This window comes from Celeribacter sp. ULVN23_4, assembly GCF_054788345.1.
The window spans coordinates 1-55,404 of record NZ_JBTVYO010000004.1 but is presented as its reverse complement, the minus strand read 5'-3'; the positions used below and the strand labels follow the sequence as shown (position 1 = coordinate 55,404).

Below are 55,404 nucleotides of genomic sequence, written 5' to 3'. Positions count from 1 at the left end.
AAATAGGATTGCCGCGACGCAGCAACAACGGATAATCGAGTATAACCGTTATGTTCAGGGCGCAACGCCACTACGTTCACAGGCAGGCGAACCGATGGAACGAGATGGTGGGGTTCGACTGGGCACTCGGTTGTCCGTTTCTCAATTACTACCGTCAGAAATACTCTGGATGGCGTGCAATAATCGCATCAATGCGCGCCAGCGTTCCGGAGAGGTGTTCGCGCACTTCGGCTTCGGCTTTTGCTGCATCCCTGGATTCAATCGCGGAAAGTATCTTGGCGTGATAAGAAAGAATTTCAAAGACCTTACCGGGGTCGGGCAGGTTCAGTTTGCGTAGTCGATCAATGTGCCCCGAGCGTTCGACGACCAAATCCCAAAGTGCTGAGACTTCACAGGCTGCAAAGAGTGCGCGGTGGAATGCGCGGTCGTATTCCGCAAAAAGCGCCAGATCGCCGTTTTCGTGCGCGATCCTCTGTTGATGCAGCGCGGTTTTCGCGGAACGGAGCAAGGCGGGATTGTTGGCCGTAATCAGTCGGCGTGCCACCTCGATCTCAAGAGACATGCGCAGAAACTGTGTTTCCTGCGCCTGCCCGATGTCGATTTTCGACACTTCGGTTTTGGATTGTGGGAAAATGAAGAGTAGCCCTTCTTCCTCAAGACGCATCATCGCATCGCGGACAGGGGTCTGGCTCACACCATAGTAGTCAGCAATTTCAGCGCGCGACAGATACTCTCCTGGCGTGAGATCCAATGCAATGATGCGCTCGCGTAAAGCCGCGTGAATCTGCTGGCTCGCCGACAATTTCTTGATTTTCGTGCTGCGCGCGGCGCTTTTTTCCGAAGCCATAGTAAAACTCAGAGACATTTTTTACCCCGAAGAAAGGGAGTTACAAGATTGTTGGGGTCGATCCCCAGATTTCTTATACAGATATATTGCTACACCTACACTAATATATTAGTGTTTTATTTAGGCAGAGAAGGAGACTCTGCAAAACCTTTGGGAGGAAAATTATGAATCATACCAACACTCTGCTGCTCGCCTGCAGCGTTGTCGCTGTGGCAGCGGCGGCAAATGCAGAGACTCTGAATATTCAGACTTCGTTCAACGCAGGCGATTTCTCGACCCAGTTTATCACCAAAAACTGGTTGCCCAAACTCGAAGAAGCGACGGAAGGCCGTGTCAAGATCGTCCTGACCCCGAACGGCTCCGTCGTGCCCGCGCGCGAAACCCCAGAGGCTGTCGCTGCCGGCGTTCTCGATGGTGACTTCACCTCTGTGAACTACTTTGCGGGCCTCGAACCTGCATACGCTATCATGGGCGACCTGATATCCGGCTACGACACGCCCCAACAGATGCTCGGCTTCTGCAAGGACGGCGGCGGTGAGGCGATGATGCAGAAAGCTGCTGACTCTGTGACCGGCGGCGAAGTGCACGTTGTTGCCTGTGGCCCGTACTCCCGTGAAGCGCTCCCGGCCCGTACGCCGATCCGTACCTTCGAAGATCTCGCAGGCAAGAAAATCCGCTCTCCTGAGGGTCTGGCCGCAGCCGTCTTCTCGGCGGCGGGTGCATCCCCTGTGTCCATTCCCTTCTCCGAAGTGTTCGGCGCGCTGGAAAAGGGTATCGTCGATGCCGCAGACGCCTCCGCTTATGTGAACAACGATGCGACCGGCCTAATGGACGTCGCGCCATACCCGCTATATCCGGGCATCCACTCCATGCCGTCGATGCAGTTCACTGTGAGCACGGAGAAATGGGAAAAAATTTCCGAAGAAGACCAAACCGCCCTGCGCAACTGGTGGTATGACGCCATGTTCGCAATGGCCGAGGAAGTCTCCAAGAAAGACGCCGAACTTGCAGCCCGCGATAACGCGACCGACAAGATCGAAGTGATCGACTGGGCGCAGGAAGATCGTGACCAACTGCGCATGGTCGCACGTGAACAATGGGAAGAATACGCTAAGAAATCCGACCTCGCCAAAGAGGCTCTGGATGCCAACATCGCGTATATGACCGAAATCGGTCTCTTCAAATAAAACTTTAGCTGGGCGGCCCGTGTCGGGCCGTCTCCACACTTTCGACCTTTCCGAAAACCGCTTTGGGGGAACGCGATGAAACGCCTTCTTGCCCTCTATGCTGCCACTATGGACAGCGTGAGTGTTTTTGTCGGCCAAGCCTGCTCCGTGTTGTTTTTTGCCTGTATCGTGATCTCCGCTCTCGAAGTGGTTCTGCGCTACGGCTTTGACGCACCGACGCTCTGGTCGACCGAACTTGCAATGACACTTTGTGCCAGTGCATGGGTTCTGTCCGTCGGCTATGTGACCGAGCGGCATCGCCATATCTCGATCACCATGTTTGAACTTGTTGCTGGAGAACGCGTCTGGCGCATATTCCGCCTATGCCAGATGCTGATCGCAACGGGCGCTCTCATCGTGCTGTCGATGGCCCTCTACCATCCCGCATCAAAGGTGCTTTCGCGGACGGAATATTCCGGCACGGCGATGAACTCGATGGCGCCGACCTACCTCAAGGTCCTGCTCTTCGTTGGCTGCATCTTCTACATTCTACAACTTCTGGCCAACATCATCCGTTGGGCCCAGCACACCGAGGGGGATATCACCGGTGGGCATTGAGATTATCACACTCCTGATCGTCGTTTCGCTTCTGGCGCTCATGGCTGTCGGCGTGCCGCTTGGCATCACAACGCTAACCGTCTCGCTCGCGACGGCGATCCTCTATTTCGGCGAACGGGCCGGGTTCTTTATCGTCGCCGCAAACGTTGGCGAAGTCCTGCACAAATACGAGCTGATCGCCGTCCCGTTCTTTGTCTTTATGGCGAACGTGCTCGAACGGTCAGGCATCGCCAAATCCATGTTCGACTCCATGGCGATCATGGGCGGGCGTTTCCGCGGCTCTGTCGGTGTGCAGACGACTTTCGTCGCTGTGCTTCTGGCTGCAATGTCGGGGATCATGGGCGGCGAGATCGTTATGCTCGGCCTGATCGCCCTGCCTCAGATGATGCGCCTCGGCTATGACCGCAAACTTGCCATCGGTATCATCTGTGCCGCAGGTGCGCTCGCGACACTGATCCCGCCGTCTGTCGTGCTGATCATTTATGGCCTCGCTGCACAGGTCTCGATCACCAAACTCTTTGCGGCCTCCGCCGTGCCAGGTCTGATCCTCGCGACGCTCTATATCATCTACATCCTCATCCGCGTTCGGCTAAATCCTGAAATGGCGCCGATCTACGATGTGCCTGAAACCCGTCTGCCGTTCTTCCAGCGCTTGAAATACCTCAAGGGGATCATTCTCCCCGCGATCCTGATCGGCTCCGTGCTCGGCGTGATTTACTCCGGCGTCGCAACAGTGACCGAAGCAGCCGCGATCGGTGCGGTCGGAGCCATCATCGTCGCCGGCCTGCGCCGCGAACTTACTTGGACAATGGTCCGCGACGCAATGCGCCAGACTGTTCTCACCGTGGGTTCGATCATCTGGCTCGTCATCGGTGCGGTGTCCCTCATCGGTATCTACAACCGCATTGGTGGCGGTGACTTCCTGCGCGGCGTTCTGACCTCGCTCGATATCGGACCGATCTGGGTGATCGTTGTCATGATGCTGATCGTGATGGTGCTCGGGACTTTCCTCGAGTGGATCGCCATCATCTTTATCACCGTGCCGATCTTTGCGCCGGTGGTGATTGATCTCGGCTTCGATCCGGTCTGGTTCGGTGTGCTCTTCGCAATGAACATCCAGATGTACTACCTCTCGCCTCCCTTCGGACCCGCCTGTTTCTTCCTCAAATCCGTCGCCCCGAAAGAAATCGAGCTTCAGGAAATTTTCGTGGCGGTTCTTCCCTTCATCGCACTGCAGGCCGTGGGACTCTTCCTTGTTCTCACGTTCCCCGAGCTCGCGCTCTGGCTGCCTGCACAGTTCGAATGACGTGAAAGGAGCTGACCATGTCTGACCCAAAACTCACCAAACAGGACGAAGACCTGTCCCGCCCCGAATTCGAGGCGGAGGAGACACGCGACAAACACAATTTCGGCAACTGGCCGGAGATCGTCGGCCTCGCGTTCACCATCTTCGTCTGCTGGCTGATCTTCACTTTCCGGGGATAAACCTATGACCAAAAAAAACAAAACCCCCAAAGATCTGCGCTCGGCGCGCTGGTTTGCGCCCGATGATCTGCGCTCCTTCGGGCACCGGTCCCGGATGATGCAGCTGGGCTATTCCGAAGAGGACTTCCGTGACAAACCTGTCATCGGCGTACTCAACACCTGGTCCGAACTCAACACTTGTCACTCGCACTTCAAAGAGCGTGTGCAGGACGTCAAACGCGGGGTTGCCCAAGCGGGCGGATTCGCCGTCGAGATGCCCTCGCTCTCCGTTGACGAGAGTTTCACGAAACCGACCTCGATGCTCTACCGCAACATGCTCGCCATGGAGACGGAAGAGATGATCCGCTCGCACCCGCTCGACGGTGTGGTCCTGATGGGCGGCTGTGACAAGACCACCCCCGGTCTCGTCATGGGCGCGATCTCGGCGGGCGTGCCGATGATCTACCTGCCGGCGGGTCCGATGCTGCGCGGCAACTACGCGGGCAAGATTCTCGGCTCCGGATCTGATGCGTGGAAATACTGGGACGAACGCCGTGCAGGCAACATTTCCGACGAGGAATGGCTCGGTGTGCAGGGCGGCATCGCGCGCTCTGCGGGCACCTGCATGACCATGGGCACCGCCTCCACCATGACAGCCATCGCCGATGCCATGGGGATCACCCTGCCTGGCGCGTCCTCCATTCCTGCCGTGGATGCGAACCACCTGCGGATGTCCGCAGACTGCGGACGTCGCATCGTGGAAATGGTCTGGGAAGATCTGACGCCCGACCAGATCATTACCGCAGGCGCCTGTCGCAATGCCGCTGTCGTCGCTATGGCGACGGGTTGCTCGACGAACGCCGTGGTCCACCTGATTGCGATGGCTCGTCGTGCCGGTATTCCGATGCAGCTCGAAGAGCTCGACGAGCTTGGCCGCAACACGCCGCTGATCGCCAACGTGCGTCCGTCGGGGAAGGACTATCTGATGGAGGATTTCTACTACGCGGGCGGCCTGCGTGCGCTGATGAAACAGATCGAGGGTCGTCTCGACACCTCCTGCATGACCGTCACCGGAAAGACCATGGGCGAGAACCTCGAAGGGGCTGTTGTTTACAATGACGACGTGATCCGCCCGCTGTCGAACCCGGTCTACCACGAAGGCTCGCTCGCCGTTCTCAAGGGCAACCTCTGCCCCTCCGGCGCCGTGATCAAGCCCGCCGCATGTGACCCGAAGTACCATGTGCATGAGGGGCCGGCCGTTGTCTTTGACAGCTATCCGGAGATGAAAGCCTTCGTCGATGACGAAAACGCCCATGTCACCCCCGATATGGTCATGGTGCTTCGCAACGCCGGGCCGCAGGGCGGACCCGGTTTCCCCGAATGGGGTATGCTGCCGATCCCAAAGGCGCTGATCAAACAGGGGCACCGGGACATGCTCCGGATTTCCGACGCGCGTATGTCGGGAACGTCCTATGGTGCCTGTGTCTTGCACGTCAGCCCAGAGTCCTACGTTGGCGGCCCGCTCGCGCTGTTAAAAACCGGCGACATCGTCCGCCTCGACCTGCCGAACCGCTCGCTCGACATGCTCGTGGACGAGGCCGAACTGGACGCGCGTCGCGCGGCTCTGAAACTGCCCGAACCCCGTTTCGAACGCGGCTATGGCTACATGTTCTCCAAACACGTGACACAGGCCGATCAGGGCTGTGACTTCGACTTCCTGCAATCCGATTTCGGCAAAACTGCCGGCGAACCCGATATCTTCTGAGGGCCTGACTATGACCGACTATGTTCTCTCCGACGAAACCCGCGCGAAATACAAACGCATCTCGACGGCCTCTATCGCGACCCAGCTTTACAAGCGCGGCCTGCGCAACCAGTTCATTCAGGGCGTGCAGCGCCTCGGCGGACCCCGCGACAATATGGTCGGGCAGGCGTTCACCCTGCGCTACATTCCGGCCCGTGAAGACCGCAACCAGCTTGAGGTGTTCCGCAACGCCGATCACCCGCAGCGCGTCGCGGTCGAAACCTGCCCGAAGGGTCAGGTGCTCGTGATGGACGCACGCGGCGACGCCTCTGCAGCAACCGCAGGGTCTATCCTGATCACCCGCATGGCTGTGCGCGGCTGCGCCGGTGTCGTATCGGACGGCGGCTTCCGCGATTGCGAAGGTATCGGCGCGCTCGACATGCCAGCCTATTGCGCCGGTCCGTCCGCGCCGACCAACCTCACCAAACACGAAGCGCTCGACATCAATGTGCCCGTCGCCTGCGGCGAAGTTGCGGTGTTCCCCGGCGATGTGCTCGTGGGTGATGCAGACGGTGTGATGGTAATCCCTGCGCACCTCTCTGAAGAAATCGCAGAGGTCTGTTCCAGCATGGAAGATTTTGAGGCGTTCGTTCTCGAAGAAGTGCTCAACGGCACACCCGTCATTGGCCTCTATCCCTGCACCAAGGACGAGAACCAGAAAAAGTTTGAAGACTGGCAGGCGCGTTCCGACCGCTGATCCCCCGAGGGCACGGTTTTCCCGCGCTCTTTTTGACACTTGAAAAGGACATCACATGACCTTTACCCCGCACGGCAGACACCTGATCGCAGGGGAGTGGGTTTCCACCACTGCGACTTTCCAATCCGCTCCGGCCCATGGCGCAGAGCACACGTTCTTCATGGGCACCCCCGAGATCGTCAACACAGCGTGTGAAGCCGCCGAAGACGCGTTCTGGACCTATGGTTACACGTCCCGCGAAGAGCGCGCGGCGTTTCTCAATGCCATCGCGGACGAGATCGAAGCACGCGCCGAGGCCATCACTGAGATCGGAGCACAGGAAACGGGCCTGCCCGAAGCGCGGCTTCAGGGCGAGCGCGGGCGCACGACGGGACAGCTTCGGCTCTTTGCTGATCACATTCTCAACGGCGATTACCTCGACCGCCGCCATGACGCCGCGCTGCCGGACCGCCAACCGCTGCCGCGCCCCGATCTGCGCATGATGCAGCGCCCGATTGGGCCGGTCGCGGTCTTCGGCGCCTCCAACTTCCCGCTCGCTTTCTCCACCGCTGGCGGCGACACCGCCGCCGCGCTGGCCGCCGGATGTCCCGTTGTGGTCAAAGGCCACGGCGCGCATCCCGGGACGGGCGAAATCATCGCCGAAGCCATCCTCGCCGCGATCAAGAAAACCGGCATGCCCAAAGGCGTCTTCTCCCTCGTCCAAGGCGGTGATCGCACGGTCGGCCAGACGCTCGTGCAGCATCCGCTCATTTCCGCCGTCGGCTTCACCGGCTCTCTGGCTGGTGGCCGCGCGCTCTTTGACTTGTGTGCGCAGCGCGAGACCCCGATCCCCTTCTTCGGCGAGCTTGGCTCCGTCAACCCGATGTTCATGCTGCCCGCCGCGGTTGCGAACCGTGGCGAAGCTCTGGGCCAAGGTTGGGCCGCTTCGCTGAGCATGGGTGCGGGCCAGTTCTGCACCAACCCCGGCATCGCCGTGGTGATTGAGAGCGAGGAGTCTGATGCCTTCATCGAAGCCACCCGCAAAGCGCTCTCCGAGCAAGGCGCGCAGGTCATGCTAACGGACGGCATCGCTGCGGCCTACACTTCAGGCGCGGCGAAACTGGGCGCACAAACGGGCGTGCAAGACCTGCTCTCCTCCATGTGCGACCGCCGCGAGGCCAAGCCGTTCCTGTTCAAAGTCGCCGCCGCTGACTGGCTCGGCAATCATGCGCTCTCGGAAGAGGTCTTCGGGCCGCTCGGTCTCGTGGTCGTGGCCAAAGACGTCACCGAGATGGACCGCGTCGCGCGTAGTTTTGCGGGCCAGCTGACCGCGACCCTCCACATGGATGACGCGGATACCGACCACGCTCGCCGCCTCTTGCCCGTGCTCGAACGCAAAGCAGGCCGCGTGCTCGCAAACGGATTCCCGACAGGCGTCGAAGTCTGCGACAGCATGGTCCACGGTGGGCCCTATCCGGCCTCCACCAACTTCGGCGCAACCTCGGTCGGCACCCTCTCCATCCGCCGCTTCCTCCGCCCTGTTTGCTATCAGGGCATCCCGGAGGGCGTTCAGCCAAGTGACTTGATGCAAGAAAAAATACTGAGTGCGGCAGTGTAATTAGAACGTGGCATTTTTGCTGGGGCCGGGCGCGTAATATGTACGCTTTTGTCGAAACGGATCGCCTGATCGATGAACGGAACGACGACCGGCCCTTCATCTTGCGTACCTGATCGGAGATGGCATCACTCCGTGATGCGGGACGCTGTTCCAAATCGCCATTTCAACTGCTGCGTATTGGGATGTTTTCGAGACTTTTCAAACATCTTCCCGCAAAAGACGCCCATCAGGCATCGTGCCTGCTTTGCCGCGCAGCCCACTGCAGGCCAAGCGCATACGCCCCGGCAGCGCTCACAAGCGCCCCCACCAGGACCGTCAGCGCAAGGATCGTCCAGCTGATCCAATCCACGCCCAGAATGAAGAAATTGTCATTCCAGATGCCCCAAACCGGAATCGAGGGGCGCCACAGGTGAACTTCGGAAAAGGCCGCGCCAACCAGCAGGCCGTTGATCATCGTCGCAACGCCCGCGCCTTTGCCGCGCCACAAAAGCGCCAATGCGATCAGGCTCGGCACATAGACGGACACATTCACCAGCCAAAGCTGCGCACTGATCGTATAGCACCAGTTCGCAGCCTGTCGGACGTGATCGCTGTCGTGGATCACGATCATCGCAATCATGGCGATATTGGCCCAGAGGATGGTTTTCCGGGCGCGGGTGCTCAGGACTTCTGAGCGGGTTCCATCCTGTGTCGCATTATCAGTCATGGGCGGGCCTTTCAGGTCAGATCGGGCTGGGGCAATTCGAGGAGATCGGCCCAGACCGGCGCGCTCTCTTTGGACAGGGCTTCGATATGTTTGAGCGCAGGCAGGCCGTAGTCGGCAGGGGCAAACATACGAAACTCGGCCCCTGAGGGCGCAAAGGCCTCCGCATAGCGTCGGACCGCAACCGGCGGGACGACGACATCGTCGGCGGCAACGCAAATACGGATGTCCTTGCCGTCGATGGTGTAATTCGGTTCGGGCAGGGTGATGCCGATGTCCGAGGCGTAGAAATCGCGCCGGGTGCACCATCTGCGCCACTGCCAATAGACACCGGCGGGCAGATCGGCCCCCAGCAACAATCTTTTGCCCGGCATATAGCCCGCAAGGGCGGTCGCCACGGGGCCAAGCGCGAACCAGAAGGCCAGAACCTTGGGCCGGTAGCTCCAGGGATGGTCGGTATAATGTCCGATCCCGGCGCCGATGGTGGTGATGCGTGTGACGCGGTCGGGCAGGTTCTGGAACGGAAGGCCAAGCCCGCCCAAACTGTGCCCGAGCACCCACAAGGGGCCTGTCGGAGCCAGTTTGGCCAGCGTATCGAGTGCTGCGGTCTGATCGCGCACGGCCCAGTCCGCGAAATTCGTCTGGCTTTCACGCATCGGCCGGGTCTGGGACGCGCCGAAATCCCGATAGTCATAGGTCAGAACATTGATCCCGCGCGCGGCCGCCCAAGCGGCGAAATGGCGGTAAAAGCGCTGCGGCACGCCGGTGGCGCCATGCAGCACCAGGCTGGCAAGGGGCACATCAGGCGCAGGATACCAAGTCCCGACAAGTGTGGCCCCCTCTACTGGAATGGAAATTTTCTGCGCGGCCTGTTCCAAAACTCTCACCCTTTTTGCATTGGACCGACTGGTCTACGGAAGCAATAGACCAATCGGTCCAATGGCGCTATCTCTTTTGCCATGAGTGACCCAACGTCCCGCGACAAGCTGATCCGCACCGCCTCGAACCTCTTTCGTCAGAAGGGGTATTCGGGCGTTGGCCTGTCGGAAATTCTCAAACAGGCGGGGCTGCCCAAAGGGTCGCTCTATTACCATTTCCCGAACGGCAAACAGGAACTGGCCGACGCCGCGACACGCTGGGCCGGGGCGTGGCTGGAACGGCTGCTTGATGCGACCTTCGCGCAGGCCGAAAGCTTTGACGAAGGTGCGCTCATGGTCTGCGACGCCATTGCCACCGAGGTGACGTCGCAGACACATGTCCCGGCTTGTCCCGTGCTCAGCATCCTGCAAGCCGCCCCGCTGGAACCGCGCCTCCAGATCACCGCGCAGGACGTGTATGGCAGCTGGACGAAATGTATCGAGAAGCACGCCGAACGGTTGGGTCATCCCCGGCCTGACGACGCGGCCTTTGCTTTGCACTGTCAATTGCAGGGCGCGTGGGTCATTGCCTTTGCGCAACAATCCAACGCGGCCTTTGCCCAACTGGCGCAGGAACTCAGGGCAAAAATCTGAATTTTTGTCGAGCCGGACATCTGTGTTGGGTGCGGCGAGTTGCCGCTTCCCGCCTTCCGACCAAATCCGATGATACAAAAAGGTAGGTTGTTGGCTCTAGCGTTAAAGCGTTCGACCAAAAATTTGAAACACAGCTTTTGGCCGAACGCCGTGCAACATATGAACGTCGCACGTGCCCAGCCTGTATCTGATGTCTCAGGTTAAAGGCCGGACGCTTTAGGTTCAGGCTACCTAACCAGAACAGCACGGTGGCGGCGAGAGTGACAGCTGAGAGAAAGGCGTCCGTGCCATCACTGACCCGATACGGTCATGGTGAAATGTTGAAACGCGCGGGCAGGGACACTTCCCTGCGCATTCTGTTTGTGATCCGCTGCGCTTGCTTTGGCGATTTGAAGCGTCCCATTGCGCTTTGCCTGACGCCGGGCCAGACTCACGATCTGATCGGCATCGCCAGCATTTCCGACCGTTGATCGGTATGACCGCTTCGTCCAAATGCCATTTGTCGGTCGCGGCTGATCGGTCTCGTCTGATGCAATTCGCAAAATGGCCGCCAAAGCAGTTGACCCATTTCCGGATCGGTTCCCGGCTGACCGTCACACCGCGTTCTGCGAGCAGATCTTCAACGTCAGTGCTGCTGATTGCAAATCGATGGTAGACCCAGATGGCATAGGCGACGATCTCACGCGGAAAACGAAAACCCTTCGGGCGAGCCTTTTGGGGCGGTATCTTCATGCGTGAGCGGTAACCAATTCAGAACGCACAAACAACTTGGCAATGCCTGTCGTATTCATGATGATCTAAAGCGTTTCTGCTCAAACCCTGATTCAGGTTTAAGTAGAAACGCTTTAGTCAGAGTTTGGGCCTCTGATGAGCATGGGCAAATCAATTAGGCGCGCGCCACTGCCGAGATCGAGTGCCCCTTGCCAGATACCTTTGGCGAGCATGAGGGGCAGGGCGCGGGGTGTGGTCATGCTGCCGTTGACCAGTACCATGTCCATGTCCCACTGATCTTCCGTCAGATCGCGATAGCAGACGTTGAGATGCACCTCGGAATGCTGGAAGAGATGCCGAAGCGCGCGTGCGGGCAATGTCGCGGCGAGATCGAAAGACGGCAATTCTTCCGGCAGGGCCAGCACCTCGCCCTTGTCCAAGGCTTCCAATGCCAGCGCCTGATAGCGGGCCTCATAGCTCACGCGGACGATCACATGTGCGCGGGTCAGGCCGTCGATGGCGGAGGGCTCATAAAGCGCCTCATCCGAGAGTTCCATGAGTTTGCGCGCGAAATAGGCCGTGCCTCTGCGGGCTAAGAGCAAGTCGTTGGCGGGCGCATTGGGGGCGTCGAACCGCGCCCCCTTACCCAGACGGGCTTTGAGCGTCTCTCGGGCGGCAAGGTCTGTCTCCGTAAGGGTCATCACTGCCCCTCGACCATGGTCCGCATGAAGCCCAGACGCTCCATGATCGGCGCGTCCGAGAAGCGGAAGAGATCGAACTGCGTCTCAGCTTGAAGCGACCATGGCACCCAGCTTGGGACGACGAACATGTCGCCTTTCTCCAGCTTGTGCTCAACGCCGTTTAGAACAACCGCGCCCTTGCCTTCAAAGACTTGGAATACGGTGGAGCCGACCTCGTTGCGTGTTGCCGTTTGCGTGCCAGCGCGCAGACGGTGGAATTCACAGCGGATCGTCGGCATCACGTCGCCGCCGGTCGTCGGGTTGACGTAGCGGATGGCGGCGTGGCCCTGCTCGACGGTGGCGGGTTGGCCCTCGTCTTCCAGCAAAAGCTGTTCGGTCAGGGCGCGGTCGGTGAATTCCCAACGGTAGGCACCGATCGGCGAAGACACGGTGTTCTGAAGCTGCGACAGCGGACGCAGACCCGGATGGCACCAAAGGCGCTCGCCTCGGGAGTAGTCCGGGGTGGCATTGTCGGTCACACGATCAGAGCCGAATTCGAAGAAGCCGACGTCCATCTGTTGGCTGAACGGAATGTCGAGACCGTCGATCCACGCCATCGGCTCGTTGGCGATGTTGTGGTGGCCGTGGAAATTCCAGCCCGGCGTGAGCAAAAGATCACCGCGCGACATGCGCACCGGATCGCCATTCACAACGGTCCAAACGCCTTCGCCTTCAACGACGAAGCGGAAAGCGTTCTGCGAATGGCGATGCTCAGGGGCGTTCTCGCCGGGGCAGAGATACTGAATCGCGGCCCAGAGTGTGGGCGTTACATAGGCGTGACCGCCCAGACCCGGATTGGCGAGGCCGATGGCGCGGCGTTCTCCGCCCCGTCCGACAGGCACCAGCTCGCCGGATTTTTCCGCCAGCGGCAGAAGATCGGACCAGCGCCAGACGTGCGGCACGGCCTTGGATTTCGGCGTCATAGGCATCAGGTCGCCGAGTTGTGTCCAGAGCGGGATAAGGCTTTCGGCCTCGAACCCTTTGTAAAGTGCACGCAGTTCCGGGGTGTCCTCCGGCTGCATGCCGTGTTCAACGGTTTCGTGGCTGCGATCTTCGGTCAACATCTGGTATCTCCTCCGTAATATATGAGCGGCTCAGGCCGCGCGCATGTCGGTTCGGCGCGTCAGGCCGCGTCGGGCTGATTGGGCGGTGCGGCTTTGGTGAAGGCGGGCAGCGTGTCGAGGGCCGCGTAAATGCGGGCAATCACCGGCCAGTTTTCAAGCGGCACGCCAAAGCGTTTGTTGTTCCAGACCTGCGCATAGAGGCAGCAATCGGCCATGGTCGGCGTGTCACCGTGGCAATAGCGCCCCGTGTCTTTCGAGGTCGAAAGCTCGACTTCCAAAGCGTCAAAGGTGAGGGTGACCCAATGGGTGAACCACGCTTTCTGGGCCTCTTCATCGGCGCCGAACTGATCGCGGATGCGAAACAGCACGCGTAGGTTGTTGAGCGGGTGGATCTCGCAGGCGATCATGTAAGACAGGGCGCGTACACGGGCGCGACCGTCGGCATCCGCGGGCAAAAGCGCAGGCTCGGGATGGGTCTCCTCCAGCCATTCCATGATGGCGAGAGATTGGGTCAGGAAACTGCCGTCCTCTTTCTCAAGGGTTGGGACGAGACCTTGCGGATTTTTCGCCAGATACTCGGGCGTCCGCGTTTCCCCGGTGCGCAGCACATAGGGAACATAGTCATAGTCCAACCCCTTGAGGTTCAACGCGGCGCGGAGCCGCGTTGACGTCGAGGAGCGGAAGATGTTGTGCAACTTCATGCTCATCGTCTCAGACCTCAGGCTTCTTTGGGGCCGATGGGCGTCTCGATTTTGCCAAGCCCCTCGATCTCGACGACACAAACATCGCCCTCAACCATCGGGCCAACGCCTGCGGGCGTGCCGGTCATGATCAGATCGCCGGGCACGAGCGCGATGGAATGCGACAGGATCGAGATGATTTCCGGCACGGACCAGATCAGCTCGGCCAGATCGGCGTCCTGTTTGACGTCTCCGTTCACGGTGAGCTTGATCGAGCCCTTGTCCGGGTGACCGACTTTTTCCACCGGGAACACAGGCCCGATGACAGCAGAGCGGTCAAACGCCTTGCCCCAATCCCAAGGACGGCCTTGCTCGCGCGCTTTGAGTTGCAGGTCGCGACGCGTCAGGTCGTTGCCGACAGCATAGCCCCAGACGTGGGACAGGCTGTCTTCTTCGGAGATGTTCTTGCCACCTTTGCCGATCACTGCGACGAGTTCCGCCTCGTAGTGGAAGTTCTCGGTCTCCGGCGGGTAAGCAACGGTCTCGCCGGTTTCAACCACAGCGTCTGCCGGTTTGGTGAAGAAGAAGGGCGGATCGCGATCGGGGTCTTTGCCCATCTCACGCGCGTGCGCGGCGTAGTTGCGGCCCACGCAGAAGATGCGGCGGACCGGGAGACGATCATCCGTGCCGTCCACGGCCACGGTGGCCTGCGGGGCGGGGGGGAAGACATAAGCCATAGGTTTGTCCTTTTTGCGTTTCTTGAAGGGAGGTTATTCAGCGGCGGTTTTCAGCGCGGCGTTGACCGTGGTGTCGTCGAGACCAGTGGAGCCATAGAGCCAGGACAGTTGATCGTACCATTCGTCCTGCGTCATGTTGGACATCACGTGGTTGCGCACTGCGGCTTTCGCGTCGTCCGGGTGGTAGATGTATTCGCCGATGAGACGGGAGTTCATCTGAACCCGCGCGGTGCGGACTTTGCGCATTTCCTGATAGATCTGCAGCGCACGTTCGACGTTCTCGCCGTAATGCTCGATGCAATGCGACATGGCGACGGCGTCTTCCATGGCCATGCAGGCACCCTGTGCGAAGTATTGCAGCATCGGGTGGGCGGCATCGCCCAAAAGCGCCACGCGGTTGTCGACCCAGTTGGAAATCGGATCGCGGTCACAGAGCACCCAAAGCTTCCAATCAGAACCATGTTCGATGACCTGACGGGCCTTCGGGTGGATGTGTTCAAACCCTGCGGCAACTTCTTCTTTCGACACCGGGCGGCCTGCGATGGCCTCCTGCACGTCGCGGTGGTAGGTCACGACGAGGTTGAACATTTTCCAGCCTTTCAGCGGGTAGTGGACGATGTGACATTTCGGACCGGCCCAAAGCGTCGCCGCGTTCCAGCGCAGATCTTCGGGCATTTGTTCGGTCGGAATGACGGAACGATAGGTGGTGTGCCCGGAAATCCGCGGCTCGCCGTCGCCGATCATCTGGCCCCGGATCGGGGAACGCAGACCTTCGGCTCCGATCAGGAAAGAGCCCTTGATCGGATCGCGGTCTTTGACCTTGAGCGTCACGGAGGTGCCATCCTGCTCATAGCCTTCCACGACATGGGAGGTGCGAATATCGACCAGCGGGCTGTCTTCGCAATACTTGAGCAGAACGCCATGCAGATCGGCGCGGTGCACCACGGCATAAGGGTTTTTAAAGCGCTCGCGGAACGGCTCGTCCAGCGGGATCGAGGTGATGTCCTCGGCGGTTTGTGCATCCATGAGGCGCAGCTTGTCGATATAGACCGCCTTTTCGCGGGCCTCGTCGCCAATGCCGAGATAGTCGAAGCAATGGAAGGCGTTCGGACCGATTTGGATGCCCGCGCCGATCTCGCCAAGCGCAGGGGCCTGTTCGACGACAATGGAGCGATGCCCTTTGCGAGCGAGGCCACAAGCTGCGGCGAGGCCGCCGATGCCGCCACCGGCAATAATAATGGGAAGATCAGACATGAGAGTGTCTCCTTATGTGTCAGCCGCCGATGAGGCGCGGAATGGTGAGGGTGAGGGCCGGGATCATCAGGATGAGGCCCACACGGATGACCTCGGAGCCAAGGAAGGGCATGACACCGCGGAAGACGGTGGACATGGGTGTGTCCTTGGCGAGCGAGGAGATGATGAAGACGTTGAGGCCGACGGGGGGCGTGATCAGCCCAAGTTCGACCACAATGAGCGCAAGGATGCCGAACCAGATTTTCAAGTCCTCATTGTCCATGCCGAAGGCGGCCATATCGGCGGTGACATATTCGCCGCCATTGAGTGCGATCAGGGTCGGCCAGAAGAACGGCACCACGACGAGGATCATCGCGAGGCTTTCCATAAAGCACCCGAGGATTACGAAGGCGATGAGCATCAGGACCAGCACAAGCATCGGGTCCATGCCGGAGTTCGCGGCCCACTCAGAGAGCGCCTGCGGCAGGCCGGAGCGGGTGAAGAACCCCTTGAGCACTTCCGCACCGAACAGGATCAGGTAGATCATGCCGGAGGTGATCGCCGTGGCGTGCAGCGCGCGTTTCATGCTTGCCCAGTTCAGCCCTTCGCCGGTCATGGCGCGCAGGATGAAGCCGTAGACGGCGATCAGGAACACACCGATGGAGGCCGCGGGCGTCGGGGTGAAAAGGCCAAAGCCCAGCCCGAGAATGATCGCGCCGAAAATGGCGATCACCGGGAAGAGGCGTTTGAGGGCGCGGTTGCGTTCCTCACGCGGCATCGGGCGCGGCTCGGGAGCCAGCGACGGGTTCACCCGGACCAGAACGGCGATCACGAGGATGAAGGACAGCACGGCCAGAAGCCCCGGAACGACAGCGGCCTGGAACATCTTGAGGATCGAGCCCTCGACGATGATCGCATAGATCACCAGTGCGACTGACGGCGGGATCAGGATGCCGAGCGTGCCGCCTGCGGCCAGCGCGCCTGCGGAGAGGCGATCCTTGTAGCCAAGTGCCTTGAGTTCCGGCAGGGCCACCTTGCCCATGGTCGCGGCCGTCGCGAGCGAGGAGCCACAGACTGCGCCAAAGCCGCCACAGGCCGCAATCGCCGCCATCGCCACGCCGCCACGCAGACGCGACAACAGGGCTTCGAGGCCTTTGAACAGGTCGGAGGACAGCCGTGCTTCCGCCGCAATATAGCCCATCAGGACAAACAGCGGCACGACGGAGAGATCATAGCTCGCGACGTTCTCCCAAAGGAGCGTTTTGAACTGACGAATATAGGGTACGAAACGGACATAGGGCAGGGCAAGCGACAGCGCGTAGGTGCCGCCGATGCCGACGATGATCATGGCGATGCCGACGGGCATGCGCAGGATCAGCAGACCGAAAAGAATGACGAGGCCAACGACCCCGATGGTGATGGGATCAAGCATAGCGCGCGTCTCCGAACATTTGGCTGACGGACACGATGGCCCAAAGGATCATGGAGGCGATGCCGGGGAGGTAGAACGGCCAGATCGGCCAGCCCAGCACACCCGCTTCGGCGGCGTCAGAGCGCACTTCGACCATGCCTTGCACCATCCACCACGCCAGAAACAGCGCGACACCGGCGGTGAGCGTGAGCCACATACGGTCGAGAATCCATTTCACCGGCATCGGGGCGTTGGCGACGAACAGGTCCACCGCAACATGCCCGCGCGACGCTTGGGTGAAGGGGAAAAACATCAGGGCTGCGCCGGAAATGGCGAGCTGAACAAAATCTTCATAGCCGGGAAGGCCGGAGACGTTGAGGCCGAACAGGCCAAGGAGCCGATCAAGAATAAAGGCGCCAGTGTTGGTGGTCGTCACCAAAACGATGACAAGAAGGATGGCGCCTCCAAGCATGGCAAAGAAATCAGCCAGACGCGTGACAAAAGCGTACATAGCATGCCTCCCGGATTAGGGTGCGTGTTTCGGGGTGGTGGTGGAGAGACGCGCCGGGCCCGCCTCTCCGATCTGGTCGGCGTTGTGGTCTTATTCGCCGTGCGCAGCCGCGATGGCGGCGCGGGCGGCGTCGACGAGGCCTGTGCCGTCGATGCCTTTGGCGGAGACTTCATCCACCCAACGTGCGACGACTTGTTCGCCGGCCGCGTTGAACTTGGCTGCCTCTTCCGCCGAGAAAATGTTCCGGGTCACACCTGCGGCGTCCAGCGCTTCGGTGCCTGCGGTTTCGAAGTTTTCCCACATCGCGCCGATCTCGGCGGCGACATTCACGCCGGAATTGGCGTCGATCACGGCTTTCAGATCGTCGGGCAGGTCTTCGTAGACGTCCTTGTTCATGGCGACCATGAAGACGGCGGTGCCGAAACGATCCCCGTCGGGCAATTCGGCGGTGTATTTGTCGAGTTCCTGAAGCTTGAGCGCAGGCACGATTTCATAGGTGGTCATCGCACCGTCGATCACGCCTTTCGACAGGGCTTCGGGCACGGCCGGAACCGGCAGGCTGACGGGTTCTGCGCCAAGCGCTTCGATCAGCCAAGCGCCCGTGCGGGACGGCGTGCGCAGCTTCATGCCCGCGACATCCTCAAACGTGGTGACTTCCTTGCCGCCCGAATGGATCAGGTTGCCGTCATTGGCGTGGAGGAACAGGATATGCACGTCCTCGAAATCTTCGGCGAGCAGATCGAGCGAGGCATTCAGCGCGATGGTGGTGTCGGTGGCGGAACCCTTGTGCACGGTCGGCAGTTCGAACACTTCGGTGCGCGGGAACACGCCCGGCGTATAGCCAAGAAGAGTCCAGACGATATCGGCGGTGCCATCACGGACCTGACCGTAAAGCTCACCCGGTTTGCCGCCCATCGACATGGACGGATAAATCTGAACGTCGATGCGACCCTCACTGTCGGCTTTGATCTTCTCGGCCCAGGGTTCCAGCATCACCTTATGGGCGTTGGATACCGGCGGCAGGAAATGGTGCATGATCAGCGTGACGTCCTGTGCGAAAGCGGACGTTGCAGTGGCGATGGTCGCTGCGGCAATGGTGCCGAGCAATTTTGCCTTAAAAAGCATGTGAGTTCCTCCTCTTGTCTCTGGGCGCACTCCCGTTGCGCCAATATAGTAGGTATACTTACTATTGATCTGTGTCAATCTTGTAAGCATACTTATTATTGACCGGCGTCATAGGATTGGGGCATTGGGGAGGACAATGCGCTGCAAAGGCTGGGAAAAAGGCAGGGAAAGAGGGGACAGATGGCTCTCGAAATTCACAACATGGCGGGACATTTGATCCGTCGTTTGAACCAGATTTCCATGTCGGTTTTTACCGAGCAGATGAAGTCTCACGGCCAGACGATGACCTCTGTTCAGTTCGCCGCGCTCAATGCGATTCGGGCGCACCCTGGCATCGAACAGGCGCGTCTCGCCGGGATGATTGCCTATGACCGTGCGACAATTGGCGGAGTGCTTGACCGGCTGGAAGCCAAAGGAATGATTCATCGGAACATCTGCGCCAAGGACCGCCGGGCGCGTCTCGTTTCGTTGACGGAGGTCGGGGAAACGATGCTTGATGAGCTGATCCCCGTCGTGCGGCAGTTTCAAGATGAGATTCTGTCCGGGCTGACGTCGGAGGAACGCAAGGAGTTCCTGCGCCTCGCGGCGAAGGCTGCGGAAGGTGGCAATCATCTGAGTCGTGCGCCGTTGATTCTCGAAAAAAAGCCCTGACCACCCCTTCTGCATTGCAGCAATGGCTTCATGATCCAGCCCGCGCCTTTTTGGTGTGGGCTTTGTTTTTATATGGTTTTCGATTTTCTCTCAAGTTTCTGCATTTGCGATATACGTCAGAAATATAATTGTTAATTGACAGAACAATTATGCTTTTGCATGGTTCTCACAAACGGGAGGAAATTTCATGAAGATCGAAGGGCTTGTCGCTGCCGTCACTGGCGCGGGCAGCGGCCTCGGCTTTGCGACGGCGAAACGTCTGGCGGAGCAGGGGGCACGTGTTGCCGTACTCGACCTGTCTGAAGCATCGGCAAAGCGCGCGGCTGAGGAAATCGGCGGCGCAGGATATGCGGTTGATGTCAGTGATCCTGCGGCGGTCGAAGCCGCCTTCGCTCAGATTGAACAGGACTTGGGCACCCCGCGCATCGTCGTGTCCTGCGCAGGCATCGGGACGGCGGGACGCATTCTGCCGCGCGACGGTTCGCTCACCATCGACACGTTTGCCAAGGCGCTGAACGTCAACCTGCTGGGCACTTATGCGGTGATGAACATCGCGGCGCGGGCTATGGCAGCCGCCGATCCGATTGATGAAGACGGCGCGCGCGGTGTGATCGTCAACACCTCCTCGGTTGCCTTCGAAGACGGTCAAATCGGGCAGGCCGCCTATTCCGCCTCGAAAGGTGGCGTGGCGTCCATGACGCTCCCGGCGGCGCGCGAGCTTGCGCGCTTCGGCATTCGCGTCATGGCGATTGCGCCGGGCTTGTTCGAGACCGCGATGAGCGCGGGCCTGCCCGATGATATTCGCGCCGACATTCTGAAATCCGTGCCGTTCCCTTCGCGGATGGGCGATCCCGACGAATATGCGCGCCTTGTGCAGTCCATCGTTGAGAACCCGATGCTGAACGGCACCACCATTCGCCTCGACGCCTCTGCGCGTATGCCGATCAAATAAGACAAGTTGAGAAGAAGACAGACAATGACCAGCGAGATCCTCAAAATCGAGATCGAGGGGCCGATTGCCACTCTCACCATGAACCGTCCCGGCAAGCGCAACGCCATGTGCGATGAGCTTTTGGATGCCATTGACGGTTTCTTTTCGAACCCGCCCGGAGGCGTCCGCGTCGTGATCATGACTGGCTCCGAGGGGCATTATTGCTCTGGCCTTGATCTTTCCGAGCATGTCGCCCGCAATGCCGAAGGCACCATGCGCCATTCACGCAACTGGCATTCCGTGATGGAGAAAATTCAATTCGGCGGTCTGCCGGTGATCTCCGCCATGTATGGTGCGGTGATCGGTGGCGGGCTTGAGATGGCGGCAGCGACCCATGTGCGGATCGCGGAGCCTTCGACGATCTTCCAACTGCCCGAAGGGATGCGCGGCATCTTTGTGGGCGGCGGTGCGACGGTACGTGTCGGGCGCATCATTGGCGCGGATCGCATGTGTGAGATGATGCTGACCGGGCGCAAATACAACTCTGAGGAAGGTCTCGCGCTGGGGCTCACCCATTACGCGGTGGGCGAGGGTGAAGCGCTGGCTCTGGCGCAGAAACTTGCGGCCAAGATCGCCAAGAATGCGACCCTGTCGAATTACATGATGATTCAGGCCATCAGCCGGATCGAAGACATGGCGAAAGCGGATGGGCTGTTCATGGAAAGCATGTGCGCCGCCGTGTCGCAAACGAGTGAAGACGCCGAAGAGGGCCTGAAGGCCTTCTTGGAGAAACGCGCCCCGGTCTTCCGCTAAGACCTTTTCGCGCGTGTGAGACGGGCGGAGAGGAGGCCGCCCGCTCCAACAGAACACCGACCCGCAACACGGGCATATGTCATGATTGGGAGGAAAACACATGACGACGATGACACGACGTACGGCACTGGCCACCATGGGCGCGGCGCTCGCGACCCCGGCCTTTTTGAAGAAAGCCCACGCTGCTGAGGTGACGCTGCGCGTTGCCCACTTCCTGCCGGGCGTTGCCCCGATGCAGACCCGGTTCTTCGATGTCTGGGCCAAGGAAATTTCGGACGCCACCGACGGTGCGATCGAATTCCAGATGTTCCCCTCGATGCAGCTCGGCGGCAAACCGCCCCAGCTTGCCGATCAGGCGCGCCAAGGCATTGCAGACATCACATGGACCCTGCCGGTCTATACGCCTGACCGTTTCCCGGTGGCGGAGACTTTTGCGCTGCCGTTTATGGTGAAGAATGCTGAAAAGACCTCCATCGCGATGCAGCAGCTCATGGAGGAGTTCGGGCAGAATGAATACAAGGGCCTGAAGCCGCTCGCCTTCCACACCCATGACGGTGGCAAGTTCCACACCCGTGGTCAGAAGATCAACTCGGTGGAAGACTTCAAGGGCCTCAAACTGCGCGCGCCGAACCAGGCGACGGGTGAGATGCTCTCCCTGATGGGGGCGGAGACCGTGTTCTTCCCGGTGACCGAAATGGTCGTGGGCCTGTCCAACGGTGTGATCGACGGTTGCTGTCTGCCCTATGAGGTTGTCCCGGCGTTCAAACTTCAGGAACTTACCTCTGTCACCAACGAACCCGAGGCCGGCGGTCGCGGTGTTTACTGTAACACCTTCGCCCTCGTCATGAACGAACGCAAATACGAAGGTCTGTCCGACGATCTGCGCAAGGTGATCGACGAGCATTCCGGCGCGGCCCTGTCGCAGCGTCTGGGCGCGCAGTTTGACGAATTCGAAGCCTTTGGCCGCAGTATGGTCGAAAAGCAAGGCAACGAGATTCACACCATCCCGGGTGCGGAGATCGAGAAATGGCGTGAGATGGCTCAGCCGATCTATGACAACTGGATCGAAAAGCTGAACAAAGCCGGTCACGATGGTGCGGCGATTGTTGCCCGCGCCAACGAACTTCTCGACGCGCAGGGCTGAGCCATGGCCGAGCGGCTTCATATCGACAGCGAGCAGGGGGAGCATACCCCCCTGTTTCGCATCCTCCGGGCGATTTGCCTGATCTCTGCGGGGATCGGCGGCGCGGTGATTTTCGCCGCCTCCCTGACCGTCACCCTGTCTGTCGTCATGCGCAATCTCGGGCTTGGCGGCATTCGCGGCGATTTCGAACTGGTGGAGCTGGCCTGTGCGGCCTGTGCCTCGCTGTTCCTGCCGCTCTGCCAATTCAACAAGGGCCATGTCATGGTCGATCTTTTCACCCTCTGGCTGAAACCCGTGACCCAGCGCCGTTTCGATGGCGTCTGGACGCTGATCTTCGCGTTGTGCTGGGCCTTTGTCACATGGCGTCTGAGCATCGGTTTGTCAGAAATGCACGACTACGGTGACCGGACGATGCTTTTGCGCGCACCGATCTGGTGGGTCTATGTGCCCGCAATCTTCGGCATGGGGCTGTCCGCCGTGGTCGCCCTGTTGCAATCCCTGCCCATGATGAGCAGCGCGTTTCGCGCGTTGGAGGTGCGCTGATGGAACCTTTGACGATTGCCATCATCATGGTCGTGGCGCTTCTGGCGCTGATCTTCGCGCGGATGCCGATTGCGCTCGGCATGGGGCTTGTGGGCGCCGTGGGCTATATCACGCTCGCCTCACCTTGGGCGCTCATGGCCTATTTCAACACCGCTTGGGTCGACAAGTTCATGTCCTATGAGCTGGCCATCGTGCCGCTCTTCATCCTCATGGGCCATCTCGCCACCCGCTCCGGTATCTCCGCTGCGATCTTCGCTGCCTCGAATGCCTGGATCGGCCACCTGCGCGGTGGTCTCGCCATGGCCTCTGTCGCGGGCTGCGCGATGTTCGGCTCGATTTCCGGCTCGTCTCTGGCGACCGCCTCCACCATGGCGCGGGTCGCTTTGCCGGAGATGCGCAAACATGGTTACTCGGGCGCTCTGGCCTCAGGCTCTCTCGCGGCGGGCGGCACGCTCGGCATTCTGATCCCGCCTTCTGTCGTGCTGATCATCTATGCGCTGCTGACCGAGCAGAACATCGTCAAACTCTTCCTCGCGGCCACCATTCCCGGCACGCTTGCGGTCATCGGTTTCTGCATCGCCATCGCGGTCTATGTGCGGCTCTTCCCGAAAGAAGGTCCGACCCATGAACCGGCGAGCTTTGCCCAACGTATGAAGGCTTTGAAAGACATCTGGCACGTCGTCGCGATCTTCGTCATTGTGCTGGGCGGTATCTACGGCGGGTTCTTCACCCCGGCCGAAGGCGCCTCCGTCGGTGTGGTTCTGATGCTCATCACCGGGCTTCTGACCAAGGGCCTGAACGCGCGGACCATCCTTGATTGCCTGATCGACACAGCTGGCTCCACCGCGATGATCTTTGCCATCGTCTTTGGTGCGGACATCTTCAACGTCGCTCTGGCGCTTAGCCAAATGCCCGCCGATGTCGCCGCCTATTTCGGGCAGGCCGATGTGGCTCCGATTGTGATCCTGCTGGGCATCATCGTCTTCTATCTGATCATGGGTTGCGTCATGGACAGCCTCTCGATGATCCTTCTGACTGTCCCGGTGTTTTTCCCAACGATCATGGCTCTCGATTTCGGCCTGATGCCGGAGCAACAGGCCATGTGGTTCGGCATTATCTCTCTGGTGGTGGTCGAGGTCGGGCTGATCACGCCGCCGGTGGGGATGAACCTCTTTGTCATCTCTTCGATGGCCAAGGACATCCCAACGAGCCAAATCTTCCGCGGCACAATGCCCTTCATCATCGCCGAAGGCTTCCGGATCGTGCTTCTGGTGAGCTTCCCCGCACTCAGCTATTGGCTGGTGGATTTGGTGGCGAACTGAGGATGAGATGATGAGTAAGTACGTCAAAGATACCGAGATCACCGAGCAGAACCTGCGACAATTCGTAGGCTACACCATGAAACGCGCCTTTCTGACCGTGCGGGAAGATCTGGCGCAGGTTCTGGAGCCTCTGGGTCTGCGGATGACCTCATTTTCCGCACTGGCGATCGTTCAGGAAAACCCGGACATCTCCCAGAGCCGTCTGGCCGAGGCGCTTTATATCGAACGCTCCGGCGTGGTGGTGCTGGTGGACGAACTAGAGAGCGCAGATCTGATTGAACGCGGTCGGGTCGAGGGCGACCGTCGGCAATACGCGCTTCGGACGACCAAGGAAGGCGACAAGATTTGGAGAGAGGCAGAGCGTGCCGTCCACGCACATGAGGACGCTCTGTTTCGCAACCTGACGGCAGAGGAGCGCGAGACATTGCGCGATCTTCTGGGACGGGTTCGCAGAGAATAACGGCGCGCGAAGCGCTGCGACGGGCCTGAGGAGAGGCCTTGGCATAGGATCATGGGAGGAACGCATGAAAGATACGATCACGGGGCTGACGATTGCGCCGCATTCGGTTCGGATGGAGCGTCGGGCAAACGATTTTATTCTCACCTCGAACGTCCCGCTCGACCCGGTGGTTGAACACACCGGGGTGTGGCTGGAAAAATGGGCCGCTGAGCGCCCGGATCACGTTTATCTGGCCGAGCGCTCCGGCGCGGGGTGGCGCGAGCTTGGCTATGCTGAAGTGCTTCAGCGCGTCAAAGCCATCGCCGCGTCTCTCGCCGCGCGCGGTCTCGATGAAACCACACCGATCCTGATCATGTCCGGCAACTCGGTCGATCACGCCTTGCTGTCTTTCGGGGCGCAATGGGCTGGTGTGCCGACCGTGCCGCTCGCTGAACAATATTCCCTCATTGAGGAAGCGCATTTCCGTCTGCAATACGCCATCAACAAGACCAAGCCGAAAATGGCCTTTGTCGATGATGCCGCACGTTATGCCAAGGCGCTTGCGTTGCCGGAGCTTGACGGGATTGAAATCGTGGCCTCTCTCCCGGAGGGCGCGCCACGCCCCGTGACCCCTTTTGCCGAGCTTCTCAAAGGGGATGCGGGCGTGGACCTTTCTGCCGTGCATGCCAAAGTCGGCCCGGACACGCTGGCGAAAATCCTCTTCACCTCCGGCTCCTCGTCCGATCCGAAAGGCGTGATGACGACCCAGCGCATGATGTGCGCCAACCAAGCGCAGATGGCCTCCGTCCTGCCGTTCACCAAAGAGCGCCCGCCGCGTATCGTCGATTGGCTGCCTTGGAACCACGTTTTTGGCGGCTCGCATAACGTCAATATGATGCTTCTGCATGGCGGCTCGTTCTACATCGACAATGGCAAGCCGACGAAAGCGCTGTTCAAGCACACGATTGAAAACGTGACCGACAAGGCGGGCAATTTCGCCTTCAACGTGCCTGTGGGGTTCTCCATGCTGGTGCATGAAATGGAGCACGACATGGCGCTGCGCGAGGCCTATTTCAAAGACCTCGACATGCTGTTCTACGCCGGTGCGTCTCTGCCGCAGGACATCTGGACCCGCCTTGAGGAAATGGCTCTTGAAGTGCGCGGTCACTTGCCGCTGATGATCTCCTCCTGGGGCCTGACGGAAACCGCTCCCGCCAATGTCATGGTACACGAACATATCGGTCGCTCCGGTGTGATCGGTGTGCCGATCCCCGGCGTCGAGGTGAAACTTCTCCCGGATGACGAGATGCGCTGTGAAATTCGGGTCAAAGGTCCGAATGTCATGCCGGGCTATCTCAACGATCCGGAGAAAACCGCCGAGGCCTTTGACGAAGAAGGCTTTTTCATCACGGGGGATGCGGTGAAATTCGTGGATGGCGACGATCCCGACCGAGGTCTTGTTTTTGACGGGCGCGTTTCCGAGGATTTCAAACTTCTGACCGGCACTTGGGTGCAGGCGGGCAAGCTGCGTCTCGACGCTTTGGAAGCCCTGCGCGGGTTGGTCCTTGATGTCGTCGTCTGCGGTCACGACCGGGGCGAGATCGGCCTTTTTGTCTTCCCTCGTCCCGATCATCTTCATGGCGACAACTGCTCGGAAGGGGCCGTGATCGACGAACATCTTCAGGCCGAAATTCACCACGTGTTGCGCAAAATGGCCCGCGCCGCCTCCGGCTCCGCCAAGCGCATCGCCCGCGCCATCATTCTGGCCGAGCCACCGTCGGTCAAAGACGGTGAGATCACCGACAAAGGCTCGATCAACACTCGCAAAGTTATCACCCGCCGCGCCGATCTGCTCGAACGTCTCTACGACAACGAAGATCCGGCCCTCATTCGCGTGTAAGGATTTGAAAAATGGTAGATTTCTCCAAAGTCAGAGCGATTGATTTTCACACCCATGCCGAGGAGGCCTGCGGCTGTCACCACGACGATGGCTATGATGATCTGCAGGCGTCTATGGCGAAATATTTCGGCGCGCCGTGGAACCACCCGCCGACCATCGACCAGACCGCAGCGCATTACCGCGAGATGAACATCGCCGCCGTGATCTTCCCGGTCGATGCGGAGCGCGAAACCGGCTATCGTCGGTATGACAACTACGAGGTCGCCGACGCGGCGGCCAAGCATTCTGACATCCTGATCCCCTTTGCCTCGATCGATCCGGCGAAGGGCAAGCTCGGCGCGCGTGAGGCGCGTGATCTGGTCGAAAACCACGGCATTCAGGGCTTTAAATTCCACCCGACAATGCAGGGCTTCTACCCGAACGACCGCAACGCCTATGTGCTCTATGAGGCCATCGCGGAGAGCGGCAAGCCCGCGCTGTTCCACACCGGCCAGACCGGCGTCGGTTCAGGCATGAAGGGCGGCAACGGCATGCGTCTCAAGTATTCCAACCCGATGTATATGGACGATCTCGCCGTCGATTTCCCGGACATGCCGATCATCCTCGCGCACCCGTCCTTCCCGTGGCAGGAAGAGGCTCTGTCGGTCGCGACGCACAAGCCGAACGTCTATATCGATCTCTCCGGCTGGTCGCCGAAATACTTCCCGCCGATCCTCGTGCGGTACGCCAACACGCTGCTGAAGGACAAAATGCTTTTCGGCTCCGACTGGCCGATGATCGCGCCGGAGAAATGGCTCGACGCGTTCGATAAGGCGGATTTCAAGGATCACGTGCGCCCGCTGATCCTGAAAGAAAACGCCATGCGCCTGTTGGGAGTGTCCGAATGACCCCTTTCAAAGCGCCTTTGGACGACATTCTCTTTTGTCTGCGCGAAGTGGCCGGAGCTGACCGTCTGCCGGATTGGGATGATGAACTGGCCGAGGGCATCTTAGAGCATTTCTCCTCTTTCGCCGAAGGCGTGATCGCCCCGCTCGATGAGCCGGGAGATGCACAGGGCTGCACGTTGAACGAAGGCCGTGTGACTATGCCGGACGGCTTCAAGGACGCCTTCGATCAGCTCGCGGAAGGCGGTTGGCAAGGTCTCACCGCGCCGGAAGATTTCGGTGGCATGGGGCAAAACGCGCTTCTGGCAGCGGGCGTCTCGGAAATCTTCTCCGGCGCCAACCACGCCATGCAAATGGTTTGCAACCTCGTGCCGGGCGCAATCTCGACGCTGATGAAATTCGGCTCTGAGGACCAGAAACAGTATTGGATTCCGCGCCTTGCGGCAGGTGAAACGCTCTCCACCATGTGCCTGACCGAACCGGGCGCTGGATCTGATCTCTCTCGTATTCGCACCAAGGCCACCCGTGAGGGGGACACTTGGCGGATCGAGGGAGAGAAAATTTTCATCTCAGGTGGCGATCAGGACATGTCCGAAGACATCCTGCATTTGGTGCTTGCACGCACCGGCGCGCCGGAAGATGGAATCAAGGGGCTGTCGCTCTTTCTCTGCCCCTCTGACGTGGGTGGCGCACGCAATGCCGTGACCGTCACGCGGATCGAGGAAAAGCTTGGCTTGCACGCCTCGCCGACCTGCCAACTTGCGTTCGATGGCGCGACCGCAGAACTCATCGGTCAGGAGGGGGCGGGGCTCATGGCGATGTTCACCATGATGAACCATGCCCGCCTCGATGTCGCCTTGCAGGGCGTCGCTCATGCGTCCCGGGCGCATCACATCGCGTCCGCCTATGCGAGCGAGCGCAAACAGGGCCGCAAACCGGACGGGTCCGAAGCTCTCCTGTCCGATCACCCGGATGTGCAGCGGATGCTGGACGAGCAAAAGACCCTCGCCCTCGGGGCCCGCGCCATGACTTACCTTACAATGGCGGAGCTGACCCTTGGCGAGAACCGTCCCCTAGTCGATTTTCTGACGCCGATCTGCAAGGTGTTCTGCACCGACGCGGGCATTCGTGCCGCCGATCTCGGCATTCAGGTGCTGGGGGGCTACGGCTATCTCACCGAATACCGTGTCAGCCAGACGTGGCGCGATGCACGGATCACCTCGATCTACGAGGGCGCGAATGGTATCCATGCAATTGCCACCGCGACGCGTGGGCTTCGCGCCGCTGAAGGCGCGGATGCTTTTGCCGCACTTATTGAACGTCTTGCTTCTGGGGATGACGCCTGCCTCTCGCTGCTTGCCGATTGGCAGGCCGCGCGGGGTTCCATGGCCACGGAGGCGCTCGAAAAAGCGCATGGTTTCATGGTCTTGACCTCTGAGCTTTTGCTGCAAGCCGTTTGGTGCAAGCTCGCTGCGACGGGCGATGCGGAGATGGTCCGTCTGGCCAAAACCGTGGCGCGTCGGCCTTTGCCCGTACGCCTGCCGCTCGCGGCCTAAGTTTCTCCCGCGACCCGGCTGCGATATTGAGACGGCGTCTCGCCCATGCGCAGCCGGAAGCGGCGGGAGAAATACGGCGGGTCGGTGTAGCCCAGCCGGTAGCCGACCTCCGCCACGGCAAGGCGCGTGAAGGCGAGGTGGCGACAGGCCTCGGTCATCACCGCCGTCTCCAAATATGCCGTTAACGTCATCCCGCTTTGCGTCCGCACGATCCGGTTCAAATGCCCCGCCGTCATATGGAGCGCATCCGCGTAATCGGTGGCGCTCCAACCGTCCGCCAAATGCTCAGAGATCAGCGCATCAAGGCGTTGCATCTGTTGGTTCGGGTCTTGTGCGGAGGGGGGCTGCTCTGTGTCTTCGGCCAGCGTGATCAGCAAGGCATGGGACAGGGCGACCAGTCTTTGTGCACGAAATGTGCCAGATGATTCATGGAATTCTGCGATCTCTGCGAGCAATCTTCTGCCCGTATCTGGCAGGCGTCCATGATGGACGGCAGTCAACCAGGCTGTGAGCGCCGCTGTTTTGGGACCTAGCCTTTGAACCACGGGGGAGGGCAGGGACAGCACAAAGCCTTCGGTACCCTTGTCAAACGCAAAGCCGTGGACGATTTGCGGCGGAACATAGAGAAATTCGCCCTGTTCCAAGGTGGTATCATGCCCGTCGAGCGTCACGCGGGCGTGCCCCTGTTCGATATGAAACACTTGCGCCATGTGATGATGTCGGTGCGGTGAAATTTTCCAACCATGCAGGCGCGCCCGGTCGAATATCCGTTCGCAATGGATCACGTCGGGAAAGACGCTGGTTTCTCCAAACAGGTTGAAGACAGGAATGTTGCCGATCTCGCTCATGCCGGAAAAGTACCATTCATTGCCGAGTGCGTCCATTCTGCTCTTATGCCTGTCTCGCTATCTTCTTGTGAAAATGGAGGAGACGCATATGACCACTTTGACCACCCAAGTCGCCATCATCGGCGGTGGTCCTTCGGGGCTGCTTTTGTCCCAGCTTTTGAACAAGGCGGGCATCGACACTGTTATTCTCGAACGCTCGACCCGCGATCACGTTCTGGCCCGTATTCGCGCCGGGATTCTCGAATGGGGTACTGTCGAGCTTCTGCGCGAAGCCGGGGGCGGTGCGCGGATGGATGCGGAGGGGATTCCGCATGACGGTTGCTACCTGACCGACGAGGAGTTGATGGTTCATATCGACTTCAAAGAGCTGACCGGCAAACAGGTCATGGTCTACGGCCAGACCGAGGTGACGACCGATCTTTACAACGCGCAGGACGCCATGGGAACGACGGTTCTGCATGAAGTGTCCGATGTGGAAATCCACGATCTCGATCAGACGAAATCCTATGTCGATTTTACCCATGAGGGTACGCGCAAGCGTCTTGAGTGCTTGTATGTCGCGGGCTGCGACGGCTTCCACGGGGTTTCGCGCAAAACCATACCCGAGGAAAAACGCAAAGAGTTCGAGCGCGTTTATCCCTTCGGTTGGCTGGGCATTCTCTCGGAAACTCCGCCGGTGAACGATGAGCTGATTTATTCGAACTCCCGCCACGGTTTCGCACTGGCCTCGATGCGTAACGAAAATCTCGTGCGCTATTATGTGCAGGTTCCGCTCTCGGATAAGGTCGAGGACTGGTCGGATCAGCGCTTCTGGGACGAATTCTCCCGCCGTATCCCGTCGGAAGCCGCAAGCCGCCTGATCACCGGCCCGTCGATCGAAAAATCCATCGCGCCGCTGCGGTCTTTCGTCTCTGAACCATTGCGCTGGGGCAATCTCTTCCTCGTGGGCGACAGCGCCCATATCGTGCCGCCGACCGGGGCTAAGGGCCTGAACCTCGCTGCCTCCGACGTGTACTATCTCTATACGGCGCTGATTGATGCGGTGAACGGCGGAAGCAAGACCGGCATCGACGAATACTCCGCCCGTGCGCTCGCGCGGATCTGGAAAGCGATGCGGTTCAGCTGGCAGATGACGACCATGCTGCACCGTTTCGATGGCGAAGACGCATTCGCGGAGCAGATGCGCAAGGCGACGCTGGACCACCTCGCGACCTCCGAGACCGCGCGCCGCGATCTGGCGGAGAATTACATCGGTCTGCCGTTCTGAGAATAGGGTCCGGCGGTTTACGCCGGATCGCCCAATCTTTGAATGTTTTGAACCAATTCGATGGCCATGGAGAGCGAGCGCCCCGTGGCCATCAGCATTTGCGGCAAAACCATCCATTCAAGGCTCCAAGCCGTGCCGGAGCGTTCCTGCTCATGGATCAGAGCATGATGCATTGCGCTGACTTGCGTTGCGTTGAACCGGGCCAGTGTGACCAAAAGCTCCGCCGCGACCGGGTTTTGTTTGTGCGGCATGGCGGACGATCCGCCCCCGCCGGAAATCGACACGGTTTGGATACCCTGCTGGGCCATGAGCGCAATGTCCTGCCCGATTTTCCCCAGTGATCCGGTCACAAGCGACAGGAAAGACGCATAGCCCGCAATTCCGTGTCGCATGGTTTGCCACGTCTTGTCGGTCGGCGCGAGGCTCAGCGTTTTTGCCATCTCCGCGACAACAAAATCCGCCTTGTCACCAAGCGCTTTGCGGTCGCCGGAGGCTCCGCCAATTTGTACTTTTTCGACATCCGTACGTTTCTGGTCGAGCGTCTTCAGGTGATCCGCAATCGGGAGACGCCACGCCAGAACGCGGTCCCGCACAGTCATCTCGGTCGCCGCTTGCATCCGGGTGCGGCCCATCAGGGGCGCGTCGCCGAACGTCTCTTCGACCGTTTTCAGGGCCGTTTCCAATGCCATCAGCCGTTCGGAGATCAGCTCGGAAGCTTCGCGCAAGGCGAGCACCATCGCGGTGTCGACGACATCCTGTGAGGTCGCGCCTTTGTGTACGGCGTCAGCGGGGGCGATGGCTTTCAACTGTTTCACGAGACGCGGGATCGGTACGCCGTCTTGTCCCATGCCTGTTGCAATATACGCCAGATCGATCTCTGCCGCCTCAATGGCTTTCGCAGCTTCCTCGGCCTTCGCCCCATCGAACAGGCCCGCCTTGCCGCATGCGCGCGACCAAGCCGCCTCAAACGTCAGCATATGCGTCATCTGCCGCTCAGGGGCGAGGATCAAAGCCATCTCAGGATCGCCGAAAAGACCGGACAGCCAGGGGTGGTCGAAAACGGAAAGGCTCATCGGGTTTGTCCTTATCAATAGGCAAAGGGGCGGTCATTGCCGCCCCTTATATTTGATTTCATGTAAGTTTTACAGATCGAGAAACACGGTCTCGTCTTGCCCTTGAAGGCGGATGTCGAACCGGTATTTGCCGTCTTCGATCTTCTTCGCGATCAGGGTGTTGACGCGCGGACGCTGTTCGATCCGGTTGAGAAGCGGATCATTCTCGTTCTCTTCATCCTCGAAATAAATCCGGGTGTTGAGGCCGATGTTGATGCCGCGGGCCACGACCCAAAGCGAAATATGCGGCGCGCTCTCGACGCCACCTCGGCCTTTGTACGCCCCCGGCTTCACGGTCCGAAGCGTAAACTCGCCCGTCACCGCGTCAGCCGCGAAACGGCAGTGGCCGGTGAAGGCCGGATCGGCGCCTTCCGCACCGGGGAACACGCCAGCAGCGTCGCATTGCCAGCTCTCAATGAGAGCATCGCGCAGCGCCCAACCAGTGCCGTCGAACACGGAGCCGATGATCTCGATGATCTCGCCCTTGGCTTTGCTTTCGTCATGGAAGGGCGTCGTGCCGATCTCTTCCTCGTAATAGCCGCCATTGCCCGCGTAGGTCGGCATCAGGCCGATGTGGACGTAGGGGCCAGCGGTTTGCGACGGGGTTTCTTGCAAAACGTCAAGTTTCTGGGTCATCTTACATGCCCTCCAGCTTGTTTTCGAACATGGTCTGGCGGCGACCGCGCAGCACGATGTCGAACTTATAGGCGAGGAAATCGAGCGGGCGCGATTTCGAGAAGTCGAGCGGCGCGACAAGACGGTCGAGCTGGCTGCGATCTTTGATCGTCGCGGCGATCGGGCAGTGGTCGATGAGCGGATCGCCCTCGAAATACATCTGGGTGATGAGGCGCTGGCCGAAGCTGTGTCCATAGACCGAGATGTGGATGTGCATCGGACGCCAATCATTGGCGCGGTTCGGCCAGGGATAGGCCCCCGGACGCACGGTCAGGAATTCGTAATAGCCGTTCTCATCGGTGATGGTCCGGCCGCAGCCGCCGAAATTCGGGTCGAGCGGTGCGAAATAGGTGTCTTTCTTGTGACGATAGCGCCCGCCTGCGTTGGCTTGCCAAATCTCGATCAGCGTGTTCGGCACCGGGCGGTTGTTCTCGTCCAGAAGGCGGCCATGCATCAGGATGCGCTCACCCACGGCAGGCGCCGCACCCTTTGTCCAGTTCAGGATCAGGTTGTTGTCCAAAGCGCCAAGTTTGTTGTGACCGAAAGTCGGGCCGGTCTCTTCCGACGGAGAACTTTCCATCGACAAAAGCGGCAGGTTTGGCGAGCGCGACACGGATGTTTTGTAGTCGCGGTCATAGGGCTCCGGGTGGATCGCGCGGTTGCGCGGGATCAGCGGGCCCTGATCGGTGATCAGGCTGGTCATTGGGTCTCCTCCATTTCGGCATAGGTCTGCTTGGCGAGCTTGAGCGCGTGGTTCGCTTTCGGCACCCCGGCATAGATCGCGACGTGTTGCAGCGCCTCCGCCACATCGTCTTTCGACGCACCCGTGCGCGCGGTGGCGCGGATATGCATCGGAATTTCCTCAAAATTCCCTGTCGCCGCCAAGAGCGCGATGGTCAGCATAGACCGTTCCCGGCGCGAGATTTTGTCCGAGTACCACACGGTGCCCCAGGCACCTTCGGTGATCAGGCTCTGAAACGGCAGGTCAAACTCGGTCTTCTTGGCTTCGGCCCGGTCGACATGGGCGTCGCCCAAAACTTCACGACGGGTCTTCATGCCCTGATCGAATTTCTCGCTCATTTTGCGATCCTTTCCACGAATTTCATCAATGCCTCGGTGAAGGCCTCCGGAGCCTCAATGGCGGGCAGGTGCCCGGTGTCTTCGAACATCACAAGATCGGCGCGCGGCAGATTGCGCGCGAGCGCCTCCACAACTTCCGGCGGGGTCGCCAGATCGTGCTTGCCGCCGAACACCAGCGCGGGCTGGGTGATCTCGGACAGGCGATCCGTGATGTCGGTGCCGGCAATCGCGGCGCAGGTGGCGATGTAACCGTCTTGGTCGGTGCGGGCCAAAAGTGTGCGCCACAGCGGCGCATTCGGGTTGGCGAGCATTTTCGGGCCGAACCAGCGCGGCAGAATGCCTTCGGCCATCGCCGCCATGCCATTCTCCCGAACGCCGTCAATGCGGGCATGCCAGCCCTCGGCCGCGCCGAGCATCGAGGCGGTGTTGGACAGAATCAGCCCCTGAACTTTCTCGGGGGCCATCAGGGCGATGTGCTGCGCGATCAGACCGCCGATGGAGCAGCCGACCAGAATGGCGCTGTCAAATCCGGCATCGTCCATTGCAGCGATGACGTCTTCGGCCAATTCCGGGATGCCGTAACCTGCGGGTGCGGTGTCTGAGAGGCCATGCCCGCGTTTGTCCATGCGCAGTGTGCGCCAGTCTTTCGGCAGGTGGCCGCAAACCTCGTCCCACATGCGAAGATCGGTGCCGAGTGAATTGATAAAAACCAGGGCAGGGCCGGTTCCGCCTTTATGGCGAACATGCATGGTGCCCCAGTCGCGTTTCAGTGCGTGCATTTTAGTCTCTTCCCTTTTCTTCAATGTGGCATAATTTTTACTGGCACAAAAATACAATGTGGCGCTAAATTCATAACCAAATGGATATACCTTCTGGATTGAAACTGCGCCATCTTGAGGCGTTTCTCTCTGTCGCCGAGGCTGGAACGATCTCTGCGGCGGCCCGTGCGCGGCATGTCTCTCAGCCTGCGCTGTCGAAAACCATCTCTGAACTTGAGACCCAGCTCGGCGCGCCTTTGTTCGAGCGCACCGGGCGGCGCGTGGTGCTGACGCTCGCAGGAGAGGCCTTTCGCCGACATGCTCTGTCTTCGCTGCAAAGCCTTGAGGCGGGCGTGCGCGCGATCAGCGGTGGTGGGCGCACCGATGTGGTCAAGGTAGGGGTCCTGCCAACGGTGGCAAGTGGGCTGTTCCCCACTGTCGCGCTGGAGTTCTCAGAACTGCGCCCGGAGGCGCGGATCGCCGTGATCACCGGTCCGAACCGCTATCTGATCGAGCGGATGCGCTCCGGCGGGCTTGATCTGGTGGTCGGGCGCATGGCTCCTGCACGCGATATGGCGGGGCTGTCTTTCGAGTATCTCTATGACGAAACGGTCTATCTCGTCGCGCGCAAAGGTCATCCCGCGGTGGGGGGCAGCCCGGTCGAGGCTCTGCGCCGCTATCCCGTCATCTTGCCAAACCCCGGCTCGATCATTCGCCAGCAGGTGATGCAATATCTGATCGCCTCGGGGCTTCAGGATGCGTTGTCCGTAAGGTTTGAAACCGTCGCGAGGCCTGTCGGTCTGCCGCTGGTGGAACGCTCCGACATGCTTTGGTTCATCTCACGCGGCGTGGTCGAGCGGGAGCTGTCGGAAGGGCGGCTGGCGACGCTGGATCTGGGCGTGGATTATATGAGCGGGGCGGTGGGGTTGACGCGGAAATTCGATTTCACGCGGGACAGCCCTGCGGATTTTCTCGCAACGCTGTTGCATCGGCGGGCGAAGGAGTTTTCCGCCCGCTGACGTTAGGTCTCAGACGGCTTCCAGAGCAATCGCGATGCCCTGACCGACGCCGATACACATGGTCGAGAGCGATTTTTCGCCCGGTTTCAGCTCCAGCATCGCCGTGCCGGTGATCCGCGCCCCGGACATGTCGAGCGGGTGGCCATGGCTATGCGGCGACGGCATGGGACGGAAAAGCAATTACGAGTTGGCGAAGGTGTGGAAACAAATCTCTGCAATCCTCCGGGCGAGCGAACTCCTTGCATGTAGCGTTCGTGTTTGGCGCTTTGCGGCCCAAATTTGCGGCCCCAATACCGGATGGTCTCATAGGAAACGTCGATGCCTCGTTCCAGCAGTATCTCTTCCACTTCGGGAAGGCTCTGGTTGAAACGAACGTACAGCCAGACCGCATGCGCGATGATTTCCGGCGGAACGTGGCGACGTTTGTAGCCAATGAACTGTTTCTACATCGCCCCGAACTCGTCCAGACATTGCAATGAGAAACCGCGCCATGCTTAACGTGACAGTCCCTTTCAAATTGCTGCATCAACTTCATTAGGAAATATCTCAAAGTTATACATAAGACGAATTATCAGAATCAGATTTGTAACTGGGGGCGCGCTACCTTGAACCGCGACCCTTATTAGAAACCAATGGGTTATCTAATAAGGAGATTGTGCCATGAGTGGCTCCTACAAGCAATTGAACATCGAAGAACGGCGTAAAATCGAGCGCTGGCTGAGTGCGAAAGTGCCAGTTCGCGAGATGGCGCGTGTGTTAAAGCGCTCGAAAGCGACGCTGTACCGCGAATTGAAGCGGAACTATTTTGTCGACGAGAGCCTGCCAAAATACGCGGGCTATTATGGCGCGGCGGCGCAATTGAAAGCTGATGGCCGACGTGCGCGGCAAAGAAAGCTGATCAAGCATCCAGATCTTGCCAAAGACATCGTTCAACGGCTCAAACACGACTGGACACCCGAGCAGATCGGCCACCGGATGATCCATGAGCGTGCGCCGCTACGTGTCTGTCAGGAGGCGATCTATCGCTATATTTATTCCAAAGAAGGCATGGCGCAGGAGCTTTGATGGTCTCTGCAGGAACACCGTAAGCCCTCAGCGGGGGGCCAGAAAGGCACTGTCGAGACCCCCAGCCGACGCGTCTGCAAATGGCTGCTCCGGACACGGGACCTCACGAGGAGGCCAGACCATGAGCTGAAACAACTCTGCGATCAGCTCAACAATACGCCCTGAAAATGCCTCGGCTGGAAGGCCTCCGCGGAGGTCGTCCGAGAAAGTATGCTGGCGGAGACGGGACGCCCCCCTACCCTCGGAGACGATAGGAGCCGCGCTTGACGTAGCGCTCACACCGAGGCCTTCCGAGATGAATTGCTGAAACTGGAACTGCGATGACGTATCCTTCCCACGCAATCCGGTGTAATCGAAATGAAACTCACAGGAGACGAATGTTGGCACTCGATCCTCGACATCTAAGGGTACTACTTGCAGTTGACCGCTGCGGTTCGTTCACGTCCGCCGCAGAAACGCTGGGCATGTCTCAACCTGCTGTCTCCATGGCCATCGCTCAACTCGAGGATTGGGCCGGGCTGCAGGTCGTCAGTCGCGACCGCAAAGGTGCCGTGTTGACAGATGCCGGACGCCACTTGGTGCGTCGCGCGAAAGCCATGGAAAACCTTCTCGAACAGGCACGGGCGGAACTCGATGGCTGCCGAAATGATCAGGAAGGGCCGCTGCGCGTAGCCGGGACGCCCGGCGCGCTACTGGCTCTTCTGCCGCGAATTCTCGGTGTCATCCGCGAAAGTCGAAAACCGTTTCAGGTGCAGTCATTGGAAGCGCTTGATGAACATATTTTGCCAAAATTACGTGATAGGGAAGTCGACCTCGCCCTATGTACGGGGGGGCGGCAAGCCCCTCCCGGTGACATCATAGAAGAAATTCTGGTGAGCGAACCTTTCCTCCTTCTCGCCCCGCCGCAACTTGACCTGCCGACCAGCGGGATGACAGTTGCAGAGGCTGCCGCACACCCATGGGTTTTGCCCCTTGAGGCAGGTGCGACACGCAAGCAACTTGAAGCTGTTTTCCTGAGTTCCGGCGTCAGCCTCCCACAGACCATCGTCCGCTGCGATGCGCTTGCAACGATGAAGGAATTGGTGCGTCACGCGGGTTTCTTGTCACTGCTCCCTGCCTCCGTTGCGGCGACCGAACTCGATGCGGGCCTGATCTGCTCTGTTCCTTTGCTTGACGGGCCGCCGCCACGCCAATTGGCCGTCTGGCGTTTGGCGTCGGACGACCCGTCTCCCTTGACTACAGCCTTTATTGAGGCAGCACGGCGCGCATTTCCCGATCCATAACCTCAGATTATGGTGTTGCCCGTTAATATTATTTTACCTATGTGCGAAGAAACGCCACACTTTCTTGGTCGGAGGCTGAAAGCCCGACTGAGGAGGATGTATGAACAAGAAGATGTCCCGGCGCCTAACGCCGGACACCGTTGCCCATATAACGATGGGTGGCGGTGAGCGGAGGATTTTCGCTCTGCAATCAAATATTTTTTCAAAGGCCATCGCGCATGAGCGGTGAATGGGATGTTGCCATTGTCGGATGCGGGCCTGTTGGCGCCTATGCCGCAAACCTACTTGGGCGTGCGGGTCTCAAGACGATTGTGCTGGAAAAGGACACCTCTCCCTACGCCCTGCCCCGTGCGGTACACTTTGACCATGAGATGGTGCGCCTTTTGGGGGATGCCGGGGTTCTGGCGGCCCTCGAAGACAAACTTCTGGCGGCGGACGGTCACCTCCATATCGGGGCCGATCACGGTGTCATTCGGTACCTCAGTGGCGTCGATCAATCACGTCCGTTTGGTTATGCGAATGACTACTTCTTTTACCAGCCAGAGCTTGAGAAGGTTCTTCGCGACGCCGTCGCCAGTTATGAGAATGTGACGCTCCTTCTTGGTGTCGAGGTGAACACCCTCATGGAGCAACCTAACGCGGTGTCCCTCGGATTGTCCGATGGAAGCACTGTTTCTGCCAAATGGGTGATCGGTGCGGATGGTGCGCGCAGTACGATCCGCAAGGCGCTCGGCATCACTTTGGATGACCTTGATTTTGAGGAGCCTTGGCTGGTCGTAGATGCCGAAGTCGAGGGACCGATTGTGTTTCCAGACTTTGCAGGCGTTAGCCCCGAAGCGGATCTTCAACGTCTCTCGGTAATGATGTGCGATCCGAAACGTCCCGCCACGATCGTGCCCGGCCGCGGAAAGCACAGGCGATGGGAATTCATGTTGTTGCCGAACGAAGACGATCAAATCATGGCATCGTCCGACGCCGTCGCGCAACTCGTACTGCCATGGGTTGGATCAGCCTCGCATCGAATCATCCGAGCGGCAACCTATCGCTTCCACGGACTCGTCGCCAAGTGCTGGCGCAAGGGCCGCGTCTTTCTGGCCGGAGACGCGGCGCACCAGACGCCGCCGTTCTTTGGTCAGGGCATGTGCCATGGAATGCGTGACGTCGCGAACCTCGCGTGGAAGCTCGATTTGGTCTGCAAAGCAAAGGCTCCGTCGGATCTGCTCGACACATACCAGCCAGAGCGTGACCCTCAGGTGCGCCATGTTATCGGGAAGGCAATTGAAGCGGGCAAATACATCTGCGTGTTGGATCCCGAAGTCGCCGCCGAACGTGACCGTAGGGTCCGGGCTCAGGCGGATATTCAGACTGCTGCAGAACTAATTGCCCCGATTTCTTCACCAATCGTTGGAAAAGGCGGTGGCGAAAGGTTCATAAATCCGCCTGTCGGCGACGGGGCCTCCCTGTTTGATGCTGTGACGGGCGGCGGTTGGGTTCTCCTGACGGACACCGACTTAAAACTGACGGATCGGGTTGACGTGCTGCTCAAATCTATCGGCGCGAAGATCGTTCAGGTTGAGGTGATCGGAGACTTTGAGGGGCATCTCACATCATGGCTCAAGGAGCGAGGCGTTTCGGCGGCACTCGTGCGACCGGACTTTTATGTCGCCCTGACAGCGAAGAAAGTCCCTGATCTTGAACAAGCTTTGACTGCGATGACCTCAGCGATGGGGATCGCTCCGGCTGCGGTCCGCGCATAAAGACAAACGGAGAAGAAAATGCGTTTTATCAGTTTCGAATATGAGGGACGGATGTCCTGGGGTCGTGTCGAAGGCGATCAAGTTGTAGATTTGGGGGGATTGCCCGATGCTCCTACCGATCTGAAGGCCGCGATCGCAGGCCGCGCACTGGGCCTCTCCGGGCCGGCAACGCGACTGGATCGTACCGTCGTCAATCTTCTTCCAGTCATCCCAAATCCGGGCAAAATCCTCTGCGTTGGGCATAATTACGAAAGTCACCGACAGGAAACCGGGCGTCCGAAAGTGGCCAATCCGTCGATCTTCACGCGGTTCGCAGACACACTGGTTGCAAATGGTGCGCCCGTCGTGCGTCCGGCGGTCTCCTCCGATTTTGATTTCGAAGCCGAACTTGCGGTGGTCATCGGCAAAGGTGGTCGGAATATCTCCGAAGACGACGCAATGACGCATATCGCGGGCTATGCTTGTTTCAACGATGCCTCCGTTCGGGACTGGCAGTGGCATACGGCGCAATTCACGCCCGGCAAAAACTTCCCCGGCACGGCACCCTTTGGCCCCGAACTCGTCACTCCAGATGAGATCGACAACCTTGAGGATGTCCTCGTGCAATCCCTTCTGAACGGCACGGTCATGCAGGAGGCTCCGATAGCGCACATGATCTTCCCTGTCCCGACGATCATCGCCTATGTCTCGCGGTTTACGCCCCTGTCGCCGGGCGATGTCATCGCGACCGGCACGCCGGGCGGGGTTGGGGCCAAGCGGACGCCACCGGTTTGGATGAAACCAGGAGATGAGATCGAAGTTCGGGTGTCCGGCGTCGGTAGTCTGAAAAACATCGTCGCGGAGGAAGCATGACCGATTTCCCCATTCTTGCCCTTCGCAGCGTCGAATTGCAGGTCCCCGATCTCGCGTCGGCCCATAATTTCTATTGCGACATTTGGGGGCTTGCCTCCGTTGCCCGGATCGAAGGGTGTGAATGGTTCCGCGCGTCGGGGAATGATCCCTATGTCCTTCGCTTGACCGAAGGCGACGTCGGGGTCGTGTCGATCACCTTCCGCGCGGCGGACGACACCGATCTCACCGCGTTGCGCGACCGCATGATCGCGGCTGGCGGCACCCAAGAGGGAGAGATCGCGCCGCTGGACGAGGAAGGCGGCGGAACCGGGTTTTCTGTACGCGACAGCCGCGGACGCCTCTATCGCATCGTGCAGAGTGACGCGCGGCTAGCCCCGATCTCTTGCGAAGCGATGCCGGACCGGCTGGCCCATGTGAACATCAACACGGCGGATATTGACCGAGACATCCGGTTCTTCGAAGAGGGGCTTGGCTTCCGTCTTACGGATCGCTCCGCGAAAATGGGTTTCCTGCGGACGAATGACGACCACCACGCCGTGGTGCTGGCCATGGCACCGATTGATACGCTCAACCACATCGCCTTCAACCATCAAGGCTGGGAAGATGTCATGCTGGCCTCTGGTCGAATGTGCGATGCCGGATATCCGATTGGCTGGGGTCCGGGGCGCCACGGCCCTGGGGATAACGTCTTTGTCTATTTCGTCGACCCCTTTGGGATCGTCGTAGAACATACCGCCGAAGTGCTGATCGTCGATGACAGCTATCGGGTTGGGACGCCGGACGACTGGGTCTGGCCGAAGGGTCGGGTCGATCAATGGGGTATCGCCCCCGCCAAACGCGAGGATTGCGTCCAAGCGCAGCTCGCTATCCCCTTCGTATGAAGATGGAGCGCTTGGCATCCCATGTCCGGTGTGCGGCTGAAGCATGAGTGAGATCATCCTTCATCACGGCGCCACCAGCGTCTGTTCGCAGAAAGTGCGGCTCGCTTTGGCGGAGATTGGCCTGCGCTATGAAAGCCAATTGGTCGATCTGGCCAAGGGAGAGCAATTCGCGCCCGCCTACCTTGCACTCAATCCCGAGGCTGTGGTCCCGACCCTGCTGGACGGTGATCTCGTCCTGCGCGAATCCAGTCTCATCATCTACTATCTCGACCGCCAGCATAATGCAGGCCAGTTCATGCCGCAGGATTTGAGGGCTGCGGAAGCAACTCGCCTGTGGCTGCTTCGTTGCCTCGACATCCACGCGGCGGTGAACACATTGAGCTTTGCCACAGTCATGCGGCACAGGGCTTTGGCCAATAAGACCACGCAGGAGATCGTTGACGATATCGCGCGCATGCCCGATCCCTTGGCGCGTTTGAAGCGCATGGACCTGATGGAACAGGGATGTTCCTCGCCCCATGTCGACAAGGGCCTTCGGGTCTTGGCTGGGGCTTTTCGGGACATGTCGCAAGCTCTGTCCGGGCATCAATGGCTGTCCGGGCCGGCATTCGGCCTCACCGACATTGCCCTGCTCGCCTATCTAGATCGGCTCGACCGCCTCGGATTTGCCGGGTTCTGGGGAGAACAGCCTGAGATTTCGGATTGGCTTTCTCGTATGGTGCAGCGCGACAGCTACGCCATCGCCGTCACAGGCTTTATCTCCGAGAGCGCCGCGCGCGGAATGCGGGCCGAGGGAGAACGACATTGGCCGGACCTAAAAGCGAGATGGGAGGCTCGCCCGGTCGAAGATTGAAGCACACAGAAATCATCAAGGGAGGAAAAGATGAAAATTCTGACACTTGTCACCGTCGCGTGCACGACGCTCGGTGCCGTTGCAGCCGAAGCGGAGACCCTCAAGGTCTCCACCTTCCTGCCCCCGAACCACGTCTGGAACCGGGCCATCACAGCTTGGGGTGAAGAATTGTCCGAGCTCAGCGGCGGAGAATTGGAGTTGGAGATATTTCCCGCGGGCCAGCTTGGGCCGCCCTCGCGTCAGTATGATCTTGTTCGTTCCGGTGCCACCGATTTCGCCGTGATCCTGCATAGCGCGACCCCGGGACGTTTCCCGATGACCGAGCTTGCGGGTCTGCCCCTGACCTCACCGTCCGAAGGTAGCATCAGCGCAATTTCGTCCCGTCGTCTGACCGAGCTTGCGCCGGAATATCTCGCCGCAGAACATCCTGATACGAAGATTATGTGGATGGCGGTCACCCCGCCGCTGAAGATCCATCTCGCCAAGGCAGACCCATCGGTTCTCTCGGTCTTCAAAGGCAAGCGCATCCGGTATGCGGGAGAAACCTGGCAGAAGATCATCGAAACCTTGGGGGGCTCTCCGGTGCCGGTGCCGCCTGCTGAGGCCGCGGATTCCATGAGCAAAGGCGTGGTTGACGGGGCCTGTTTCCCTTTCGAGGCCACCAAATCCTTCGATTTGGCTCCTGTGACCTCCTATTCGATGGAGCCGGGCCTGGCCGCCGCGCCCTTCGCCTTTGTCATGTCGCAGGCAAGTTATGATTCTCTGTCGCCAGACCTTCAGGCGATCATCGACGAAACGACAGGTCCGGATCGTGCTGCTTGGTTTGGTGAAATGATGGATGAAGGGGAAGCCGAAGGTCGGCAATACCTGGTCGAATCTGGGGTGGAGATCATTGGCTTGTCACAAGAGCAAATTGCTGAATTGAAGGCTGATTTTACCCCAATCGTCGTCGACGCGGTCGCGACAGTTCTCGGTGCTGGAGACGCCGAAGGATTCCTCAAAGCTTATACGGAATGAAGACCTACCGGCCCGCTTGAGGCGGGCCGGACACTCTAGGAGGACCTATGAAAGACTTGAAAGATCCTGCAAGGAATGGCCTTGCACGCATCATGCTTTGGATCGCCAGTGCTGCGCTTCTCGTTATGATGTTGATCACTGTTGCGGACGTGTTACTGCGCCGCGCTTTTGATACCGCCGTGAGAGGGGCCTATGATGTGGTCAGCACAGGGCTTCTTGTCATGGTCTTTTTCGGCCTCGCACCCGTTGTCGCGCGGGCAACTGAAATCTCAATCGACATCATTGACGCTTTACTGTCATCGAGAGCCGTTGCGTTTGCCAAGTTTCTGTCCACAATCTTGGCGTTGACAGTCTTCCTGTTCCTCGGATGGTCGATGGCCTCCCCCGCGCAGGACGCATATCGCTGGGGCGGATACTCGCTCGAGCTCGGTATGCCGGTCTGGTGGCAGTGGGTGGCAGCTTTCGTTGGCCTCGCCGGCATTATCTGGATTGCCGTCATGCGATTAATCAAAGAAGCACGTAGCCTTTCCTGTCGAGCACAGGTCCCTGCGGCAGGAGAAGACAAACAATGACCCCCTTTGCCTTGGGCATGAGCGCGATTGGTGCGCTCTTTGCCCTGCTCTTTCTGCGCCAGCCCGTCTGGGTTGCGCTCGCACTTTCCGGGATTGTGGGCAACACAATCCTGAACAATTTCGGCGTCGCCCAGCTTGTCTCGGGCACGGCCATCTTTGACACCGCATCGTCCTATAACCTGTCCGTGATCCCCTTGTTCATACTGATGGGAGAGATCGCGAGCGGATCTCGCATGTCTGCGGAACTCTTTGGTGCGGCGCGTGTCCTGCTCTCGGGGCTTCGTGGTGGCCTCGCCATTGCTTCGATCGCGGCTTCCGGGGCCTTCGGGGCGATCTGCGGTTCTTCCGTTGCCACTGCCGCAAGCATGACCCGCATCGCGATGCCAGAAATGCGCCGCGCAGGATACAGTAACGATTTCGCAGCATCTTCGGTGGCGGCAGGTGGGTCCCTAGGTATCTTGATCCCCCCGTCGATCATCCTCGTGATCTATGGCGGGGTTGCCGAACAATCCGTGGCCCGCCTCTTCGCGGCCTCAATGCTGCCTGGCCTCGTCCTCTTGTCGTTTTACATGATTATTGCCTATTGGCGCGCGCGGCGGGGTGGCCATGCGCCCGATCCGGTCAAGACAAACACGAGAGAGAAACTTCAGGCCCTGCGTGAGCCTTGGCAGTTCATTGTTCTTTTCGTGGTCACCATCGGCGGAATCTATGCGGGGTACTTCAGTCCGAACGAAGCCGCCTCTATCGGGGCTTTCGGAGCAATTCTTTTGGGTCTCGCCAAGCGGAGCCTGAAACTGCCGGATGTCTTCCGGGCTATGCAGAATGCGGTTCTGATTTCCTGCGCCCTCTTCATGATCATCGTCGGCGCTACGATCTTTTCGAACTTCATCGTTCAGACTCGTCTGCCGGATACGCTTCTCAAGCTTTCACAAGAGGCAAACCTTTCCGCCTGGACCATCATGACGATCATCGTGGTGATTTACATCGTGCTCGGATGCTTCCTCGAGGGAATTGGCATGATCCTGATCACCGTACCGGTCTTTCTTCCGATCGTAACCGGGTTCGGCTTTGATCCCATTTGGTTCGGGGTGCTCGTGGTGGTGCTTGTCGAGTTGGGACTGATTACGCCACCTGTCGGTATGAATTTGTTCATCATTCGGGCGCAGGTGGAAGATCTTACGATGCCGGCGTTGTTTCGCGGGATTCTTCCGTTCCTTCTCGCGCCTGCTGCACTCCTCGTCTTGCTGTTTGCGGCTCCGGGCCTGGCTCTTTGGCTGCCTGCAATGCTGTATTGACGTAACACGGCTGAAGCGTCCGACCTTTCAGCCGTCCATATCCCGCGAAGGCGGGGCGCATGCTGCCTTCTGATGTTGCACCGCGTTCGACCAAAAGCCATGAAACAGGCTTTTTGGTCGAACGATTTAATCGATCAAACAAAGCTGTTATCGGGATCAATCATCTTGATTTCGTCGGGATCCAATTGAAACCCACGGCCATGAGAGATTTTACGTGCCTCAAAGCGGCGCTCACGGGCTCTTCTTACGGAACGTGTGCGCGCCGGGTGATCCCGGCTGTGATCGATTTTGTCGTTGCTATTACATATCTTGGTCGCCGCCTAAAGTCGCCATAATCCAACGGTCTACTTTCCGGGCAAAGCCGTCTTGCTCGTAGCGCTTGCCGGCCCAAAATGAAATGCATCTCAACGATTGCCGAAAAGAGGCTGGGGGGCGCAGCAAGCACTGGCCAAGGCGCGATCCTACAATTGGAAATCCATCAACATAAAGGACTGGCTTGAGCGGGCTGAGTGAAAGTGGACACTTGCTATGTGCCTATTCGATGATCGCACTTAAACACGGCTGTGCCGAAGCCGAATGTATTTATTGAGCAATCTGCCGAGAAGGCGCGGCCCAAAATGAACTCACATCCAGAACAAGAGATTTGTGTTTGATAACAGTTCGATAGGATCACTTTCTCTCGTATCGGCTGACACGATAAGGTGAGCTGTCGACGCATGTTTCCTTCCCTATAGCCAGCTCGGCCACAAGTTGCCCTGCGGCCGGTCCCGTACCGAAGCCATGCCCGGACATACCTGTCGCAATTGTGAGGCCCGGAAATTGCTCGATTTGGTCGATCACCGGATGTGAATCCGGCGTGATGTCCATGGTTCCGGCCCAGGATTCTGCGATTTGCGCCTCTTTGAATACCGGCCAAACTTTACGCAGATTGTCGAGCGCTTGGGCGTTGATCTTTTCGTTGCTCGCCGGATCCATGACCCGGATCTTTTCAAAGGGTGAAACCTCGGTCGGTTTCCAGTGTCGTGCCAATTTCAAATCTTCGATCAACGGCCCCGGAAAGACTGGTCGGATCATCTTGTACGTCTGTTTGAGCATCGGGAGGTAGCGCATCCCAATCATCGCATGATCGCGCACGAGAGGGGCCCCAAGTGCAGCACGATGGGTCATCACATAGCCGCCGCTTTGATGTTTGCGAAAAGAGAAATTCGGGGCGCCTACAGCGATGTCCGTTGGGCCCTCGAGGGGCGTGGTCAAAAGCGCATAGCAGATCAGGGGCAAGGTGGGCAAAGCAATGCCCATGTTGCCCAAGAAGCGGCGCGACCACAGCCCCCCTGCGAGGATCACGGTGTCGCTTGAGATCGTGCCCTTCTCCGTCACCACGCCGCTGACACGCCCGGCCTGTGTCTCAAGGCTGCGTACAGCGCAATTCTCGACAATGGTCACGCCTTTCGCTATTGCCGCGCGGGCAATGGCACTCGTTGCCAGGGTTGGTTCGGCATAGCCGTCGGACGGGGTATAGACCCCACCAATCCAGGCCCCCGTGCTGCCCGGCACCAGTTTGGCGATCTCCGAGGGCAACAACATCCGGCTGTCGAGACCAAACCCCTGCACACTATCGTACCAGCCTCGATACATCTCCATATCCGTGTCGTTGTCCGCTACGAACATGATGCCGTTGCGTTTGTATCCGACGTCTTGTCCGGTGCGTTCGGCCATTCCGGCCCAGAGCCGGTCTGCCACCTGGGCCAGCGGGATGTCCGCCGCCCCTCGTGAGGTTTTGCGCACCCATCCGAGATTGCGCGAGGACTGCTCCGCCGCGATCCGGCCCTTTTCGAGCACCGTCACCGGGATGCCGTGTTCGGCCAGTGTCAAAGCTGCGGACAGGCCCACGATGCCCCCCCCGATCACAACCACAGGTGCGGAGCTCGGCACTGTTTCATGCGTGGTCACGGGGGCGATTTTGGGGGCCATGATGAAATTCCTTTTGAATGACTCTCAAAGAGAGACAGTGATGCGGTCGGTTTCGGCCTTGGACGCGCCGCGAAATGCGGTGACCTCAATCTCGACCTTGTACTGTGCGGAGCCGAGCGGCGGGTTGGTCACCGTCGTGGTCGGGTCGATGCCCCGGAATTTCTCTCCAAAAATGCCCATCACTGCCGGGGTGTCTGCCGGATTTTGGATAAAGACGCGGGTGGATACGACATCTTCAAGCCCGGAGCCGACCGCGTTCAGCGCACGGGTGATATTGGCAAAGACCTGTTCGGTCTGCTCGGCTAGGTCTTCGGGGATCTCTTTGGTCTCCGGGTTCCGCCCCGCTGTATTGGATACGAAAATCCAATTGTCTACTGCGACAATACGGGAGTAGCTGCTCAGCTCTTCGAGCTTTGCGCCAGTTTTGACTTTGGTGATTTTGGTCATTGGTTCTTCCGTTCAGAATAAAATGCGCGCGTCGGCAAGGGAGGACCGACGCGCGCCGGCAGGTGTCAGCGCAGCGCAGGTTCATCCCAAAGGTTGAGCTTCGTGCCGATGCCTTTTTCGAGCGCATTTCGATAAATCACCGTGCCCCAGGCAACGTCTTCGACCGGCATGCCGCCGACAGAGAGGATAATGATTTCCTCGTCGTTCTGACGGCCGGGGGTCGCGCCCGCGCAGATGTCGCCGAGATCCGCAAGCTCAGAGCGATCCATGGAGCCTTCCTCGATCATATCGAGGAATTTCACACCGATGACGGGCACATGGACATGGGCCGGTTTCGGCAATTCGTCGAACCAGGCCTCATAGAGGCCGATGTTGTCGCAGACTTTGCGGACGTCTTTGGATTTCATGCCCTCGTCGATGTCGCAGGAGGCGGGCATCGACAGGAAGGCACCGGGTTTGAGCCACTCGCGTTTGACCATCGGGTATTTCGACACATCGCCGGTTTCGCCCGAGGCGCAATAGGTGATGATGTCGGAACCGCGCACGAGGGTCTCCAGCTCCTTAACGATCTCGATGCTCGTGATTTGCGGATAGGTCTCTTTGATCCAGGCCACAAAATTGTCGATCGAGCCTTGGCTCCGGCCCAAAAGTTTGAGCGTGTCGATCTTTGGACAGGTTGCCATGAAGGCGGAGGTTGAGGTCTTACCCATCACGCCCGGCCCTTGCACGGCGAGCACCTTGCTGTCCCGGCGCGCCAGATGACGGGCGCCGACGCCGGGCACCGCGCCTGTGCGATAGGCCGACAGGAGATTGGCGGACATATAGGCCAGGGGTGCCGCCGTATCGGCATCATTGAGCGTGAACATCAGGATCGAGCGCGGCAGGCCCTTTTCGCGGTTGGCGATATTGGAACCATACCACTTTACGCCAGCAGTGCAGTATCGGCCGCCCAGATAGGCCGGCATCGCCATGAACCGGCGGTCGGCGGTGGGTTTTGGCATGGTGGCGAAAGGGCTGTTTTCCGGAAACATGATCATCGCGCCGTGGCTGTCGTTGTTCGCGCCCGCCATGCGGTAATCCCCGGAATGCAACAGTTTAAACATATCTTCCATCGTGTCGACGCAAGCGGCCATATCAGTGACGCCAGCTTTGATCATGTCTTGTTCGTTGAGATAAATGAAATCGATCTGGGGCAGCGTGCTCATCGCCTCGGTCCTTTCGCGGGTCACAGTATGCCCCAAGTAACCGGACTTTCGGCAGGAATGCCCATTGCCGAAAGTGCCATATTTCCGATATTTTGCGCCAGACATCAAGGCAAGCGTTCTTATTTCGGATGTTTTTTTGGCAAATGTGCCCACGCAAGCACCGTAATGCCTCGCGCCCTCCTCCCCTCCCTAGGGATCAGCTGCGAGCTGCGGCCTTGATCGCGCTTGGCGTTAGTTCCGACCAGCGTTTGTGCGCGCGCCAAAACGCCGTGCCGTCGGCATAGCCCAAAGCGCTGGCGATTTTCCCCACAGGGATCGTGCCCTCTGACAAAAGCTCCATGGCCCGTTCGCGACGGATTTCATCAAGCAATTCACGCAGGCTTGTTCCCTCTTCCGAAAGTTTGCGCTGCAAATTGCGCGGCGAATGCCCCAGCGTTTCTGCAACGCGTTCAACGGAAATTGGTCGCAAACCGAGCGAGGAGGAAATCACCGAGCAGACCGCACCGCTGAGGTTAGATTGCCGAGGGGCCGTTTGGATCAGATCGTTGATGTGGCGCTCCAGCATGGCAACCAGCGCAGAATCCTCCACCCGATACTGTTCAAGAAGTGGCCCACGGTCCATCACGAGACGGTTCGTGGCCTGCCCATAAGAAATGGGACAGCCGAAATATTGCCGCAAAAACGTGTCGTTTCCCGGCGAAGCATGTTCGAAATGCACCTGCTGCGGCGACCAGCGGCTCAGGAAATTGTCGCGGATGACCTGCACCGTTGCGACAAGTGAAAATTCCACATCCTGACGGCGCGGCCAAATGCGGCGGTCGCGAATTTGATAGGTCCACAAAAGATCTTCGCCATTCTCCATGAAGACGATTTCAGTGCCAGTCTGGACAGCATCCCCTGATCGCGTGATCCGATCAAGTCCGACATAGATAGAGCGGGACAACGACATGAGCACCCCCATAGGCCCAAGATCACCCGCACGAATGTCCGCCCCGATCCTGGCTCCGATATGGGGGTCGCCTGACATCTCGGCGGCACTTTCGAGAAAGCCGACATATTCGCGCATCGACAGATGCGTATACGGGTCCTTCAATATATCAAGGCTAATTCCATGTCTGGAGAGCAACGGTTGAATCGAAACGCCGCGTGCGATCATGTGATCGAGCACCGCTCCGAGAAGCGTGCTGCGGATCGCTGCATAGCCGTGCGTTTCTTCCGCCATTTGACTGTTTTTCCATCTCATTGCAAATTCGATATGCGCAAATTATCGGAAATTTGGCACAAAATGCAATGGCGGATTGGCTGTGTCTTGTCATTCTAACGTCATGCTGACCCAAACCGTTCTGCAGGGGGGCTGCGCGCAAGCCTGGGATCAGTGTTTCATAAAAAAACCGACGACACGTCGCAGTTCGTCCGACAGGAGATCATTATGACATCGCTACTTAAGCTCGGTACCGTCGCCGTACTGGCCGCCCTGCCGCTTGCCGCCTCAGCAGACTATCCCGAGAAACCCGTCGAATTCATCGTCCCCTTTCCGCCAGGCGATCTCGAAGACATTCTGACTCGGATGATCGCAGACGAATTCCAAGCCACCTACGGCGTACCCGCAGCCGTGGTGAATAAACCCGGCGGTGGTGGTGGCCCGTTCCCTGGCGCGGTCGAGGTGGCTTTGGCCCCTGCTGATGGCTACACTGTCGGGTCTTTTGTGATCGACGTGCCTCTGGTGGGACCGCATATCGGCATTCCGCCGCTTGAGGGCACACCGTTCGAACCGGTCGGCATTTTCGTGACCTATCCGTTTGTGATTGCAGCCAAAGCCGACGCGCCCTACAGCACACTCGAAGAGCTGGCGATATATGCCAAGGATAACGACGTGACGCTCGGGCACTTCGGCGATGTCACTACGCCTGCGCGCCACACTTTTGCCCTCGCCAAAACGCTGGGCTTTGAGTTCGCCTCCAACGCCGCATTCGACGCGCTCGACTGCAACACGCTCGCTTCTGGCGATGCTGATGTCATCAACACCACGCTGCAACTGGTGATGCCCTGCATTGACGATCTGAACTTTCTCGCGTCTGTGACCGAAGAGCGAATTTCGATCCTGTCGGACGTGCCCACCGTTGGCGAGGTGGTGCCGGAGCTGAATCTCTCGACCTGGAACGGTCTTTTCCTCAAAACCGGTACACCTGAGGATGTCCGCGAGAAGCTTTCTGTCGTGGCGGAAAAGGTGATGCAATCGGATGAGGCCAAGGAGCTTGCGGCGCAAACCGGCGCGCTGATCTATTGGAAAGATGCAGCGACCTCCGAAGCGCAAATGACTGAGGATACCGAAACCCTTGGGCGGATCGGCGCGGCAATCGACTGAGCGCAATCTGCAACAACAGGCGGGCGGGTCCTGTCCCCGCCCGACAAAGAGCCCGCAACGTGCACAAGAAGAACTCACAGGCCATGTTCCGATCCCTCACCACCCATCTGCGACGAGACAGGCGCCCGGGCGACCTGGTCTTCGCCATCGCTTTCATGATCTTCGCCCTGACGACGCTGTTCCTCCTGCCGGTTCAGACCCGCTGGGTCGAGAAGACGGTGCTCTTCGCGCAGCCCGCCTTTTGGCCCGGCGTTGGTGTCTTTATGATGGTGGGCTTCGGCGCAGTGCATTTGTTGAGTTCCGTCGTCTCGGTCCGTCAGGAGGGGCGCGGTGTCGAGATGCTCTATTGGTTGCGGTCCCTGGAATTTGTCGCGTGGTTTCTCGCCTATGTCGCACTCGTACCTCTTTTGGGGTATTTGCCGGCAACCATCGTCTTTGCGCTGCTCCTGACACTGCGGCTCGGCTATCGCAGCCCTCAGAGCTTGGCCCTTGCTGCGCTCTTCGGCTTTGCCGTGGTCTTGGTGTTTAAAGCGGGGCTTCAGGTCAAAGTGCCCGCAGGCGCGCTCTACGCCTATCTCCCCGAGAGCATTCGCACCTTTGTGATGGTTAATTTCTAAAGGCACGCCACGATGGACGTATTGATTTCCGGCTTTCACATGCTGATGAGCCTCGATATTTTTTTGGCGCTTTTGATCGGATCGATTGGCGGTGTGATCATCGGAGCGATCCCTGGCGTCGGCCCTGCGGTCGCCATCGCGATCCTCTTGCCCGCAACCTTTGCCCTGCCGCCCCTGACGGGCCTCGTGATGCTTCTGGGCATCTACGGATCGTCGATGTTTGGCGGATCGCTTCCAGCCGTTCTGATCAATACGCCCGGCACCGCCGTGAACGCGCTAACCACCTATGATGGCTACCCAATGACCCAGCGTGGCGAGGCCGCGAAAGCGCTCGGACTCGCCTATGGTGCCTCGTTCTTTAGTGGCGTCCTCTCGATCATCGCGCTGATCGTGCTGGCCCCCGTGCTGGCGAAAATCGCACCGATGTTCGGGGCGCGGGAAATCTTTCTGGCTGCCCTCCTTGGCATCGTGCTCGTCATCGTCGCCCACCGCGGCCAAGTGGCCGCAGCCGGCATGATGGTCGGACTCGGCATTCTCCTGCAATCCGTGGGGATGGAACCGGTCAAATATACCATGCGTTTCACCTTCGGTCAGGGCTGGCTTACCTCGGGTCTCGATCTGATCGTTGTCGTGCTCGGGCTTTTCGCGATTTCTCAGGCTCTTGCGCTCCTTGTCGATGCTGAAAACGCGCCGGACACCGCGCCGATCAAAGGGCGAATGGGCGAGGAAATGCTGGGCGTCTTGCGGCACAAACGTGTGGCCGCCAGCGGCACGATGTTCGGCGTTCTGATGGGCATGATCCCCGGTGTAGGCGAATTCACTGCGCAATTCATGAGCTACAGCCTTGCCCAAAAGCGTTCGAAATCCCCCGAGATGTTCGGCAAAGGCTCCGAGGAGGGGCTGATTGCTTCCGAAAGCGCCAACAACGCCGTACCTGCCGCCGCGATGATCCCGCTTTTAGCCCTGGGCATACCGGGCGAGGCGCTGACCGCGATGATGCTCTCGGTGTTCTATGTGCACAATGTGGTGCCCGGACCGGCGCTCTTTCGCGGCCATATGGATTTCATCTATGCGCTCTACATCGCGCTTTTGGCGCTCAACGTCATCGTCATCCTGTTCATGCTGATCTCGTCCAACTGGTTGATCCGCCTGATCCGCATTCCGACACGTTTCCTCGGCATGATGATCCTCACCCTGAGCTTCGTCGGCGTTTACAGCCTCCGCAACTCGGCGGTGGACTGTGCCATCGCGGCCGGGTTCGGCGTCTTCGGCCTCATCCTCAAACGTCTGAATCTCCCAACCGTACCGATCATTTTGGGCATGGTTCTGGGCGGCATCATGGAAGTTAAATTGCGTGCAGCTATGGCCCGCGTCGACAGCCCGCTCGACTTCGTGAACAGACCCATATCCGCGCTCATCGCACTCGTTATTCTCGGGATCATTCTTTCGCATATCGTCCCGCCACTTCTCAAACGTCGGCCCAGACATAGTTCTTGAGCGGAACGATGTCTTAAATGCCTCTCCCTCGTCAGGGCGCTCTCATTTACACTGCATCTCATTCGCGCTTTGAGTGGTGAATAGACATGAGAACACCGCCGCCAATTTCTTGACGGCGGTGTTCCTTTGTAGAGCGTTCCGTTTGGCCTCAGGCGAGAATAAAATCGAAAGCAGCAGTCCATTGGTTCGTGCCTTCGCCAATGGTCTCGCGTGAAAATTCGACGATCAGCGGTTCCTTGACGCCGAAGACGGTGTCATCGGAAATATAGGCGTCGCCTGCAACGAAGATGTGGGTGATCAGGGGCTTGAAACCCTCCGCCATGACGCGGAAATGGGTGTGCGCCGGGCGATAAGGATGGCGTCCGATCTGGCGCAGCATCTTGCCAACCGGCCCGTCATCGGGAATTGGATAGGCCACCGGTTTGATGCCGTAGAACCAATAGCGGCCATCGGCACCGGTTCTGAACACGCCGCGATTGTTCCACTTGGGCTGAATATCGGGCTGCTGCACGTCGTAAAACCCTTCTGCATTGTCCGACCAGACATCGACCACAGCCCCTTCGATCGGACGACCTTCGAGGTCGAGAACCCGCCCTTCGAACAAACAGCGCTCGCCCTTTCCATCCAGGGAAATATCCGAGCCCATCGGACGTTCCGGCGCCCCTTCGACGTGGAATGGCCCGAAAACGGTCGAGGGCGTGGCCCCCGCAGGTTTTCGGTTCTGAATGGCATCCACCAGCATAGACACGCCCAAAACATCAGACAGCAGGATGTATTCTTGGCGTTCTTCGGAACAGATTTGACCTGTGGCCGTTAAAAACTCGATGGCAACGGCCCATTCCTCTTCTGTCAGTTCCACATCTTTTACGAAGGCATGCAAATGCTGTACAAGCGAGCGCATCACGTCTGCAAACCGCTCCGGGGCATCCGCACCAATACGTCCGTTGACAACCTCAACGGATTTACGTTCCTCAAAATAGGCATTCATTTGGGGTCTCCTCCTTCAAACAACACCAATTACGATTGCGGGGGGTCTCCGCGCCACGCCCGCGTTAGCATGTCTCTCAGCGCAGCTTCCTCGAGTGGCCTGGGATTGGCGTAGGGGTTTTTCAAAGCCATCTGCGCGGCCGTTGTGATCCCATCTTCCGGCATGCCCAGGTCTGCCAGAGCGCGCGGCGCACCAAGACTCCTGGACAATTCATAGAGTGTCACGGCGGGATCCGACCCGAGCACATCTTGCAAGCGAACCATGACCGGCGCGATGGCGGGCGCGTTATACGCAAGGGAATGTGGCAGCATGACGGTATGCGTTTCCGCATGTGGCAGATCGAAACTGCCGCCCAGCGTGTGGCAAATCTTGTGATGCAAGGACATGGCTGCGGAGTCGAGGCACAGACCACAGAGCCATGATCCGTAAAAAAGATCGCCCCGAACACCCATATCCGTTGGAGCATCCGCCAGCTTTGGAAGTGCGTTGGTTAAAACCTTGATAGCCTCCAGCGCCATGAGGTCCGTAATAGGATTTGCGTCTGATGCATAGAGCGCCTCTACGGCATGGGCTAAGGCATTCATGCCCGATAGGCCGGACATGCCAAGCGGCAACCCCAGCGTCAACTCGACATCGTAAATCACCGTATCGGGACGAATTTCAGGCGCACGGCGGGTCGTCTTCACGCCCGCTTCCGTCTCGCCGAGGATATCTGTCATCTCGGAACCGGAATATGTCGTCGGCAGGCTGACATGCGCCAGCCCTTGACGCACGGCCAGCGCCTTTCCCAAACCAATAGTCGATCCGCCGCCGATGGACACGACCCCGTCGGCACCGCATTTTTTCAGGTGGTCGAGAGCCGAATGAGTCACGTCGACGGGCGTATGCATGGCGGCGCCCGAAAATACCGTCCAGTCCCGGTTCTCAAGGCCTTCGGACAAAAGCTCGACGGCATCGGCCTGTTGAGGTGTCGTGAGTATGAGCGGATGTGTGATCCCCAAACGATCCAGTTCATCGCCAAGCGCCTTGCGGGCACCGGGAGCGAACAGAATGTGGCGCGCATGAGAGAGATAAGTGAAGTTTTTCATCGTGAAGCCTTTGAAAGAAGCTTGTGTCACTCTGAGAGTGACGGCTAAAGGCGGGCCTCTTGCCGGATGGCCCGCCGCACAGCCCGGGTT

General features: G+C 59.2%; 56 protein-coding genes and 4 pseudogenes. 34 read left to right on the top strand and 26 right to left on the bottom strand.

The features are described 5' to 3' along the window. Positions 1-154 precede the first annotated feature (154 nt). Positions 155-847, bottom strand: coding sequence for a GntR family transcriptional regulator (locus tag ACYBHZ_RS10980; RefSeq protein ID WP_460274325.1), 693 nt, complete (start codon positions 845-847; stop codon positions 155-157). A 164-nt stretch (positions 848-1,011) separates the two neighbouring features. On the opposite strand from ACYBHZ_RS10980, the gene dctP reads away from it, so the two are divergent. The 7 genes from dctP (at position 1,012) to ACYBHZ_RS10945 (ending at position 8,193) form a co-directional block, all read left to right on the top strand. Further along, positions 1,012-2,034 carry a TRAP transporter substrate-binding protein DctP gene (gene dctP, locus ACYBHZ_RS10975; protein ID WP_460274324.1) on the top strand — a complete coding sequence of 341 codons (1,023 nt, stop codon included), beginning with the start codon at positions 1,012-1,014 and terminating at the stop codon, positions 2,032-2,034. Positions 2,035-2,109: 75 nt separating this feature from the next. Next, positions 2,110-2,631, top strand: coding sequence for a TRAP transporter small permease subunit (locus ACYBHZ_RS10970; RefSeq protein ID WP_460274323.1), 522 nt, complete (start codon positions 2,110-2,112; stop codon positions 2,629-2,631). Next, the gene (locus tag ACYBHZ_RS10965; RefSeq protein WP_460274322.1) at positions 2,621-3,937 is read left to right on the top strand and encodes a TRAP transporter large permease; all 1,317 of its coding nucleotides are present in this window, start codon (positions 2,621-2,623) and stop codon (positions 3,935-3,937) included. The genes ACYBHZ_RS10970 and ACYBHZ_RS10965 overlap by 11 nt, the downstream gene beginning before the upstream one ends. A gap of 17 nt (positions 3,938-3,954) precedes the next feature. After that, entirely contained in the window at positions 3,955-4,116 is a 162-nt protein-coding gene (locus tag ACYBHZ_RS10960; protein ID WP_460274321.1) for a hypothetical protein, read from the top strand. A gap of 4 nt (positions 4,117-4,120) precedes the next feature. Continuing rightward, a complete protein-coding gene (araD, locus tag ACYBHZ_RS10955) occupies positions 4,121-5,860 on the top strand; it encodes an L-arabinonate dehydratase (RefSeq protein ID WP_460274320.1) in 1,740 nt (579 codons plus the stop codon). A 10-nt stretch (positions 5,861-5,870) separates the two neighbouring features. Then, entirely contained in the window at positions 5,871-6,596 is a 726-nt protein-coding gene (locus ACYBHZ_RS10950) for a ribonuclease activity regulator RraA (RefSeq protein WP_460274319.1), read from the top strand. Positions 6,597-6,651: 55 nt separating this feature from the next. Continuing rightward, the gene (locus ACYBHZ_RS10945; protein WP_460274318.1) at positions 6,652-8,193 is read left to right on the top strand and encodes an aldehyde dehydrogenase (NADP(+)); all 1,542 of its coding nucleotides are present in this window, start codon (positions 6,652-6,654) and stop codon (positions 8,191-8,193) included. Positions 8,194-8,419: 226 nt separating this feature from the next. Here ACYBHZ_RS10945 and ACYBHZ_RS10940 read toward each other — a convergent pair whose 3' ends face one another. Further along, on the bottom strand, positions 8,420-8,899 hold the full coding sequence (locus tag ACYBHZ_RS10940; RefSeq protein WP_460274317.1) for a hypothetical protein: 480 nt from the start codon (positions 8,897-8,899) through the stop codon (positions 8,420-8,422). Positions 8,900-8,910: 11 nt separating this feature from the next. After that, positions 8,911-9,774 carry an alpha/beta hydrolase family protein gene (locus ACYBHZ_RS10935; RefSeq protein ID WP_460274316.1) on the bottom strand — a complete coding sequence of 288 codons (864 nt, stop codon included), beginning with the start codon at positions 9,772-9,774 and terminating at the stop codon, positions 8,911-8,913. A gap of 81 nt (positions 9,775-9,855) precedes the next feature. Here ACYBHZ_RS10935 and ACYBHZ_RS10930 point away from each other — a divergent pair, with 81 nt between their 5' ends. Together ACYBHZ_RS10930 and ACYBHZ_RS10925 are read left to right on the top strand one after the other, a co-directional pair. Next, positions 9,856-10,407, top strand: coding sequence for a TetR/AcrR family transcriptional regulator (locus ACYBHZ_RS10930; RefSeq protein ID WP_460274315.1), 552 nt, complete (start codon positions 9,856-9,858; stop codon positions 10,405-10,407). Positions 10,408-10,691: 284 nt separating this feature from the next. Next, positions 10,692-10,877, top strand: coding sequence for a hypothetical protein (locus ACYBHZ_RS10925; RefSeq protein ID WP_460274507.1), 186 nt, complete (start codon positions 10,692-10,694; stop codon positions 10,875-10,877). Here the strand turns inward: ACYBHZ_RS10925 and ACYBHZ_RS10920 are convergent. The 9 genes and pseudogenes from ACYBHZ_RS10920 to ACYBHZ_RS10880 all read right to left on the bottom strand — a co-directional run. Continuing rightward, positions 10,831-11,139, bottom strand: a pseudogene (locus tag ACYBHZ_RS10920) (IS6 family transposase); the annotation flags it as partial. The gene ACYBHZ_RS10925 and the pseudogene ACYBHZ_RS10920 overlap by 47 nt on opposite strands. A gap of 113 nt (positions 11,140-11,252) precedes the next feature. Beyond that, positions 11,253-11,819, bottom strand: a complete 567-nt coding sequence (locus tag ACYBHZ_RS10915) for a maleylpyruvate isomerase N-terminal domain-containing protein (protein WP_460274314.1) — start codon at positions 11,817-11,819, stop codon at positions 11,253-11,255. Next, complete coding sequence (locus ACYBHZ_RS10910) at positions 11,819-12,922, bottom strand: cupin domain-containing protein (RefSeq protein ID WP_460274313.1); 1,104 nt, start codon at positions 12,920-12,922, stop codon at positions 11,819-11,821. Before ACYBHZ_RS10910 ends, ACYBHZ_RS10915 begins: the two co-directional genes overlap by 1 nt. A gap of 59 nt (positions 12,923-12,981) precedes the next feature. Beyond that, positions 12,982-13,629, bottom strand: a complete 648-nt coding sequence (gene maiA / locus ACYBHZ_RS10905) for a maleylacetoacetate isomerase (RefSeq protein ID WP_460274311.1) — start codon at positions 13,627-13,629, stop codon at positions 12,982-12,984. Between the two features lie 11 nt (positions 13,630-13,640). Beyond that, positions 13,641-14,339, bottom strand: coding sequence for a fumarylacetoacetate hydrolase family protein (locus ACYBHZ_RS10900; RefSeq protein WP_460274310.1), 699 nt, complete (start codon positions 14,337-14,339; stop codon positions 13,641-13,643). 33 nt (positions 14,340-14,372) lie between these two features. Then, positions 14,373-15,593: a 3-hydroxybenzoate 6-monooxygenase gene (locus ACYBHZ_RS10895; RefSeq protein ID WP_460274309.1), complete on the bottom strand. Its 1,221-nt coding sequence runs from the start codon at positions 15,591-15,593 to the stop codon at positions 14,373-14,375. Positions 15,594-15,612: 19 nt separating this feature from the next. Beyond that, the gene (locus tag ACYBHZ_RS10890; RefSeq protein WP_460274308.1) at positions 15,613-17,004 is read right to left on the bottom strand and encodes a TRAP transporter large permease; all 1,392 of its coding nucleotides are present in this window, start codon (positions 17,002-17,004) and stop codon (positions 15,613-15,615) included. Continuing rightward, positions 16,997-17,494 (bottom strand): TRAP transporter small permease, encoded by a 498-nt coding sequence (locus tag ACYBHZ_RS10885; protein ID WP_460274307.1) that lies wholly within the window; start codon positions 17,492-17,494, stop codon positions 16,997-16,999. Before ACYBHZ_RS10885 ends, ACYBHZ_RS10890 begins: the two co-directional genes overlap by 8 nt. A gap of 90 nt (positions 17,495-17,584) precedes the next feature. Further along, on the bottom strand, positions 17,585-18,619 hold the full coding sequence (locus ACYBHZ_RS10880; RefSeq protein ID WP_460274306.1) for a TRAP transporter substrate-binding protein: 1,035 nt from the start codon (positions 18,617-18,619) through the stop codon (positions 17,585-17,587). A 213-nt stretch (positions 18,620-18,832) separates the two neighbouring features. Here ACYBHZ_RS10880 and ACYBHZ_RS10875 point away from each other — a divergent pair, with 213 nt between their 5' ends. The 10 genes from ACYBHZ_RS10875 to ACYBHZ_RS10830 all read left to right on the top strand — a co-directional run bounded on the left by ACYBHZ_RS10875 (position 18,833) and on the right by ACYBHZ_RS10830 (position 28,802). Beyond that, complete coding sequence (locus ACYBHZ_RS10875) at positions 18,833-19,270, top strand: MarR family winged helix-turn-helix transcriptional regulator (protein WP_460274305.1); 438 nt, start codon at positions 18,833-18,835, stop codon at positions 19,268-19,270. Between the two features lie 187 nt (positions 19,271-19,457). Next, positions 19,458-20,222: an SDR family NAD(P)-dependent oxidoreductase gene (locus ACYBHZ_RS10870; RefSeq protein WP_460274304.1), complete on the top strand. Its 765-nt coding sequence runs from the start codon at positions 19,458-19,460 to the stop codon at positions 20,220-20,222. Between the two features lie 24 nt (positions 20,223-20,246). After that, the gene (locus ACYBHZ_RS10865; protein ID WP_460274303.1) at positions 20,247-21,014 is read left to right on the top strand and encodes a crotonase/enoyl-CoA hydratase family protein; all 768 of its coding nucleotides are present in this window, start codon (positions 20,247-20,249) and stop codon (positions 21,012-21,014) included. Between the two features lie 100 nt (positions 21,015-21,114). Next, the gene (locus tag ACYBHZ_RS10860) at positions 21,115-22,158 is read left to right on the top strand and encodes a TRAP transporter substrate-binding protein (RefSeq protein ID WP_460274302.1); all 1,044 of its coding nucleotides are present in this window, start codon (positions 21,115-21,117) and stop codon (positions 22,156-22,158) included. Between the two features lie 3 nt (positions 22,159-22,161). Continuing rightward, a complete protein-coding gene (locus ACYBHZ_RS10855) occupies positions 22,162-22,701 on the top strand; it encodes a TRAP transporter small permease (RefSeq protein ID WP_460274301.1) in 540 nt (179 codons plus the stop codon). Continuing rightward, positions 22,701-24,023: a TRAP transporter large permease gene (locus tag ACYBHZ_RS10850; RefSeq protein WP_460274300.1), complete on the top strand. Its 1,323-nt coding sequence runs from the start codon at positions 22,701-22,703 to the stop codon at positions 24,021-24,023. Before ACYBHZ_RS10855 ends, ACYBHZ_RS10850 begins: the two co-directional genes overlap by 1 nt. A gap of 10 nt (positions 24,024-24,033) precedes the next feature. Continuing rightward, entirely contained in the window at positions 24,034-24,483 is a 450-nt protein-coding gene (locus ACYBHZ_RS10845) for a MarR family winged helix-turn-helix transcriptional regulator (protein ID WP_460274299.1), read from the top strand. Between the two features lie 64 nt (positions 24,484-24,547). Continuing rightward, entirely contained in the window at positions 24,548-26,362 is a 1,815-nt protein-coding gene (locus tag ACYBHZ_RS10840; protein ID WP_460274298.1) for a feruloyl-CoA synthase, read from the top strand. 11 nt (positions 26,363-26,373) lie between these two features. Then, entirely contained in the window at positions 26,374-27,249 is an 876-nt protein-coding gene (locus ACYBHZ_RS10835; RefSeq protein ID WP_460274297.1) for an amidohydrolase family protein, read from the top strand. Beyond that, positions 27,246-28,802, top strand: coding sequence for an acyl-CoA dehydrogenase family protein (locus tag ACYBHZ_RS10830; protein ID WP_460274296.1), 1,557 nt, complete (start codon positions 27,246-27,248; stop codon positions 28,800-28,802). The genes ACYBHZ_RS10835 and ACYBHZ_RS10830 overlap by 4 nt, the downstream gene beginning before the upstream one ends. Here the strand turns inward: ACYBHZ_RS10830 and ACYBHZ_RS10825 are convergent. After that, positions 28,799-29,686 carry a helix-turn-helix domain-containing protein gene (locus tag ACYBHZ_RS10825; RefSeq protein ID WP_460274295.1) on the bottom strand — a complete coding sequence of 296 codons (888 nt, stop codon included), beginning with the start codon at positions 29,684-29,686 and terminating at the stop codon, positions 28,799-28,801. The genes ACYBHZ_RS10830 and ACYBHZ_RS10825 overlap by 4 nt on opposite strands. Positions 29,687-29,738: 52 nt before the next feature. Between ACYBHZ_RS10825 and pobA the strand changes: the two genes are divergently transcribed. Then, positions 29,739-30,917, top strand: a complete 1,179-nt coding sequence (pobA, locus tag ACYBHZ_RS10820; RefSeq protein WP_460274294.1) for a 4-hydroxybenzoate 3-monooxygenase — start codon at positions 29,739-29,741, stop codon at positions 30,915-30,917. A 17-nt stretch (positions 30,918-30,934) separates the two neighbouring features. Here the strand turns inward: pobA and ACYBHZ_RS10815 are convergent, their stop codons facing one another. The 5 genes from ACYBHZ_RS10815 to pcaD form a co-directional block, all read right to left on the bottom strand. Next, complete coding sequence (locus ACYBHZ_RS10815; protein ID WP_460274293.1) at positions 30,935-31,990, bottom strand: 3-carboxy-cis,cis-muconate cycloisomerase; 1,056 nt, start codon at positions 31,988-31,990, stop codon at positions 30,935-30,937. 69 nt (positions 31,991-32,059) lie between these two features. Next, positions 32,060-32,665 (bottom strand): protocatechuate 3,4-dioxygenase subunit alpha, encoded by a 606-nt coding sequence (pcaG, locus tag ACYBHZ_RS10810; protein WP_460274292.1) that lies wholly within the window; start codon positions 32,663-32,665, stop codon positions 32,060-32,062. Position 32,666: 1 nt separating this feature from the next. After that, the gene (pcaH, locus tag ACYBHZ_RS10805; RefSeq protein ID WP_460274291.1) at positions 32,667-33,407 is read right to left on the bottom strand and encodes a protocatechuate 3,4-dioxygenase subunit beta; all 741 of its coding nucleotides are present in this window, start codon (positions 33,405-33,407) and stop codon (positions 32,667-32,669) included. Further along, complete coding sequence (pcaC, locus tag ACYBHZ_RS10800; protein ID WP_460274290.1) at positions 33,404-33,784, bottom strand: 4-carboxymuconolactone decarboxylase; 381 nt, start codon at positions 33,782-33,784, stop codon at positions 33,404-33,406. Before pcaC ends, pcaH begins: the two co-directional genes overlap by 4 nt. Then, the gene (gene pcaD, locus ACYBHZ_RS10795; protein WP_460274289.1) at positions 33,781-34,563 is read right to left on the bottom strand and encodes a 3-oxoadipate enol-lactonase; all 783 of its coding nucleotides are present in this window, start codon (positions 34,561-34,563) and stop codon (positions 33,781-33,783) included. The genes pcaC and pcaD overlap by 4 nt, the downstream gene beginning before the upstream one ends. Positions 34,564-34,643: 80 nt before the next feature. Between pcaD and ACYBHZ_RS10790 the strand changes: the two genes are divergently transcribed. Next, a complete protein-coding gene (locus tag ACYBHZ_RS10790) occupies positions 34,644-35,561 on the top strand; it encodes a LysR substrate-binding domain-containing protein (RefSeq protein WP_460274288.1) in 918 nt (305 codons plus the stop codon). A gap of 9 nt (positions 35,562-35,570) precedes the next feature. Here ACYBHZ_RS10790 and ACYBHZ_RS10785 read toward each other — a convergent pair. Both ACYBHZ_RS10785 and ACYBHZ_RS10780 read right to left on the bottom strand, forming a co-directional pair. Next, positions 35,571-35,705, bottom strand: a pseudogene (locus ACYBHZ_RS10785) (3-oxoadipyl-CoA thiolase); the annotation flags it as partial. 128 nt (positions 35,706-35,833) lie between these two features. After that, positions 35,834-35,995 (bottom strand): annotated as a pseudogene (locus ACYBHZ_RS10780) (IS6 family transposase); the annotation flags it as partial. A 226-nt stretch (positions 35,996-36,221) separates the two neighbouring features. Between ACYBHZ_RS10780 and ACYBHZ_RS10775 the strand changes: the two are divergent. The 10 genes and pseudogenes from ACYBHZ_RS10775 (at position 36,222) to ACYBHZ_RS10730 (ending at position 45,471) form a co-directional block, all read left to right on the top strand. Then, positions 36,222-36,880, top strand: a pseudogene (locus tag ACYBHZ_RS10775) (transposase). A gap of 123 nt (positions 36,881-37,003) precedes the next feature. Further along, positions 37,004-37,909, top strand: coding sequence for a LysR family transcriptional regulator (locus ACYBHZ_RS10770; protein ID WP_460274287.1), 906 nt, complete (start codon positions 37,004-37,006; stop codon positions 37,907-37,909). A gap of 218 nt (positions 37,910-38,127) precedes the next feature. Next, a complete protein-coding gene (locus ACYBHZ_RS10765; protein WP_460274286.1) occupies positions 38,128-39,666 on the top strand; it encodes a bifunctional 3-(3-hydroxy-phenyl)propionate/3-hydroxycinnamic acid hydroxylase in 1,539 nt (512 codons plus the stop codon). Between the two features lie 18 nt (positions 39,667-39,684). Continuing rightward, positions 39,685-40,518, top strand: coding sequence for a fumarylacetoacetate hydrolase family protein (locus ACYBHZ_RS10760; RefSeq protein WP_460274285.1), 834 nt, complete (start codon positions 39,685-39,687; stop codon positions 40,516-40,518). After that, positions 40,515-41,399 carry a VOC family protein gene (locus ACYBHZ_RS10755; protein ID WP_460274284.1) on the top strand — a complete coding sequence of 295 codons (885 nt, stop codon included), beginning with the start codon at positions 40,515-40,517 and terminating at the stop codon, positions 41,397-41,399. Before ACYBHZ_RS10760 ends, ACYBHZ_RS10755 begins: the two co-directional genes overlap by 4 nt. Positions 41,400-41,442: 43 nt before the next feature. Next, positions 41,443-42,252: a glutathione S-transferase family protein gene (locus ACYBHZ_RS10750; protein ID WP_460274283.1), complete on the top strand. Its 810-nt coding sequence runs from the start codon at positions 41,443-41,445 to the stop codon at positions 42,250-42,252. Between the two features lie 30 nt (positions 42,253-42,282). Next, positions 42,283-43,269, top strand: coding sequence for a TRAP transporter substrate-binding protein (locus ACYBHZ_RS10745; protein ID WP_460274282.1), 987 nt, complete (start codon positions 42,283-42,285; stop codon positions 43,267-43,269). Positions 43,270-43,316: 47 nt separating this feature from the next. After that, entirely contained in the window at positions 43,317-43,841 is a 525-nt protein-coding gene (locus tag ACYBHZ_RS10740) for a TRAP transporter small permease (RefSeq protein ID WP_460274281.1), read from the top strand. Further along, entirely contained in the window at positions 43,838-45,136 is a 1,299-nt protein-coding gene (locus tag ACYBHZ_RS10735; RefSeq protein WP_460274280.1) for a TRAP transporter large permease, read from the top strand. The genes ACYBHZ_RS10740 and ACYBHZ_RS10735 overlap by 4 nt, the downstream gene beginning before the upstream one ends. A gap of 59 nt (positions 45,137-45,195) precedes the next feature. Next, positions 45,196-45,471: a hypothetical protein gene (locus ACYBHZ_RS10730; protein WP_460274279.1), complete on the top strand. Its 276-nt coding sequence runs from the start codon at positions 45,196-45,198 to the stop codon at positions 45,469-45,471. A 334-nt stretch (positions 45,472-45,805) separates the two neighbouring features. On the opposite strand, the gene ACYBHZ_RS10725 is transcribed toward ACYBHZ_RS10730, so the two are convergent. The 4 genes from ACYBHZ_RS10725 to ACYBHZ_RS10710 all read right to left on the bottom strand — a co-directional run bounded on the left by ACYBHZ_RS10725 (position 45,806) and on the right by ACYBHZ_RS10710 (position 49,981). Beyond that, positions 45,806-47,107, bottom strand: a complete 1,302-nt coding sequence (locus tag ACYBHZ_RS10725) for an NAD(P)/FAD-dependent oxidoreductase (RefSeq protein WP_460274278.1) — start codon at positions 47,105-47,107, stop codon at positions 45,806-45,808. Positions 47,108-47,131: 24 nt separating this feature from the next. Continuing rightward, positions 47,132-47,554: a RidA family protein gene (locus ACYBHZ_RS10720; RefSeq protein WP_460274277.1), complete on the bottom strand. Its 423-nt coding sequence runs from the start codon at positions 47,552-47,554 to the stop codon at positions 47,132-47,134. Positions 47,555-47,619: 65 nt separating this feature from the next. After that, the gene (locus tag ACYBHZ_RS10715; protein ID WP_460274276.1) at positions 47,620-48,759 is read right to left on the bottom strand and encodes a tyramine oxidase subunit B; all 1,140 of its coding nucleotides are present in this window, start codon (positions 48,757-48,759) and stop codon (positions 47,620-47,622) included. Between the two features lie 196 nt (positions 48,760-48,955). Then, positions 48,956-49,981 (bottom strand): AraC family transcriptional regulator, encoded by a 1,026-nt coding sequence (locus ACYBHZ_RS10710; RefSeq protein WP_460274275.1) that lies wholly within the window; start codon positions 49,979-49,981, stop codon positions 48,956-48,958. A 207-nt stretch (positions 49,982-50,188) separates the two neighbouring features. Between ACYBHZ_RS10710 and ACYBHZ_RS10705 the strand changes: the two genes are divergently transcribed. Genes ACYBHZ_RS10705 through ACYBHZ_RS10695 form a run of 3 tightly spaced genes read left to right on the top strand, consistent with a single transcriptional unit; the run spans position 50,189 to position 53,238 of the window. After that, the gene (locus tag ACYBHZ_RS10705; protein WP_460274274.1) at positions 50,189-51,124 is read left to right on the top strand and encodes a tripartite tricarboxylate transporter substrate binding protein; all 936 of its coding nucleotides are present in this window, start codon (positions 50,189-50,191) and stop codon (positions 51,122-51,124) included. A gap of 59 nt (positions 51,125-51,183) precedes the next feature. Next, the gene (locus ACYBHZ_RS10700) at positions 51,184-51,741 is read left to right on the top strand and encodes a tripartite tricarboxylate transporter TctB family protein (protein ID WP_460274273.1); all 558 of its coding nucleotides are present in this window, start codon (positions 51,184-51,186) and stop codon (positions 51,739-51,741) included. Between the two features lie 12 nt (positions 51,742-51,753). Beyond that, a complete protein-coding gene (locus tag ACYBHZ_RS10695; protein WP_460274272.1) occupies positions 51,754-53,238 on the top strand; it encodes a tripartite tricarboxylate transporter permease in 1,485 nt (494 codons plus the stop codon). A gap of 148 nt (positions 53,239-53,386) precedes the next feature. Here the strand turns inward: ACYBHZ_RS10695 and ACYBHZ_RS10690 are convergent, their stop codons facing one another. Both ACYBHZ_RS10690 and ACYBHZ_RS10685 read right to left on the bottom strand, forming a co-directional pair. After that, positions 53,387-54,226 (bottom strand): intradiol ring-cleavage dioxygenase, encoded by an 840-nt coding sequence (locus ACYBHZ_RS10690; RefSeq protein WP_460274271.1) that lies wholly within the window; start codon positions 54,224-54,226, stop codon positions 53,387-53,389. 29 nt (positions 54,227-54,255) lie between these two features. After that, positions 54,256-55,314 carry a maleylacetate reductase gene (locus ACYBHZ_RS10685; protein ID WP_460274270.1) on the bottom strand — a complete coding sequence of 353 codons (1,059 nt, stop codon included), beginning with the start codon at positions 55,312-55,314 and terminating at the stop codon, positions 54,256-54,258. Positions 55,315-55,404 lie beyond the last annotated feature (90 nt).

Excerpts from the sequence above, each read along its gene's own strand:
- ACYBHZ_RS10790 (WP_460274288.1), top strand. The coding sequence starts at position 34,644 with ATGGATATACCTTCTGGATTGAAACTGCGCCATCTTGAGGCGTTTCTC.
- ACYBHZ_RS10815 (WP_460274293.1), bottom strand. The coding sequence starts at position 31,990 with ATGAGCCTTTCCGTTTTCGACCACCCCTGGCTGTCCGGTCTTTTCGGC.
- ACYBHZ_RS10730 (WP_460274279.1), top strand. The coding sequence starts at position 45,196 with ATGCTGCCTTCTGATGTTGCACCGCGTTCGACCAAAAGCCATGAAACA.
- ACYBHZ_RS10745 (WP_460274282.1), top strand. The coding sequence starts at position 42,283 with ATGAAAATTCTGACACTTGTCACCGTCGCGTGCACGACGCTCGGTGCC.
- ACYBHZ_RS10910 (WP_460274313.1), bottom strand. The coding sequence starts at position 12,922 with ATGTTGACCGAAGATCGCAGCCACGAAACCGTTGAACACGGCATGCAG.
- maiA (WP_460274311.1), bottom strand. The coding sequence starts at position 13,629 with ATGAGCATGAAGTTGCACAACATCTTCCGCTCCTCGACGTCAACGCGG.
- ACYBHZ_RS10755 (WP_460274284.1), top strand. The coding sequence starts at position 40,515 with ATGACCGATTTCCCCATTCTTGCCCTTCGCAGCGTCGAATTGCAGGTC.
- pcaD (WP_460274289.1), bottom strand. The coding sequence starts at position 34,563 with ATGCACGCACTGAAACGCGACTGGGGCACCATGCATGTTCGCCATAAA.
- ACYBHZ_RS10890 (WP_460274308.1), bottom strand. The coding sequence starts at position 17,004 with ATGCTTGATCCCATCACCATCGGGGTCGTTGGCCTCGTCATTCTTTTC.
- ACYBHZ_RS10960 (WP_460274321.1), top strand. The coding sequence starts at position 3,955 with ATGTCTGACCCAAAACTCACCAAACAGGACGAAGACCTGTCCCGCCCC.
- ACYBHZ_RS10880 (WP_460274306.1), bottom strand. The coding sequence starts at position 18,619 with ATGCTTTTTAAGGCAAAATTGCTCGGCACCATTGCCGCAGCGACCATC.
- ACYBHZ_RS10855 (WP_460274301.1), top strand. The coding sequence starts at position 22,162 with ATGGCCGAGCGGCTTCATATCGACAGCGAGCAGGGGGAGCATACCCCC.
- ACYBHZ_RS10830 (WP_460274296.1), top strand. The coding sequence starts at position 27,246 with ATGACCCCTTTCAAAGCGCCTTTGGACGACATTCTCTTTTGTCTGCGC.
- ACYBHZ_RS10930 (WP_460274315.1), top strand. The coding sequence starts at position 9,856 with ATGAGTGACCCAACGTCCCGCGACAAGCTGATCCGCACCGCCTCGAAC.
- ACYBHZ_RS10895 (WP_460274309.1), bottom strand. The coding sequence starts at position 15,593 with ATGTCTGATCTTCCCATTATTATTGCCGGTGGCGGCATCGGCGGCCTC.
- ACYBHZ_RS10825 (WP_460274295.1), bottom strand. The coding sequence starts at position 29,686 with ATGGACGCACTCGGCAATGAATGGTACTTTTCCGGCATGAGCGAGATC.
- ACYBHZ_RS10710 (WP_460274275.1), bottom strand. The coding sequence starts at position 49,981 with ATGGCGGAAGAAACGCACGGCTATGCAGCGATCCGCAGCACGCTTCTC.
- ACYBHZ_RS10720 (WP_460274277.1), bottom strand. The coding sequence starts at position 47,554 with ATGACCAAAATCACCAAAGTCAAAACTGGCGCAAAGCTCGAAGAGCTG.
- ACYBHZ_RS10885 (WP_460274307.1), bottom strand. The coding sequence starts at position 17,494 with ATGTACGCTTTTGTCACGCGTCTGGCTGATTTCTTTGCCATGCTTGGA.
- ACYBHZ_RS10770 (WP_460274287.1), top strand. The coding sequence starts at position 37,004 with ATGTTGGCACTCGATCCTCGACATCTAAGGGTACTACTTGCAGTTGAC.
- ACYBHZ_RS10725 (WP_460274278.1), bottom strand. The coding sequence starts at position 47,107 with ATGGCCCCCAAAATCGCCCCCGTGACCACGCATGAAACAGTGCCGAGC.
- ACYBHZ_RS10870 (WP_460274304.1), top strand. The coding sequence starts at position 19,458 with ATGAAGATCGAAGGGCTTGTCGCTGCCGTCACTGGCGCGGGCAGCGGC.
- ACYBHZ_RS10835 (WP_460274297.1), top strand. The coding sequence starts at position 26,374 with ATGGTAGATTTCTCCAAAGTCAGAGCGATTGATTTTCACACCCATGCC.
- pcaG (WP_460274292.1), bottom strand. The coding sequence starts at position 32,665 with ATGACCCAGAAACTTGACGTTTTGCAAGAAACCCCGTCGCAAACCGCT.
- ACYBHZ_RS10690 (WP_460274271.1), bottom strand. The coding sequence starts at position 54,226 with ATGAATGCCTATTTTGAGGAACGTAAATCCGTTGAGGTTGTCAACGGA.
- pcaC (WP_460274290.1), bottom strand. The coding sequence starts at position 33,784 with ATGAGCGAGAAATTCGATCAGGGCATGAAGACCCGTCGTGAAGTTTTG.
- ACYBHZ_RS10850 (WP_460274300.1), top strand. The coding sequence starts at position 22,701 with ATGGAACCTTTGACGATTGCCATCATCATGGTCGTGGCGCTTCTGGCG.
- ACYBHZ_RS10685 (WP_460274270.1), bottom strand. The coding sequence starts at position 55,314 with ATGAAAAACTTCACTTATCTCTCTCATGCGCGCCACATTCTGTTCGCT.
- ACYBHZ_RS10900 (WP_460274310.1), bottom strand. The coding sequence starts at position 14,339 with ATGGCTTATGTCTTCCCCCCCGCCCCGCAGGCCACCGTGGCCGTGGAC.
- ACYBHZ_RS10950 (WP_460274319.1), top strand. The coding sequence starts at position 5,871 with ATGACCGACTATGTTCTCTCCGACGAAACCCGCGCGAAATACAAACGC.
- ACYBHZ_RS10740 (WP_460274281.1), top strand. The coding sequence starts at position 43,317 with ATGAAAGACTTGAAAGATCCTGCAAGGAATGGCCTTGCACGCATCATG.
- ACYBHZ_RS10735 (WP_460274280.1), top strand. The coding sequence starts at position 43,838 with ATGACCCCCTTTGCCTTGGGCATGAGCGCGATTGGTGCGCTCTTTGCC.
- ACYBHZ_RS10715 (WP_460274276.1), bottom strand. The coding sequence starts at position 48,759 with ATGAGCACGCTGCCCCAGATCGATTTCATTTATCTCAACGAACAAGAC.
- ACYBHZ_RS10765 (WP_460274286.1), top strand. The coding sequence starts at position 38,128 with ATGAGCGGTGAATGGGATGTTGCCATTGTCGGATGCGGGCCTGTTGGC.
- dctP (WP_460274324.1), top strand. The coding sequence starts at position 1,012 with ATGAATCATACCAACACTCTGCTGCTCGCCTGCAGCGTTGTCGCTGTG.
- ACYBHZ_RS10760 (WP_460274285.1), top strand. The coding sequence starts at position 39,685 with ATGCGTTTTATCAGTTTCGAATATGAGGGACGGATGTCCTGGGGTCGT.
- ACYBHZ_RS10705 (WP_460274274.1), top strand. The coding sequence starts at position 50,189 with ATGACATCGCTACTTAAGCTCGGTACCGTCGCCGTACTGGCCGCCCTG.
- pcaH (WP_460274291.1), bottom strand. The coding sequence starts at position 33,407 with ATGACCAGCCTGATCACCGATCAGGGCCCGCTGATCCCGCGCAACCGC.
- pobA (WP_460274294.1), top strand. The coding sequence starts at position 29,739 with ATGACCACTTTGACCACCCAAGTCGCCATCATCGGCGGTGGTCCTTCG.
- ACYBHZ_RS10970 (WP_460274323.1), top strand. The coding sequence starts at position 2,110 with ATGAAACGCCTTCTTGCCCTCTATGCTGCCACTATGGACAGCGTGAGT.
- ACYBHZ_RS10845 (WP_460274299.1), top strand. The coding sequence starts at position 24,034 with ATGAGTAAGTACGTCAAAGATACCGAGATCACCGAGCAGAACCTGCGA.
- ACYBHZ_RS10915 (WP_460274314.1), bottom strand. The coding sequence starts at position 11,819 with ATGACCCTTACGGAGACAGACCTTGCCGCCCGAGAGACGCTCAAAGCC.
- ACYBHZ_RS10945 (WP_460274318.1), top strand. The coding sequence starts at position 6,652 with ATGACCTTTACCCCGCACGGCAGACACCTGATCGCAGGGGAGTGGGTT.
- ACYBHZ_RS10695 (WP_460274272.1), top strand. The coding sequence starts at position 51,754 with ATGGACGTATTGATTTCCGGCTTTCACATGCTGATGAGCCTCGATATT.
- ACYBHZ_RS10980 (WP_460274325.1), bottom strand. The coding sequence starts at position 847 with ATGGCTTCGGAAAAAAGCGCCGCGCGCAGCACGAAAATCAAGAAATTG.
- ACYBHZ_RS10840 (WP_460274298.1), top strand. The coding sequence starts at position 24,548 with ATGAAAGATACGATCACGGGGCTGACGATTGCGCCGCATTCGGTTCGG.
- ACYBHZ_RS10865 (WP_460274303.1), top strand. The coding sequence starts at position 20,247 with ATGACCAGCGAGATCCTCAAAATCGAGATCGAGGGGCCGATTGCCACT.
- ACYBHZ_RS10860 (WP_460274302.1), top strand. The coding sequence starts at position 21,115 with ATGACGACGATGACACGACGTACGGCACTGGCCACCATGGGCGCGGCG.
- ACYBHZ_RS10940 (WP_460274317.1), bottom strand. The coding sequence starts at position 8,899 with ATGACTGATAATGCGACACAGGATGGAACCCGCTCAGAAGTCCTGAGC.
- ACYBHZ_RS10750 (WP_460274283.1), top strand. The coding sequence starts at position 41,443 with ATGAGTGAGATCATCCTTCATCACGGCGCCACCAGCGTCTGTTCGCAG.
- araD (WP_460274320.1), top strand. The coding sequence starts at position 4,121 with ATGACCAAAAAAAACAAAACCCCCAAAGATCTGCGCTCGGCGCGCTGG.